The following is a 41,786-nucleotide window of genomic DNA, read 5'->3' on the forward strand; positions in this document are numbered from 1 at the left end:
GCCCGCTGCTCGCGCTGCTGTTCACGGCCGGCTGCAGCCAGCCCGACGGCGAGGACCTGCAGGCCTACATCGACCGCATCAACGCCCGCCCGCCGGGTCCGCTCGGCCCGCTGCCCGCGATCCCGCAGGTGGACACCTTCACCTATGTGCCGGACGATCGCCGCGACCCCTTCGCCATGGACGAACGCGTGGCGGAGATCGCGCTGCCAGTGCCTGGCGGGGGCATCGCGCCGGACCCGCTGCGGCGCAAGGAGGAACTGGAGCAATATTCCCTGGATGCCCTGCGCATGGTCGGCACGCTGGAGCAGGACGACCAGAGCTGGGCACTGATCATCGCCCCGGACGGCATCCTGCACCGGGTGCGGGTGGGCAATTACCTGGGGCGCAACCACGGCCAGATCACCCGCATCACCCCGGCGATCGTTCAGCTCACCGAGATCATCCCCGACGGACCGGAGCGCTGGCGCGAACGCGAGGCCTCCATCGCCCTGAAGCAATAGCCCGATCACTATCCCGCCCCCGATCAAGCACCGAGACATGCAGACCATGGGCCCAGCACCGGACCTGAACCCGAGCCCCAACTGGCCAACCGGCCGCTCGCCGGCCGGCTCCAGGACCGCCACTGGGGCCAGCCTGCTGTGGCTGCTCTACCTGCTGTGCGCGCTGCCGTCATCAGCGGCCGCAGTGGTGCTGAAGGCGGTGGAGTTCGCCTCCAGCCCCGGCAACCAGGTGGAGATCGACCTGCTGTTCTCCGGCCCGCCACCGGCGCCATCGGATTTCTCCACCAACAAACCAGCCCGGATCGCCATCGATTTTGCCGGCGCCGGCAGCGGCATCGACACGCGTCCCGTGCCCATCGGCCTAGGCGCGGCCCACAGCCTGGTGGCCATCGAGGCCGGCGGCCGGACCCGCGTGGTCATCAATCTCGACGACGCGGTGCCCTACAGCATCAGCACCCGGGATGACCGCGCCACGGTGGTGCTGAACCCGGATCTCCGGCGCCCGGACCCCGCGGCTGCTTCGGCTGCAGCAACCGATGCCGCAGCCGGCCCCGCACAGACCCCATCAGCCGCGCCGCTACCGGCAACCGCCGCAGCGGGGCAAGCCACCCGCGCCGTGCGCGACATCGACTTTCGGCGTGGCGCCGGGGGCGAGGGCCGCGTGCTGATCACGCTACCGTCCCCCGAGACCCCGGTGGACGTGCGCGAAGAGGGGCACAGCGTGGTGCTGGAGATCGCCGACACCCGGCTGCCGCGGCGCCTGTATCGGCGTCTCGACGTCACCGACTTCGCCACCCCGGTCACTGCCGTCGAGGCACGCGGCATCGACGGCAACGTGCGCATCGACATCAAGACCGATGCCGACTACGACTACCTGGCCTACCAGACCGACAACCTGTTCACGGTGGAACTGCGGGGCCTGACCCCGGCGGAGAAGGAACAGCGCCAGCGCGAGCAGATCGTCTTCAGCGGCGACCGGCTGTCGCTGAACTTCCAAGACATCGAGGTCCGCGCCGTGCTGCAGTTGCTGGCGGACTTCACCGGCCTGAACCTGGTGGCCAGCGACACCGTCGGCGGCAGCATAACGCTGCGGCTGAAGAACGTGCCCTGGGACCAGGCGCTGGACATCATCCTGAAGACCAAGGGCCTGTCCATGCGCCAGAGCGGCAACGTGATCATGGTGGCGCCGACGCAAGAGATTGCAGCACAGGAGAAGCTGGAACTGGAGTCGCAAATGCAGATCGAGGAACTCGCACCCCTGCGTTCGGAGTTCATCCAGGTCAACTACGCCAAGGCCGCGGAGCTGGCGCGGCTGCTCAAGTCCGCCGAGAACAATCTGCTGACGCCCGAGCGCGGCAGCATCACCGTGGACGACCGCACCAACACCCTGCTGGTGCAGGACACCGCCGCCCGGCTGGAAGACATCCGCGGGCTGGTCACGCGGCTGGACGTCCCGGTGCGGCAGGTCATGATCGAGTCGCGGGTGGTCATCGCCAACAACGACTTCGCACGCGATCTGGGCGTGCGCTTCGGCGTCTCCGGCTCCATGGGCCGCCTGGGCAGCAACGAGCTGAACGTCGCCGGCGGCCTGCCCGGCAACACCGGCGTCTACGACTTCGACAAGGGTCCCTTCGGCGCCGCCTTCGGCGCCAGCGAGGGCGGCACAGTGGTGCCGTTCAACTCCGGCCTGGAGAACCCTGCCGGCTCTGGCAACGAGGCGTTGATGGTCAGCCTGCCAGCGGATACCCTGTTCGCTCCCAGCGGCGCCATCAACCTGCTGCTGGGCAAGGTCGGCTCGCACCTGATCCAGCTCGAACTCTCCGCCATGCAGCGCGAAGGCCGCGGCGAGGTGATCTCCTCGCCACGGGTCATCACCTCGGACCAGTCCTCTGCATTGATCAAGGTCGGCGCCGAGATCCCTTACCAGGAGCAGACCGGCGAGGGCAACACATCGGTCGCCTTCAAGGAGGCCGTGCTGAAGCTGGAGGTGACGCCGCACATCACCCCGGACGACCGCATCATCATGGATCTGCAGGTGAGCAAGGACAATCCCGACTGGACCCGATCTGTGGAAGGCGTGCCGCCCATCGACACCCGCTCCGTGGAGACCTCGGTGCTGGTGGAGGACGGCGAGACGGTGGTGCTGGGCGGTGTCTATGAGCGCGAGAAGAGCTTCAACCGCGAGCAGGTGCCCTGGCTCGGCGACCTGCCGGTGGTGGGCAACCTGTTCCGCCAGACCGCCCGCGTTGACTACAACGAAGAACTGCTGATCTTCGTCACCCCGAAGATCCTGCGCGGCGAACTGACGGGGAGGTGATTGGAAGCCTCCAGCCGCCAGCCGCCAGCCGCCAGCCGCCCAGCATTCCCCCTGGACGCGGCTTGATTCACCGCAGAGGCGCAGAGAACGCAGAGGCAGGACAGGATTCTTTACTGTAGCCGCCAGCCGCCAGCCGCCAGCCGCCAGCCGCCAGCCGCCAGCGAAAATCTAGCGCAACCAGACAAGGGTAGCGTAGGGCTGCCGGGCTGGGTGGCGGCGGGCGGGGGTCTCGATCGCAGGACGCGATCGTGAAGCCTCCAGGGACGGATTCACGGCGTCCCCCGACCGCCGCTACCCAGCCCGGCAGACCGACTCCCAGAGCTCTTAGCCCCCAGCCGGAGCCTTCGGATTTCACACTTCACACTTCACACTTCGACTACCCAGCCCGGCAGACCGACTTCCAGAGCCCCAAGCCGCCAGCCCTCAGCCTCCAGCCTCCAGCCTCCAGCCTCCAAACTTCGAACTTCGAACTTCGAACTTCAAACTTCGCCCGCTGGCGCCCGTCAGATTCAAGGTCCTTGCCCCGACGGATCAAATCTGGCATATCTGTGCGGCATGATACGGCCACAAAACATCTTCCTCATCGGTCCCATGGGGGCCGGCAAAAGCACCATTGGGCGACAACTGGCGCAGGCACTGGGCTACGAGTTCCAGGACAGCGACGCGGAAATCCAGCGCCGCACCGGGGTCGACATCGCCACCATCTTCGAATTCGAGGGCGAGGCGGGCTTTCGTAACCGCGAACGCCAGGTGATCGAAGAGATGGTGCAACAAGAAAACATCGTCCTCGCCACCGGCGGCGGCGCCGTGCTGCTGCCGGAAAACCGCCAGCAGCTCACCGCCCGCGGGCTGGTGATCTACCTGCACTGCAGCCCGGAGCAGCAGTACGCCCGTACCGCCCGCGACCGCGGCCGGCCGCTGCTTGAGACACCCGATCCGCAGCAACGCCTGCGCGACCTGATGGAAGAGCGCGAACCCATCTACCGACAGGTCGCCGACCTGGTGGTCTCCACCGAGCGCCGCGGCACCGCCTCGGTGGTCAAGGAGATCCGGCGCCGACTGGAGCAGGAAGAGCTCTGAAATGAAGACGCCCCACCGCACCCTCCAGGTCGATCTGGCGGACCGCAGCTACCCGATCTACATCGGCCCCGGACTGATCGACGACAGTGGGCTGTACCGGCCGCACATCGCCGGCTCCCGGGTCATGATCGTCACCAACGAGACCGTCGCACCGCTGTATCTGGCGCGGGTGCAAGCCGCGCTGCAGGGCCTGCGGCTGGGCGAGGTCATCCTACCGGATGGCGAACAGTACAAAGATCTGGCCACCTGGAACCGCATCTTCGATGCCCTGCTGGCCCAGCGCTTCGGCCGCGACTGCACCCTGATCGCCCTTGGCGGCGGCGTCATCGGCGACATGTCAGGCTTCGCCGCCGCCTGCTACCAGCGCGGCGTGCCCTTCATCCAGGTGCCCACCACCCTGCTGGCCCAGGTGGACTCCTCCGTCGGCGGCAAGACCGGCATCAACCACCCGGCCGGCAAGAACATGATCGGCGCCTTCCACCAGCCGCGCGCGGTCATTGCCGACACCCGGACACTGGATACCCTGCCCGACCGCGAGCTGGCCGCGGGGCTGGCTGAGGTGGTCAAGTACGGGCTGATCCGGGATCCGGCCTTCTTCGACTGGCTCGAGGCCAACGCCGGCGCCCTGCTGGCCCGCGACCCCGCGGCCTTGGCGGAGGCCATCGAGCGCTCCTGCCGCAACAAGGCCGAGGTGGTGGCCGCCGATGAGCTGGAGGCCGGCCAGCGCGCGCTGCTCAACCTGGGCCACACCTTCGGCCACGCCATCGAGGCCGCTCGCGGCTACGGCGACTGGCTGCACGGCGAGGCGGTTGGGGCCGGCATGGTCATGGCCGCGGACCTGTCCCGGCGCCTGGGCTGGATCGACAGCGACACCCTGGCGCGCATCCGCCGCGTCATCGCCGGCTTCGGCCTGCCCGTGGATCCGCCTCCCGACATCCCCGCCGAACGCTGGCTGGAGTTGATGGCGGTGGACAAGAAGGTGCAGGACGGCACCCTGCGACTGGTGCTGCTGCGCGGCATCGGCGATGCCCTGGTCACCGCCGAGTTCGGCACCGACGACCTGGTCGCTACGCTGGCGCCCACAACGGCACCGGCGCCCGCACCATAAGCGTGCAGGCGGGCGCGCCATCGCACCATGATGGTGCAGATGCTGGTGCCCGCCCCTCCTGACCCCGCTGAACACCGCTCCTGCCAGCCGCACCGACACGGGCGTGGCCGGCTCCGGTGGCATTACACGCAGGCGGTGGCACAGCTTCTGCTTATAGCGTATGATCGCCGGCTCGCCGTTAATTTCGCGGCAGGCCTGCACGAGGCCGACGGCTTCGGTCCGTCGCACATCCGACCCGGACGCGACCGGATACCGGCAAGCTGATGCCCGCTCGTGTCAGACTCCGACCTTCGGCCTCGCGGCCGGCGCGCCGGAGCAGACCCGGCAGCGGTCATCATCCCAGACAACGTCCGCCGAAACCGGAGCAACCCCAGGGTAGCGCAGCATGCGCACCGGGGTCAGAATCGCCTGTCGACTCACATCCGGTTCCTGCCCACACTGGTAACAGAGGTCTACCGATGAACCTGCGTGCCTTTCCCCCTGCCCAGGGTCTGTACGACCCCGCCCACGAGCGCGACTCCTGCGGTGTCGGCTTCGTCTGCAACATCAAGAACGCCAAAAGCCACGCGATCGTCGAACAGGGCCTCGAGATCCTCGAACGCCTGCATCACCGCGGCGCCGTCGGCGCCGACCCCAAGGCCGGCGACGGCGCCGGCATCCTGGTGCAGATCCCGGATGCCTTCTTCCGCGCCAGTGTCGCTTTCGAGCTGCCGCCGGTGGGCGAGTACGGCGTCGGCATGGTGTTCCTGCCCAAGGACGAGGCCGCCCGCAGCGAGATGCAGGCGACGGTGGAGCAGCACCTGACCGAAGGCGGCCAGCAGGTGCTGGGCTGGCGCGACGTACCGGTGGACAACCGCGAGCTTGGCGAGAGCGTGCTGCCCAGCGAGCCGGTGGTGCGCCAGGTGTTCATCGGTCGCGGCGAGCAGTGCCCGGATCAGGACAGCTTCGAGCGCCGCCTGTTCGTGGCGCGCAAGCACCTGGACAACGCCATCCGCGCCGCCGGATACGACAAGACCGCCTACTACGTCGCGTCCATGTCCTCGCGCACGGTCAACTACAAGGGCATGCTGCTGGCCGCCCAGGTGGGCAGCTATTACCTGGACCTGCGCGACCCGCGCTTCGAGTCCGCGCTGGCCCTGGTGCATCAGCGCTTCTCCACCAACACCTTCCCCACCTGGGACCTGGCGCAGCCGTTCCGCATGATCTGCCACAACGGCGAGATCAACACCCTGCGCGGCAACGTCAACTGGATGGCCGCGCGCCGGCACACCATGCGCTCGGAGATCCTGGGCGACGACCTCGACAGCATCTGGCCGCTGATCCCTGAGGGACAGTCCGACTCCGCCTGCTTCGACAACGCGCTCGAGCTGCTGGTGATGGGCGGCTATTCGCTGGCCCACGCCATGATGATCCTGATCCCGGAAGCCTGGTCCGGCAACAAGCTCATGGACGAGCAGCGGCGCGCCTTCTATGAGTATCACGCCGCCCTGATGGAGCCCTGGGACGGCCCCGCCGCGGTGGCCTTCACCGACGGCCGCCAGATCGGCGCCACGCTGGACCGCAACGGCCTGCGCCCGGCCCGCTACCTGGTCACCAACGACGACATGGTGATCATGGGCTCGGAGATGGGCGTGCTCGACATCGCCGAGGAGCGCATCGTCAAGAAGTGGCGCCTGCAGCCCGGCAAGATGCTCCTCATCGACCTGGAGCAGGGCCGCATCATCGACGATGCCGAGATCAAGACGGAGCTGGCCGCAGCCCACCCCTACAGCGAGTGGCTGGCCAAGACCCAGATCCACCTGGACTCGCTGCCCACCGACGTCGCGCCCATGGCGCCGGAAGCGCACATCCTGCTCGACGCCCAGCAGGCCTTCGGCTACACCCAGGAGGACATCAAGTTCCTGCTGACGCCGATGATCCTGACCGGCCAGGAGGGCATCGGATCGATGGGGGCAGACAATCCCCCGTCGGTGCTCTCGTCGCGCTCCAAGCACCTGTCCAGCTACTTCAAGCAGAACTTCGCCCAGGTCACCAACCCGCCGATCGACCCGATCCGCGAGGAACTGGTCATGTCGCTGGTGTCGCCGATCGGCCCGCGGCCCAACCTGCTCGGCCTGAACGAGGCCGGCCAGCACTGGCGCCTCGAGGTCAACCAGCCGGTACTGACCAACGAGGATCTGGAACGCATTCGCCACATCGAAGACAACTCAGGCGGCGCCTTTCGCACCGCCACGCTGCACATGGTGTATCCATCCGTGGAGGGCGCCGAGGGCATGGCGCCGGCCCTGGAGCGGCTGTGCGAGGAGGCCGAGCGCGCGGTGCTCGACGGACACAACATCCTGATCCTGTCCGACCGCAACACCAATGCCGACTTCGTGCCCATTCCGGCCCTGCTGGCCACCTCCGCGGTGCACCAGCACCTGATCCGCCGCGGCCTGCGCACCAGCTCCGGTCTGGTGGTGGAAACCGGCGCCGTGCTGGAGGTGCACCATTTCGCCACCCTGGCCGGCTACGGCGCCGAGGCCGTCAACCCCTACCTGGCCTTTGACACCATCCAGTCGGAACTGGCTCGGCTACCGCAGGACGCCGGCGGTCCGGCCGACTTCGAGGAGGCCCAGCAGCGCTATATCAAGGCCATCGGCAAGGGCCTGCTCAAGGTCATGTCGAAGATGGGCATCAGCACCTTCCAGAGCTATTGCGGTGCGCAGATCTTCGACGCCGTCGGCCTCAACCGCGACTTCATCGCACGCTACTTCACCGGCACCCCCAGCATGGTGGAGGGCATCGGCCTGGCCGAGGTGGCCGCCGAGGCGGTGCTCTGGCACAGCCGCGGCTACGGCCAGGAGCAGATCCTGCGCAGCCATCTGGACGTCGGCGGCGACTACGCCTTCCGCCTGCGCGGCGAGGACCATGTCTGGACTCCGGACACCATCTCCAAGCTGCAGCATGCCACCCGTGCCAACGACGCCGCTACCTACGCCGAGTACTCGCAGCTGATCAACGAGCAGACCGAGCGGCTGCTGACCTTCCGCGGCCTGATGGACCTGAAATGGGCCGACACGCCGGTACCGCTGGACGAGGTCGAGCCGGCCAAGGAGATCGTCAAGCGCTTTGCCACCGGCGCCATGTCCTTCGGCTCCATCAGCCACGAGGCGCACTCCACGCTGGCCAAGGCGATGAACGCCATCGGCGGCAAATCCAACACCGGCGAGGGCGGCGAGGAGCCGGAACGCTTCAATCCGCTGCCGGACGGCTCGCCCAACCCGGAGCGCTCCGCCATCAAGCAGGTGGCCTCCGGGCGCTTCGGCGTCACGGTGGAGTACCTGGTCAACGCCGACGACATCCAGATCAAGATCGCCCAGGGCGCCAAGCCCGGTGAGGGTGGTCAGCTGCCCGGCCACAAGGTCAACGCCCAGATCGCCCGGGTGCGCCACTCCACTCCGGGGGTCGGCCTGATCTCGCCGCCGCCGCACCACGACATCTACTCCATCGAGGACCTGGCGCAGCTGATCCATGACCTGAAGAACGCCAACCCCAAGGCGCGCATCAGCGTCAAGCTGGTGTCCGAGGTGGGCGTGGGCACCGTCGCCGCCGGCGTCTCCAAGGCCCACGCTGACCACGTGACCATCTCCGGCTACGACGGTGGCACCGGCGCCAGCCCGCTGACCTCCATCAAGCACGCCGGCTCGCCCTGGGAGATCGGTCTGGCCGAGACCCACCAGACCCTGGTGCTGAACCGCCTGCGCGGGCGCATCGCGGTGCAGGTGGACGGCGGCATGCGCACCGGACGCGACGTGGTGGTGGGCGCCCTGCTCGGCGCCGACGAGTTCGGCTTTGCCACCGCGCCGCTGATCGTCGAAGGCTGCATCATGATGCGCAAGTGTCATCTGAACACCTGTCCGGTGGGTGTCGCCACCCAGGACCCAGAGCTGCGCAAGCGTTTCACCGGCAAGCCCGAGCACGTCATCAACTACTTCTTCTTCGTCGCCGAGGAGGTTCGCCAGCTCATGGCCCGGCTGGGCTTCCGCCGCATGGACGAGATGATCGGCCAGATGGACCGCCTGGAGATGCGTCGGGCCATCGCCCACTGGAAGGCCCGCGGGCTGGACTTCTCGCGCCTGCTGACCCGGCCCGCGGTTGGCCCCGAGGTGGCCATCTACAACGTCGAGCAGCAGGATCACGGGCTCGACAAGGCCCTGGACCACGTGCTGATCCGCGAGGCCGAGCCGGCGCTGGAGCGCGGCGAGCCGGTGCGCATCGAGACCGAGGTGAAGAACTTCAACCGCACCTTCGGCACCATGCTCTCGGGACGGGTGGCGGAACGCTACGGCCACGCCGGGTTGCCGGACGACAGCATCTACATCAAGGCGCGCGGCATCGGCGGCCAGTCATTCGGCGCCTGGCTGGCCCACGGCGTCACCGTCGAGCTGGAAGGCGAGGCCAACGACTATGTCGGCAAGGGCCTGTCCGGCGGACGCATCGTCATCTATCCGCCGGCCAACTCCGCCATCGAGCGCGCCGAAGACAACATCATCGTCGGCAACACCGTGCTCTACGGCGCCATCAGCGGCGAGTGCTACTTCCGCGGCGTCGCCGGCGAGCGCTTCTGCGTGCGCAACTCCGGCGCCACCGCCGTGGTGGAGGGTGTCGGCGACCACGGCTGCGAGTACATGACCGGCGGCATCCTGGTCTGCCTTGGCCCCACCGGCCGCAACTTTGCCGCCGGCATGAGCGGCGGCATCGCCTACGTGCTGGACGAGACCGGCGGCTTCGCCGACCGCTGCAACCTGTCCATGGTGGAGCTGGAGCCCATCGCCGCCGAGGACCAAGCCCTCGAGGCCTTTGAGCACCAGGGCGGCGACCTGGAGACCCATGGCCTGGTGGATCTGAGCCACGACATGACCCGCTTCGACGCGCTGCGGCTGAAACAGCTCATCGGGCGCCATCTGCACTACACCAACTCCGAGGTCGCGCGCTGCATCCTGGACAACTGGGACGCCATGCTGCCGAAATTCGTCAAGGTGATGCCGGTGGACTACCGTCGTGCGCTGCAGCAGATGCAGGCAAGCCGCAGCCGGCCGCCGCAGCCCACCCGCCCGCAATTGTCGAAGCCTTCCCTGAGATCTTGACGGAGACCGCAACACCATGGGCAAGCCAACGGGTTTCATGGAATTCGAGCGCGCGGAGATGGCCTACCAGCCGGTCTCCGACCGCATCGTCCACTACAACGAGTTCACCTTACCGCTCACCGATGCCGACATCGGCATGCAGGGCGCACGCTGCATGGACTGCGGCATCCCGTTCTGCCATCAGGGCTGTCCGGTCAACAACATCATCCCGGACTGGAACGACCTGGTGTACCGGCAGGACTGGCAGGCCGCCAGCGAGGTACTGCACTCCACCAACAACTTCCCGGAGTTCACCGGGCGCATCTGCCCGGCCCCCTGCGAGGCCGCCTGCACGCTGAACATCGACGACGCCCCGGTGGCCATCAAGTCCATCGAGCGCGCCATCGCCGACAAGGCCTGGGCCGAGGGCTGGATCAAGCCCCAGGTGCCGGCGCACCGCACCGGCAAGCGCGTGGCCGTGGTGGGCTCAGGCCCGGCCGGACTGGCCTGCGCGCAGCAGCTCGCCCGTGCCGGCCATGCGGTGTCGCTGTACGAGAAGGAAGACCGCATCGGCGGCCTGCTGCGCTACGGCATCCCGGACTTCAAGCTCGCCAAGACCCTGATCGACCGGCGCATGAGCCAGATGCGCGCCGAGGGCGTGGAGTTTCACACCCACTGTCATATCGGCGTCGACATCCCCGTCACGGCCCTGATCGAAGACTACGACGCCGTGGTGCTGGCCGGCGGCTCGGAGAAGCCGCGCGACCTCGACGTGCCCGGGCGCAGCTACAACGGCATCCACTTCGCGATGGACTTCCTGCGCGCCAACTCCAAGCGCGTGCAGGGGGTCGACGTGCCCGATGACGACTTCATCAGCGCCAACGGCAAGCATGTGGTGGTCATCGGTGGCGGCGACACCGGCTCGGACTGCATCGGCACCTCCAACCGCCACGGCGCCCGCTCGGTGACCCAGATCGAGCTGCTGGACAAGCCGCCGGAGAAAGAAGACAAGGGCCTCACCTGGCCCAACTGGCCGAACAAGCTGCGCACCTCCACCAGCCAGGAAGAGGGCGCCGAGCGCCTGTGGAACGTGCTCACCAAGTCCTTCGAGCAGGACGGCGAAGGCAACGTGCGCGCGCTGAACTACGTCCTGGTGCGCTGGGACAAGGACGACCAGGGCCGCTGGCAGATGTCCGAGGTGGAAGGCTCCGAGGGCCAGCTCAGGGCCGACCTGGTGCTGCTGGCCATGGGCTTCCTGCAGCCGGTGCGCGAGGGCATGCTGGAAGAACTGCACCAGGCCAAGGGGCTGGCGTTCGACCCCCGCGGCAACGTTCAGGGCAGCACCGAGGGCCAGCAGGCCTACCACACCAATGTTGACGGCGTCTTCGCCGCCGGCGACATGCGCCGCGGCCAGTCGCTGGTGGTCTGGGCCATCCGCGAGGGTCGCCAGTGCGCCCGCGCCGTCGACGAATGGCTGATGGGCCGCAGCGACCTGCCGCGCTGACCGCTGCCGCGCGGGTTAATCCCCGCGCAGCGCCTCGGCGCGATCGGTGCGCTCCCAGGGCGGATCAAGATCGGCCCGGCCCATGTGTCCGTAGACCGCGAGCCGTTGATAGAAGCCGTCCGGATGCTCTGCCGGCCCCTCGCGCAGGCGCAGGTCGCGGACGATGGCGCCGATGCGGAAATCGAAGTTGGCCAGCAGGCGCCGGCCGATCTCGTCGTCACCGATCCGTCCCGTACCGAAACTGCGCACGCGCAGGCTCACGGGACCGGCCATGCCGATGCTATAGCTCAGCTGCACCTCGCACTCCCGCGCCAGGCCGGCGGCGACGGCGTTCTTGGCGGCATGGCGGGCGGCATAGGCGCCAACCCGGTCGATGCGCATGGGGTCCTTGCCGCTGAGCGCCGCGCCACTATGGCGGGCATACTCGCCATAGGTGTCGATGCCGGTCTTGCGGCCAGTGAGCCCCGAATGGGCCGCGGGCCCGCCCCCCACCATCGGCCCGCGGGGGTTGATGAACAGATGGGTATGGTCATCCGCCCGCAGGCGTTCCTCGGCCAGCACCGGGACGATGGCATGCTCGATCAGGTCCTGTCGCAGCCGCGGCATGGATGGCACGTGACCCTCACGCTGAGTGGTTTCCAGCGTGATGCTATGGATGCGTTTCGGCTCACCACCGACATACTCGATACCCACCTGGGTCTTGGCATCCGGCAACAGATAGCCCAGCTCGCGCCTCAGGCTGGCAGCGTCCAGCCGCCGCGCCAGGCGATGCGCCAGCCAGATCGGCAGCGGCATCAGGACCGGGGTCTGGTCGCAGGCATAACCGAAGACGGTCGCCTGGTCACGCGCGGTCACGGCGTCCAGTTCGGCGTCGGTCAAGCCCCCCAGATCGGGCGCCCGATCATGGCGCGCGCCGTGATCCTTGAAGCTGCTCATGATTGCGCAGGCATCGGCGTCGAAGACCTCGGGCGGATAGCCCACTGCGCGAATCAGGGTGCGCGCCACGTCCGTGATGGTCAGCCCCACACGGGAGCCATGATGGGCCGAGATGAACAGCACCCCGCTGGCCACGGCGCATTCGGCGATGATCAAGGCGCCCGGGTCCTGGCGCAGGCAATGATCGACAATGGCGTCGCTGATCTGATCGCAGAGCTTGTCCGGATGACCCCGGGTAACGGACTCGGAGGTGAAGATGAAGTCGTCGCTCATGCGGTGTGCTCCGGAATATCGACAGGCCGCGCGGGACGGCAACCCGGCTTGCTGCCCTCGTTGACCATCAGTGGCAGCAGCACGCCGGCGCCGATGGCGGCCAGGTCCGTCCAGCCCAGGGGCACCGTGCCGAGCAGCCGGCGAGCCGCGGGCAGCAGGCCGACGATGACCTGCAGCGCAGCCATGCCCAGAACGGCGCGATTCAGGTGCCGGTTGGATTGCAGCCGCTCGCCGCCGAAGACGTTGCGGTACTTGCTGCGCGAACTGAGGGCATGCGCCAGTTCGTTAAGAACCAGCGTGTGAAACGCCATGGTGGCAGCGGCCGGACCAGACCCATAGCGTCGCAGACCGAACAGGTAGGCGCCCAGGGTGCCGACGCCGATCACCCCCGACTCCAGGACCATGCGGCGCAGGTCCTTGCCGCCAAGGATGGACGCCTCCGGATCGCGCGGCGGACGGGTCATGACGCCGGGTTCATCGGGTTCCATGGACAAGGCCAGCCCCGGAAAGATATCCGTAACCAGGTTGATCCACAGCAGCTGCATCGGGTTCAGTGTCTCGCCCCAGCCGACCACGAGCCCGGCCAGCATCACCTCGATCTCGGTGAGATTGGTGGAGACCATGAAATGCACCATCTTGCGGATGTTGGCATAGATGGTCCGGCCCTGGGCCACGGCAACGGTCATGGTATGCAGGTTATCGTCCTCCAGGACGACGTCGGAGACCTCCCGCGCCACGTTGGTGCCGGTCTTGCCCATGGCCACGCCGATGTCGGCGGCCTTCAGCGCTGGGCCGTCGTTGATGCCGTCCCCGGTCATGGCCACCACCAGCCCCGCCTCCTGCAGCGCGCGCACGATCCGCAGCTTGTGCGCCGGGCTCACCCGGGCGAACACGTGCACATTGCGCACCAGGCCCGCCAGCAGCTCGGGGTCCATCTCCTCCAGCCGGCTCGACTCCAGCACCTGCAATGGCTTGTCCCCGGACAGCCCGAGTTGGTGACCGATGGCATGGGCGGTGGCGCTCTGATCGCCGGTAATCATGATGGTCTCGATGCCGGCGGCGTGGTACTCGGCGATGAGTCGATCCATGCCCGGGCGCATCGGGTCCGCCATCCCCGCCAGGCCGAGCCAAACCAGTTGTTCGGTGCGCGCGGGCATATGCGCTTGGTCCAGCTCGCGGTAGGCGGCGGCAAGGACGCGCAGGGCCTGACCGGCCATACGCTGGTTGGCCGCCAGGATATCGGCGCGACGCGCATCGTCGAGGGGGGTGATGCCGCCGCCTGTCAGGATGTGTGAGCACATCGCCAACACCTCGGCCGGGCTTCCCTTCACCGCCAGCAGGTGCCTTCCGTCGCGGTAGGGATGCAGGGTGCTCATGTACGGACGCCCTTCGGCCCGATAGCGGCTCTTTAGCCGGGGCCGCTCCTCGCGCAGGGCCCGCACATCGACGCCGGCCTCCATCGCCAGTTCCACCAGCGCGTTCTCGGTGGGCGTGCCCAGGTACTGATACTGCCCCGGCACGCCCCGCACCTCGGTCTCGCTGCACAGCGAGACGATCTGCAACAACCGCACCAGCGCCTCGCTGGTGACCGGATCGACCCCATGGCCGGCCTCGTCGCGAAAACGGTTCTCCGTCACCCGCAGGTGCCGCTGTTCGCAGTGCAGGGCAACCACGGCCATGCGATTCATGGTCAGGGTGCCGGTCTTGTCCATGCAGAACACCTGCACCGCCCCCAGGGTTTCCACCGCGTCGAGATGGCGCACGGCGACATTCCGCTCGCCCATGGCCTTGATGCCCATAGCCAGGGTTGTCGTCGCCACCGCCGGCAGGCCCTCCGGCACCGCGGCCACCGCCAGCGACACCGACGCCTTGAGCATCTCCAGCCAGGGATAGCCCCGCAGCACGCCGACGCCGAAGACGCCGACACAGACGCCGCCGGATACCAGCGCCAATCGCGTGCCCATGCGTCCGAGTTGCCGTTGCATCGGCGTTTCCGGCGACGCCGCCTCGCCGACCATGGTCTGGATCTGGCCCAGCTCGGTGGCCTCGGCCGTGGCCACCACCACCCCGCGGCCATTGCCTCCGGTGACATGAGTGCCCATGTAGGCCATGTTGCGGCGATCCCCCAGGGCGGTGTCGTTGCGAGCGACGAACGCATGCGCCTTCGACACCGGCAAACTCTCGCCGGTCAGCGCCGATTCGTCGATGCTCAGCCGATGCGCCCGCAACAGGCGCACGTCGGCGGCGACATAATCGCCGGGGGCCAGGATCAGCACATCGCCGGGAACGATCTGCTCCACCCGGACCGATACCGCTTCGCCGGCCCTGAGTACCCGCACCGCGCGCACCCCGGTCTGGGCAAGGGAACCGATGGTGCGCTCGGCCTGACGCTCGGTGACGAAACCGATGGCGCCATTGATCAGCACCACCCCCAGAATGACCGCCGCGTCCAGCAGCCCCCCGGTGATCACGGCAACGCCAGCGGACACCCCGAGCAGGGCCACCGGCAGGCTGTTGAACTGGCCCAGGAGCATGGCGAGGTCTGAGCGGGTCTCGGCCTCGCCAAGGACATTGGCGCCGTAACGCTGGAGACGGCGGTCCACCTCATCCGGCGCGAGGCCGGTCTCCGCCGTGGTATCCAGCTCCGCGAGCACCTGTTCGCACGTCATGGTTGACCAAGCGCGCGGCGGCGGCGCACGGGCCGGCGACCGGGCCAGAGATTGAGCCGGCGACACCTGCTGCGCCATCGCGGCGAGGGCCGTCCAGCCGGATCGGCCCCTGGCCAGGCGACGCAGCAGGCCGGCGACGCCGGACATCATCCAGGTGAAGCCGTGCCCTCGCCGGGACGCCGAATCCTCGGCTCGGGCTGGGGTTGGGGGCACGCGGATACCGGCACCGTCGAGTTCGGCCTCCACCAGCTGGATCAGGGCCTCCAGCGTCAGCGACGGACCGAACAGCACCAGCAGCCGCCCGGTGACCGGACTCGCCTGCACCGCAGCGATGCCGGCACGGGACGCCAGCGCCGCCTCCAGTCGCTGCTTCAAGGCCGGCGAGCGGTACAGGCCGACAACCTCCAGTCGCGCCCTGCCTCGGCAGGCGCGATGGACGGGCATGACGCGCTGAGTCGGCGGACTGGCGGAACGGGACATAGTCATCGGCTGTACGCTTAATCGGCACCGGCGGCGTCAGGCTGTCCGCCCGCCGCGCACCGATCTGCCCCTGGAACCTGCTGGTTTTCAGCATCGTGCGGAACCGGAGGACGATAAATCAGCTTCTCCCCAAGTATAGTCAACGATCTTCAGTGTTAGGCCGCAGTCTGAGTGGGTCGGGTGTCGGCTGGCGTGGGTCTCGATCGCCCTTGATCAGAACAGGGAGGCTGTCGTGGAGCCGACAGGGATGTCTTCATGGCGTCCCCGACGGCAGACGCCCAAGCCGCGAAAAACGACATCTCGTTTGCAACGAGTATGTAGAACCATCCGCTGCAGATGTCAGGGGTTTGCGGGTTGCGCGACTCTGACGGCGCGTCAGACCCGGCGCTGGATATCGATCCCGGACAGAACCGTCTCGACATGCCGCCACGCCGCCTCGCGATCGCAGTCCGCGTGATGGACCGCGCGCCAGTTCTGCCAGACCTTGTAGTCGATCCAGGCCTGGGAGTCCGCATCCAGCCGTTCGACGATGACCGGTTTCTGATACGCCAGGCAACCGGGGCCATAGCGGGGATACTGATCCACCCAACGCTGTTCGTCGTCCTTCGCGACCGGCGTGGCATAGGCGATGTGACAGACCTCCAGATCAGGCCACTTGCACCAGAAGGCGTCGAGCCAGACCAGGCCGGGACCGTGCCGGGTTTGCACCAGAAATGCCTCGGCGACGTAGCGGGAGTCCAGGACCAGGGGCCGGCGCGGGTCCGGCAGGCGGATTTGCAGCGGGATGTGCTGACGAATGGCGTCGGCAAGTTCCATGGCTCGGAGATGGGGCTTGATTAACCGGACCAGTATACGCGTCTCGTAGGCGCCACGATCGGGCTCGGGGGACACGTCGCTTTCCGGCACCGCGTCCAATCAGGAACGGGCAACACGTCAGCGCCTCCACGGCGGGCCGAAGTCACGGCATCTTCATCGCGCCTCAACTCAACGGCAACAAAGTTCCCGGATGATACGCCGCACTTGTCGACGAAGACGGCGTTCCGATGTCCGATATCCAACGACTGCACCCGCTGAAGTACCGCGCCGTGTTTATCTCCGATATCCATCTGGGATCGCGCGGCTGCCGGGCGGACGATCTGCTCGACTTCCTGCACGCCACCCACTGCCGGGAGCTCTACCTTGTCGGCGACATCATCGACCTGTGGCAGATGCGCCGGTCGGTGTACTGGCCGGAGGCGCACAATTCGGTGGTGCACGAGATCCTGGAAAAGGCACGTAACGGCACCCGGGTGGTCTATGTCCCGGGCAATCATGACGAACTGGTCCGCAAACATATCGGAACCCGGTTTGGCAACGTGTCGGTATGCGACGAGGTCGTGCACGAAACCGCAGCCGGGGAGCGCTTCCTGGTGCTGCACGGCGACCGCTTCGACAGCGTGGTCCAGGGTTCCGCCTGGCTCGCCCACCTGGGTTCCCACGCCTACGACAGACTGCTGCAAATGCACGGGCTGCTCAGCCATGTGCGACGCTATTTCGGCCTGCGCTACTGGTCGCTGGCGGGCTACCTGAAACGCAAGGTCAAGAACGCCGTCAACTACATCGGCAGCTTCGAGCAGGCGCTGGCCATGGAGGCCCGGCAACGCGGCGTCGATGGCCTGATCTGCGGCCACATCCATCATCCCGAGGTACGGGAGATGGGCGGCGTGACCTACTGCAACTGCGGGGACTGGGTGGAAAGCTGCACCGCGCTGGTGGAGCACCATGACGGTCGCCTGGAACTGCTGCGCTGGGCCGACAAGGTACCCGAAACCCTGGCCGTGTCCGCCGATACCGTGACCCTGGCGCGCACGGCCTAAGCCGGGCGACCATCACACGACCACCCAGCGGTCACCACTCCCTGCTGTCAATACATCAAGCCCAATCGTGAAAACCGCCCAAACCCTCCGCGACCGCATCGATCACGTCGTCTTCAACGCCATCTACTCGCGCTCGCTGGTCTACAACGCGTGCTGGGAAGACCCGGCCATCGATCGCATCGCCCTCGCCCTGCGACCCGACGATCGGCTGCTGGTGATCACCAGCGCCGGCTGCAACGTGCTGGACTATGCCCTCGCCGGCCCTGACCGCATCGATGCCGTCGATGCCAATCCGCGCCAGACGGCCCTGCTGGAACTCAAGCTTGCCGGCATACGGGAACTCGCATTCGAGGATTTTTTTGCCCTGTTTGGCTGCGGCATGCACCAGCATGTGCACGCCCTGTACAATGACCTGCTGCGCGACGGGCTCTCTCCGTTCGCACGCCGTTTCTGGGACGAACGCCTGCACTGGTTCGACCCGCGCCGGGGCGGCTTCTACTACCGTGGACTTTCTGGCACGGTGGCGCGCGCCTTCCGCACCTACCTGCGGACCCGTCCGCGTCTGGCGGAGGCGGTGGATGCACTGCTGCAGGCCGGATCCGTCGATGCCCAGCGCGCCATTTACAACAGCCGGGTCGAACCGCTGCTTTGGGGGCCGGGCATGAACTGGACCCTGTCGCGCCAGCTCACCATGAGTCTGCTCGGCGTGCCCTACGCCCAGCGTCGCCAGGTCCAGGCGCAGCATCACCAGGGCGTGGCGGGATTTGTCCGCGAGGCGGTGGAATATGTCTTTCGCGAGTTACCGATCTGGAACAACTACTTCTGGATGGTCTATCTCAACGGACGCTATACCCAGAGCTGCTGCCCCGAGTACCTGAAGCCGCGGAATTTCGCCGCCCTCAAGGCCGGCCTCGTGGATCGGGTGGTGCCCCACACCTGCACCGTCACCCATTTTCTGCAGCACAATGACGCACCCGTCTCCAAGTTCGTGCTGCTGGACCACATGGACTGGATGGCGTCCTACCATCCCGAGGCGCTGGCCGAGGAATGGAGCGCGATTCTGCAGCGGGCAACGCCGGGCGCACGGGCCATCTTCCGCAGCGCCCATGCCGCACCCGGCTACCTCAACCGGATCGAACTCGGCGGGCGGCGCCAGCCCCTGCGCGAACGCCTGGTCTTCCACCATGCCCTGGCACGGGATCTGCAACGCCGCGACCGGGTGCACACCTACGCCGGCTTCCATGTGGCCGATCTGGTAGCCGCCTAGCCATGCGTGCCGGCGACGCGCGGGTGATGCTGCAATTGTTACGCGGCCAGCCTCGTCGGGGTTCCCTGGCGGAGCGGCTGCAGGCCTTCTATGGCCCGCAGGCGGAGCACTACGACGCCTTCCGCGAGCGTCTGTTGCGGGGGCGCGCAGACCTGATGAGCCGACTGGATCCGGCGCCGGGCGCGAACCTGGTGGAACTGGGCGCCGGCACCGGACGCAACCTGGAGTACCTCGGCCAGCGACGGGCGACCCTCGGCATGGTCGATCTGGTGGACCTCTGCCCGGCCCTGCTCGAACAGGCGCGCCAGCGCACCCACGGGATGCGCAACGTCCGCGTGATCGAGGCCGACGCAGCCCGCTATCGGCCACACGCACTGGTGGACGCCGTCTATTGCTCCTACTCCCTGAGCATGATGCCGGAGTGGCAACGGACACTGGAAAATGCCCTCGACATGCTGCGGCCGGGAGGCCGGCTGGGGGTGGTCGACTTCTATGTTTCCTCGGCCGATCCACCGCCTGGTCTGGTCCGGCATGGCCCTTTCACACGCTGGTTCTGGCCGCGCTGGTTCGCCCACGACGGCGTACACCCGAGCCCTGCGCCCCTGCGTCTGCTTCGCACACTGTTACCCCATCATGAGCTCACCGAGCATGGCGCTCCCCTCCCCTACCTGCCCTGGTTGCGGGCACCCTACTATGTCTTCGTCGGACGCAAGCCCTGAGCCGATCGGGTACCACCCGCGCGCCCTGTTCGCCGTCAGCTCGCTCGGTCTCGGTCATGCCACCCGCAGCCTGGTGGTCATTCGCTGGTTCCTGCATCGTGGCTATGCCGTCACGCTGATCTCTGCCGGCAACGCGCTGGCCTTTCTGCGCCTGGAACTGGAAGCCGAGCCGCTGGTGACATTCCAGGAGCTGGCCGACTATCCCGCTCTGGAACGGGGCACCGGCTGGCGTTTCTATCTCTACCTGATGCTCGACCTGCTCCGCACCTGGCGGTTGATCCGGCGCGAACGCCGGCAGCTGCAGGCCGTCGCCGGCGGCTATGACTCCATCTTCAGCGACGGCCGCTATGGCTTCCACAGCCGCTGGACGCCGTCCTTCATCCTTTCGCACCAGATCGCCTTCATCCCGCCCCACGGGCTGGCGAAGACCGCCTGGATCAGCGAGCGCCTGAACCTGGCCGCATTGCGCCGGTTCGACTGCCTGCTGATCCCGGATTATCCGCACGCCGGCGCCAACCTGACCGGGCAGCTGGCGCACGTCGCCGGCCTGCAGCGTTGTTCCCACCATTTTGTCGGTATCCTGTCGTCCTATCAGCGGCTCGACCTGGCGCAGGACATCGACTACCTGTTCGTCATCAGCGGCTATCTGCTGGAGCACAAAGGCAGCTTCGTTCGCAGCCTGCTGGAACAGGCGGCCGACCTGCCAGGCAACAAGGTATTTATTCTCGGCGCCGTCGGCGACACCGCCGCCAGCTACGCCGCATTCCGCCGCCCCGACCTGCAGATTCATACCGTCGCCAGCGGAGAATTGCGACAGACCCTGTTCAACCGGGCCCGCTGCATCGTCTCGCGCGCCGGCTACACCACCATCATGGACCTGGTGGAGCACGACAAGCGCGCCGTGCTGATCCCGACGCCGAACCAGACCGAGCAGGAATACCTGGCGCGCCATCTGGGCCGGCTCAATCACTTCGTCACCCGTGAGCAGGGCGACGACATGGACATCGCTGCCGCCCTGCGCGACTGCGACCGTACCCAGCGCATCCGCCCGCCCTGGCGGACGGCGGAATCCCTGCAACGAATCGACAACGCCATGGCACCGCTGCTGCACCGCCAGCGCTTCCGTATCGTCCTGCCGGCCATGGGCGACACGGCGCGGCTGCCGGCGGCCCTGGAGGGGCTGCTCGGGCAACGCTATCCGTCGGATAGTTTCGACATCCTGGTGGTCAGCGACGGCCCGGACGATGGCATCGCCGACACCGTGCGCCGCTATGCCGAGGAGCGGCCCCACGGACCCCGGCTGCGACATCGCGCGGCTGGCCGACCAAGGGAGGGGGCGAGCGATGCATCGTCGGTGGACTGGATACTCTTCTGCGACGCCAAGCTCAGTCTTGGCCCGCATCTGCTGCAACAGCTCAACACCTGGCTCAATCGCCACGGCAAGGACGTCGCCGCGGCCTCCACGGTGGCCTTTCCGGCCACGTCAGACGGGCTCTCCGCCTGGCTAGGCTTCGGGGTTCAACGCCTGAAACACCGCCTGCTCCCAGCGAGCGGCCGCGTCCGGCTCGTCCGCGCCGATCTGGCCGGACTGGCGGACTGCGGAGCCGGACCGGGCAAGGACGAACCGCCCCCGATCAAGCTGTTTCGCCGACATGGCCGGCTCCGCCAGGTGCCGACGGATCAGGTCTCGCGCGCCACGCCCGTCTCGCTCGGCTGACGGTCGACCCTACCAGCCCTCTATCGGGCTGAATTCCCGCTTCGGCTTCGCGGCCCGCAGGCGCATCGCCTCGTACGCCGCGCGGACTCGCTCCACGCCATGGTCGCGTTCCAGCCGGCGCAGGACAAAGTGACCGCGCGCCACGTCCTGGTAGTGCTGCATGAAGGCCAGATTCACCGCCGCGGCGCTGAAGGCGCCCGCCACCGGCACCAGTTGCGCGGCCACCTTGTCGGAGATGACCACGCCGAAGCGCGCGGCGACGGCGCGTACCAGTTGGATGGCGGCTGGGATGTGCGGGAGCGCGCTGCTCCCGGTATATTCCAGCAGATTTTCAAAATGCAGCCCCAGCGAGAGCCGCATGCCGTAATAGCCGATCTCGGCATCTTCGTCGTCTCGCGTACGCCCGCCCAGGGCAAACACCTGCACGCAGGCCAGCCGCGCCTCGGGATCCCCGTGTATATCTTCCCCTTCGGCACGGGCGGTGTCGGCAATGGCGCGCAGCATCAGCACAGTGGCTAGCGGCAATTCCGCCAGCACCGTCAGGGGGCCGAAAAAGCCGCCAACGGCGCCGGTGCCCATCACCATGAGCCTGTGCCGCCATAGGCTCGCCGGCACCGGCCCTTGACGTCCCATGGAACCGATGGCGACCTCCAGGGCACGCCGCATGCTGCTCTCGGTGCCGTTGGCCAGACGCCGTCGCCACGCCGGCGGGAACAGCTTGATGGCGCCGTCCACGGGTGTCGCCAGCAGATCGCTGAGGCGCGCGGCAAACGAGGGATGCTCGAGCCTGGCATAACACCAGGCCAGTTCGCGCGCCGCGGCCTCGGGAAGGCAGGACCGGGTCAGTTCTTTCACACAAACCTCCGCGTGGTCGCCGCAAAACGCGTCATGTCAGTTGCCGAATGCCTCAACCTTTGCCACGATTAAGACAGAGTCAACAACCATCCGTCTTCGGCCACCGTCCGAGTGGTTGTTCGTTGACGTCGCGCTCAGTCGTTGCATCAGCCATCCGCCTCCAGTCCTCATGTCCACCGATACCACCACGGCATCCGCTCATGCGCCTGGTCACACATCTGGCCGGCACATCGACCAGCGTCAGTCCCTGGCGGCCGAGACCTTTTTCTATTTCTTCTTGCGGCTGCGTAAACAGGAGATTCGCCGCAGCGTCGATGCGCTGAAGAGGCGCTTCCCGGACGACGACGCCCTTCGGCTCGCCCAACGTCTGATCGACGCCAAGACCGGCGTATCGGCCCTGGGCGGCGGGCTGCTCTACCTGCCGGCGCTGCTGCCCGGCCTCGGGCAGGCACTGACCCTGGTCGGGATGGTGGGCGCGGGCTCCATGCTCGCCCGGCTGCACCTGTATCTGATCCTCGAGATCGCCTGCCTGTTTGGGGAAGATATCGACGATCCGGCGCGGATCCCGGAAATGATCGGTGTCGCCGGGGCTGTGGGCCTGGGTGCCGCCGCCCCAGGTCTGCTGACGCGCCTCGGCATCCAGCCGATCTACACCGTACCCGCGGGCGTCCTGTCCATGGCCATGGTGACCCGGATGGTGGGCATTGCCGCCACCGCCTTCTATGGCCGCTATCCCGCCCCGCAGTCGCCGGCCGCCGGAGACGCCGTCTGAATGCGCCTCAGACCCGCGACTGCAGATGTTTCGGCAACGACTTCACCAGCAGCCCCGTGGCGATGGAGAAGGTCGCCGTCACCGCCGCGATCTTTGCCAGTTCTTTTGGCGGCGGCAGGGTCAAGCGGAACTCCCCACGCGCCTTGGCCTGCCCCATATTGTAGTGGATCAGCGCCTCGGTCATGAACACGCCGAATGTGATGCCGGTGATGATGATGTTACCCACGATCTATTGCCCTCGGCCGATGAATTGACCAGTCTCGTCGGGTCAAGCACCAGGTATGCTGAAATTGTCCTGCCCGGCACAAGGCCGGGCACTGTCCTGCATCGGGCAGGCATCGCCCTGACCCGGCCCGCGGACTCCGCTACTTAAAACATAGCACGGTACCTGACTCACGCCCGTGCGCTCGCCCTTCATTCCGTCGCGGGGGGCGTCACGGGGGCCGTCGCGAGTTCCTCTTCCAGCCGCAGGGTCGCGGCCAGATCAACGAGATACAGCACCAGCGTCAACGCCGGCGCCAACAGTTGCCCGCGCATCAGTTGACGCACCGACAGCCCCACCATCACCAGCAGAAGGACCAGGCGGAGATTGGCGGGGGAGCGCTGCAGAGCAGGCCCCTCGGTGGCGGCCGAGGTTGCATGCGCCGGGGTGCATAGGCGAAGCCTGCCTTGGCGCGCCAGCACCTCGGCCATACGGTGGATCTGCGCCGGATCGTGCCAGATCAGCACGCCGCCAGTGGTTGGATTGATGCTCAGATCCTCCACCTCCGGCGCCTGGCGCAGCCGATCGTAGAGGGCCAGGAAGAATTCCAGGTCACCACGCCGGGACGGCACGCGCAGGCGCAGCCGCCGGCGCGTTCGGTGCACGACCAGGGCCGCGATGGGTTCGCCGACGGACGCCTCAGCGGGGCCGCCGGGGCTGTCGCCGCCGAACATCAACCCTCGCTCCGGGTCGGCCCGGCGTTAGTTCCGGCGTCTGTACCTGTGCCCGTCCCAGAATTATTTTCGGCGACAGCCGCCTCACGCTCCTCGCGCAACTCCTCGCGTACTTCGGCCAGCAGGTCGTCCATGGCCTCGCCGGCCTCCGCCATCATCTCCTTGCCCTTCTCCAGCGCCAGCAATCCACCCTTGAGCGCAGACCGCGCCGCCGGCCGCAGGTAAGGGGCGAGAACGGACACCGCCAGTGGCACAATCACCGCCACGCCCAATCCAATGACGGTGTTGCGCAGGGCCTGGTTCTTCGTTAACGCATCGAACTGCGGCATGGCTGGCCTCCTGAGGACGTATACGGGACGTCCGCGACCGCCCGGACTCGGTCATAGGGTCGCGTCATGCCCAAAGATACATCATTCCATGGGGATGACGAACCGGCCGGGCTAGTTCAGTCGCCCGAGGACATTGGACACGGCCTGATCGGAAAAGCGGATGTAGCCCAGGCGTTCGCTCATCTCCTGCCCCTGGTGCAGGGCAAATCCGATGAAGTCGACCAGGATCTGCCGCTTGGCGGGATCATCGTACCGGTCGCGCATGATGAACCAGGACAAGGCCACGATGGGGTAGGCCCCCTTTGCCGCCGGATCGACCATCCGCTCCGGCTCCAGCACCGGACCGACACTCTGCATCACGGCATCGAAGGATTCGGGCGATGGCCTGACGAACTCGCCGGAGTGGTTTTCCACTGTCGCCATGTGCATACCCGTCAGATAGGCGAAGGCGTACTGCACATAGCCAATGGCACCAGGAATGGACTTGACGAACGCGGCGACACCGTCGTTGCCCCGCCCGCGCACCAGCCCGCCGCGCTTCTTCAGCGTCGCCGGCCAGTTCGGCGTCATGGTCGTGCCGATGGACTCGGCAAAGGCCGGGCTGATGGCGCTGAGGTGCTGGGTGAAGTGGTAGCTGGTGCCGCTGCCCTCGCTCCGGGCCACCACGGTGATCGGCGCGGCGGGCAGGGCGACATCCGGATTGGCGGCCTTCAGGGCGGGGTCATTCCAGCGCTCGATGCGCCCGAGAAAGATGTCCGCCAGCACCTGCCGCGGCAGGCGCAGTTCCGCCACCCCGTCCAGGTTATAGATCACCGTAATGGCACCGGCGGTCATGGGTAACTGCGTCACCCCGCCGTCAACCTGGGCTTGCTGTGCTTCGGTGAGCGGGATGTCAGAACCGATGAAGTCGACGCGGCCATTGAGCAGATCGCGGATGCCGCCGCTGGAGCCGATGCTCTGGTAGTCGATTTCGATGTCCGGATTCGCCCGGTAGTAGTCGCGGAACCAGCGCAGGTATAGCGGATCGGGAAAGCTGGCGCCGGCGCCAACCAGCTTGACCTCGTCCTTGGCCATCGCGGGCAGCGCGACGCCAATGGCCAGCAGCGCCAGCACAAAGGCCACTGGGAAACCTAGGCGGTTGTTCATCATTCGTTTCCTCTTGTCATCAAATTCGCCGATCGCCGCTGGATCCGTCGCGTTCGCAGCGGGCCTCAGCCCCCCATGTGGACCGTATCCGCCTCGCTCCTGAGCAACTGCCCAAGGCGCTTGACCAGCAATGGCTTCTCCACCATCATCTTCAGCGTGTGTTTGCGCGTATGCTTGACCAGGGTCGAGGGATCAAAGTACGCCCTGGCGTTCTCCACCGACAGGACGAACGGTGCCTCGCCCTCGCGCGCGAGCATCCAGCTCATGACCAGGCAGCCGGTACGGTGGTTGCCTTCCAGGAACAGCTGCGGCTGGCTCAGGATAAACATGTAGGCCATGGCCGCGCGCCGCCAGACCGACTCGCCCTGCATCGACCGCATCCGTGCCGCCAGGGCCGCGATCCCGTTCTCGCCCGTGTCGTAATAATGCGCCTCGGTGGCGCTGCGCAACCGCTGGCAGCCCTCGCGGGTTCGATCATCGGAGCCGCACAAGGTCAGCAGGTTCAGTTCCAGCAGTTCCGGTGAACTGCCCAGCGCGAAGGGATTGCGCCGCGCCGCTACCAGCGCGTCGACGCGCCGATAGCCAAGCATCAGGTGGTCGATCACCTGGTCGGTCAGCGGCTCGCGCGCAACCGACAGGGTGTTGTTGATGCGCTCGAAATCGGCCTGGACTGCGCGCAGGGAGTACTCGATCGCGACCAGGTCGAGGCGTCTGCCCCGGTCAACATTGCGCCTGTCCGCCGGCATCCGGGACATCACGGCTTCGACCTACCCGTCACCACGGTAAGGGCCAGCACGGAAAGGGGCCCGACCGGCAGCCGACCAGCAAGCCGCATCGACAGCATGCCGCGAAACGACCTAGGGCTGGAGGCGGATACGGTCCAGCCGTGCCCGGGCCAGGGCGACCATCTCGTCGGGCAACGGCACGTAGCCCATGGCCTCGGCGATCGACTGGCCATCGCCGAGCCCCCACGACATGGCGCCCTTCAGGGCATCCAGCCTCGCTTGATCCGCGTATGTGCCCCGCAGCAGAACCCAGGTATAGCCGACGATCGGATAGGCCCCGGCGGCGGCCGGATCGGGGACGAACAGCCGCAGATCGTCAGGTATGGCGCCGGCGGAGGCCAGGGCCAAGGTTCCCGCGGCCGGCGAAGGGGCGATGAACTCGCCGGCCCTGTTCTGCAGCCGCGCCACGGGCAGGCCAATGCGTTGGGCGAACTCATACTCCATATAGCCGATGCTGCCTTCGCTGACCCTGACCCGCTGGGCGACGCCCTCGTTGTAGTTCACCTGCATCGCCACGTCGGGCCAGAGCACGCGCTTGCCGACGCCGGGCCCTTCGCGCCAGACAGCGCTGATGGCGCTCAGGTGGCGGGTGAAGATCTGGGTGGTACCGCTGCCGTCAAGCCGCACCACCGGCGCGATGCTGCGTTTCGGCAGCTTCAGCCCGGGGTTATCCATCTGGATGCGTGCATCGTCCCAGGCGCGGATCTCGCCACTGAAGATGCCGACCACGGCCTCCCGCGACAGGCGCAGCCCCTCGACCCCTGGCAGGTTGTACGCCAGGGCGATCATGCCCGCGGTCATCGGCAGCATCAAGGCGTCGCGGCCCGCCGGCGTCGCCAGCTCGGCATCGGAGAGCGCCCCGTCACTGGCGCCGAAATCGACCTCGCCGGCGAGGAACCGCCGGACACCTTCGCCACTGCCCACGGCGGCGTACTGGAAAGACACCTCCGGTCGATTGCCGGCATAGGCCTGTATCCAGCGCTCATAGAGCGGCTGCGGGAAGGTCGCGCCGGCGCCGCTGATTATCAGCGCATCAGACCGGGCCCCCGACGCGGGGGTCGAATCGGCGGAACAGGCGGTCAGCACGACCGCCACCATGACGCCGGCGAAGGCGCCCGCAAGGCGAATTGGGTTCTTCATGTCCTGACTCCGCGACATCCGCTCACAGACTTCAGCCCGGCCTGCCGATAGTGCCGGGGACCAGGGCGACGCTGATGTACTGGCCTGACAGGCCGAGAATCAGCTGAACTCGCCGGCGACGTAGTCCTTGGTCAGTTGCTGTTGCGGGTCGTCGAACACCTGGGCGGTGGGACCCATCTCCACCAGGTAACCGGTGCGGCCGCCCTTGGAGATGTCCACCGAAAAGAACGCCGTGGTATCGCCGACGCGGGTGGCCTGTTGCATGTTGTGTGTCACCAGCGCCACGCTGAAGCGGCTCCGGAGATCGAGCATCAACTCCTCCACCTGGCGGGTGGCGATGGGGTCGAGTGCCGAGCAGGGCTCGTCCATCAGCAGCACGTCGGGCTCGGTGGCGATGGCGCGGGCGATGCACAGACGCTGCTGCTGCCCGCCGGACAGGGACAATCCGCTGTTCTTCAGCTTGTCCTTGACCTCGTTCCACAACGCGGCGCGCTCCAGGGCCTTTTGCACCTTTTCCTCGAGATCGCCCTTGTACTTGTTCAACCGCAGGCCGAAGGCGACGTTGTCGAAGATGCTCATGGAAAATGGATTCGGTTGCTGGAACACCATGCCGATGTAGCGACGTACCACCACCGGATCCACCTTCTTCGCGTAGATGTCCTGGCCGTGGTACATCACCGACCCCTCGAACCGGAACACGTTGATCAGGTCGTTCATGCGGTTGAGGCTGCGCAGCACGGTGGACTTGCCACAGCCGGACGGCCCGATGAAGGCGGTGATCTTGTTCTTCTCGATGGGCACGACACTGTCACGCACGGCGAGGAAATCACCGTAGAAGATCTTGTCCACCTTGCAGTCGATGACGGTATCGCCCTCGGGGGTGAAAGGATCGGCGACGAAGTTCGCTTCCGCTGCCATAGTCATTTTGAGTACCTCGGAATAAACGGGAACGGCGGCCGATCAAACCTTGGGCTGGCCAAACAGGCGGGCCAGAATGTTGAACACCAGCACGATCAGCACGAGCACCAGCGATGCGGTCCAGGCCAGCTCGATCTGGTTTTCGAACGGCATGCCGGAAAAGTTGTAGATCAGGATCGACAGCGACGCAGTCGGCTCCATCAGCTCGCTGATGAAGTAATTGCTGAACAGGGCCGTGAACAGCAGCGGTGCCGACTCGCCGGCGGCCCCGGCGATGGCCAGCATCACGCCGGTGAGGATGCCCGGCAGACCGGTCGGCAGCACCACCTTCCAGATCACCTGGGTGCGGGTGCAGCCGATGCCGTAGGCGGCGTCTTTCATGCGCTGCGGCACCTGCTTGATGGCCTCCTCCGCGGCCAGGACCACCGTTGGCAGCATCAGCACCGCCAGCGCCACGCCGCCGGCCAGCGCGGAATAGCCGAAACTGATCACCAGCACCGCATAGACGAACACACCGGCGAGAATGGACGGAAAGCCGGTGAGCACCTTGGCCAGGAAGCGCGCCGTGGTCGCCAGCTTGCCCTTGGGTTCGAGCATGGCCAGGTAGATGGCGGCGAGGATGCCGAAGGGCACGCTGATGGCCGAGGCGATGGCCACCATCAGCAGTGTGCCGACGATGGCGGGACCGATGCCGCCGCCCATCTCGAACCCTGCCGGGGGCAGGGCCGTGAGCACCTCGGCGAAGTCGGCCCCGAACAGACGGGTGCCGCCGCGCACCAGCAGCATGTACATCACCGACAGCAGGGGCACCGACGCCAGAATGGCCGTACCCCAGGTCAGGATGGTCAGGACATTGTTCTTGATCGCGCGCCCCTCAAGGAGTTGGCGCTCGAGATTAGGCCGTGTAAATTCCATGTCGGAACTCGCCACCAGATCGATATTGCTCATGCCTTCCCCTCGAACTTGCGCATGGTGTACTGCTGGATGCCGAGGCCGATGATGTTGACCGCGAAGGTGATCAGCAGCAGCACCAGGGCGGCGTACATCAGGGCCTGCACCTCGATCGGCCCCGCCTCCGGGAAGTTGGATGCCAGTAACGAGGCCAGCGTATTGGCCGGCGCGAACAGCGACAGGCTGATCTGGTTACTGTTGCCGATGAGCATCGCCAGCGCCATGGTCTCGCCCAGCGCGCGGCCGAATCCGAGCACCAGCGCCGCCAGGATACCGGAGGAGGCTGTGGGCAGCATCACCTTGAGGATGGCCTCCCACTTGGTGGTGCCCATGCCGTAGGCGGCCTCCTTCACCTTGTAGGGGATGCGGCGGAAGGCATCCACCGAGATGGCCGCCACCGTCGGCAGGATCATGATCGCCAGCACCAGCGCCGCGGGCGCCATGCCGGGTCCGCTCAGATCACTGCCGAAGAGCGGGAACCACGAGAAATGCGCGTGCAGCCATTCCGCCCCGGGCCGGATCATCGGAATCAGCACGTAGATACCCCAGAGCCCGTAGACCACCGACGGGATGGCGGCGAGCAGTTCGACAATGGTGCGGAAGGTGGACGCGACCCGGTCGTGAATGAAATCCTGCGTCAGGAAGATGGCGATGGCAATGCCGAACACCCCGCCCACCAGCAGTGCCAGCAACGAACTGTACAGGGTGCCCCAGATCTCGGGCAGCACGCCGAACACGCCGTTATTGGTATCCCAGGTGGTGCCGACCCAGAAACCAAGCCCATGGTCGGCCATCGCCGGGACGGCCTTCTTGCCGATCTCCCAGAGGATGAACGCCACCAGCACAATGATCAGCAGCGCGCAGACGTAGGCAACGGCGCGAAAGATGCTGTCAGTGGCCCGCTCCGCGGACGACGGTGGTCGCGTGATCGAACCGGAGTTGCCTGAGTTCGCGAATGGATTGATGGCCATGGGATCGATTCCTGCGGGTGTTCGGTCTGTTCGCCGGAACTGTCACGTCTAAAACGGGCTGGGGGCGGCCGGCGCTTTGCGGCCGCCCCCCCTAGGCGTGCAAGACGTCGACGAGTTGCGTTACTTGACGAAGCTGAGCGCGGCCTGAACCTTCTCGGTCACCGCCGCGGGCAGCGGGATGTAACCCAGACCATCCGCCTGGCCCTGGGCCTCGTCGCTGGTCAGGTAGTTGACGAGCTTGTGCAGGGCCTCGGCCTTGTCATCGTCCTGATCGTGGTAGAGCAGCAGCCAGGTCATGCTGACGATCGGATAGTCGTCCGCGCCCTCCGGGTCCCAGGCCCAGGCGCGCAGGTCCGGCGCACCGCTGACGGGCAGGGTCGCATCCGGGAAGCGGATGCTGGCCAGGGTCGCGGCGCCACCCTCGGGGCCCGGGGCAATGAACTTGCCCTGCTGGTTCTCCAGCAGCGCGGTGGGCTGGCCGGTGAGCTTGGCGAAGCCATACTCGATGTAGCCGATGGAACCCGGAATCTGCTTGATCTGGGCCGTGACACCGTCGTTCTTCGGCGCCTTGATGATCTTGTCGCTGCTCGGCCAATTGGGTGCCTTGGCCTTACCGACGGTGTTCTTGAACTCCTCGCTGACGGCGGAGAGGTGGCCGGTGAAGACGTAGCTGGTGCCGGAGGAATCCGAACGCACCACCACGGTGATTGCCTCGTCCGGCAGCTCGACGCCGGGGTTGGCGGCAACGATCTTCGGATCGTTCCAGCGGGTGATGGTGCCGCCGAAGATGGCGGGATAGACGTCGCGCGGCAGGCGCAGCTCATCCACGCCCTCCAGGTTGTAGGCAATCACCACCTCGCCGGCGGTCATCGGCAGCAGCACCACGCCCTGCTCGACCTTAGCGATCTCCTCGTCGTTCATGGCCGCGTCGGAGCCGGCAAAGTCCACGACACCATTGATCAGATCCTGGATGCCGGCACCGCTGCCCTTCGACTGATAGTCGACACGGATGCCCTTGGTCTCCTTGGAGAAATCCTTGAACCACTTGGCGTAGATCGGCGCCGGGAAGCTGGCGCCCGAGCCGTTGAGCTTGACGTCGGCGAAGGCAGCCGGCGCCGACAGCATGGCAACGACTGAGCCGACCAAGGCTGCGGAGGTGAACAGGCGTGGGGAAGTCATGTGTCAGGAGACTCCTAATCGGGAGGTGTAGATCTGAAGAGTCCTGCAATTATGTCAGCCCGGTCCTGACACTTTGGTGAAGCTTTCATGACAATTTTGTTGCAACGGCTCGCCGCCGACTGAGCCAGCCCCTGCCTCAAAGCATATGGCGGAGATCCGGGTGCAGTCTATTTAATATGCAGAGTTTTCTGACTTGGGTGCAGTCGTCGATCGCGTGGTGCCCGAGGCGCTGACGCCTCCTGCTTAGGCAGGCGCTGATTTATTCGGCATTTTGCGTGATTCAGAAACCGCGTTTTCGGAACGCCGGGGTTTTTTGGCCAGGATAGCCCAGATCAGGCATCTCGCTGGCGACTGGTCGCCGACGTGCGTCCTCAGGCCGTGCGTGCGGCGTTGCTGTCAAAGCGGCCGAGCAGGTCCTGCAGCGCGGCCTCCTTGGTGGGATAGAAGCGGTCACGGCCGATCTCGTCGACCAGCCCGGTGCGCTCGAACACCGACATCACCTGGTGCTTCAGGCCACTGAAGTACAGGGTCACGCCGTTGTCCTCGAGCTGCTTGATCACCTCGCGCACCTTCTCCTCGCCCGAGGCATCGATCTCGTTGATGCCGCTGCCGATCATCAGGATCACCTTCGCCTGCGGGAAGTCGCCGACCGCCTCGATCACGATGTCCTCGAAATAGGCGACGGTCGAGAACACCAGTGAGCCGTCGAAGCGTACCGGCACCACGGTCTGGCTGATCGGCTCGAGCCGGTGGGCGCGGATGCCGCTGAGCGAGCCGTCCGGCTTGCGAGCGACGATCTCGGCGCGTGGCCGCATGCTCTTGAACAGAAAGGCGAGCACGGTGAGCACGATGCCGAACAGGATGCCGTTGGCGATCGCCGGCGCCATCGCCAGGGTGGCAAAGAAGGTGGCGATGCCGATCAGCGCGCCGGAGCGGTCGAAGCGCCAGGCGTGGCGCAGCGGGGCGATCCGGATCAGGCTGAACACCGCCATCATGACGATCACCGCCAGCACCGACTGCGGCAGGTTGTACAGGTAGGGGGTGAAAAACAGCAGCACCAGCACCACGGCGAGCGCGCTGATGATCGCGAACAGGCCGGTGGTCGCGCCGGTCTTGGCGGCCACCGCCGAGCGCGAGAAGGAGCCGCTCACGGTATACGAGCTGAAGAAGCTGCCGACGATGTTGGCCAGGCCCTGGCCAACCAACTCCTTGCTCGCGTCGACGCGCTCGCCGGTGCTGGTGGCGATCGCCTTGGAGATCGAGGTCGCCTCCATGAAGCCGATCAGCGCCATCACGATGGCCGCGGGCAGCAACGCCAGCATCAGATCCCATTGCAGGCTGGGTACCTGGAACGAGGGCAGCCCCTGCGGGATCTCGCCGACCACGGCACCGCCCGAGGAGAGCGTGACCTGGCCGTCGCTTAGCCCGGCGAAGTGCCAGGTGCGGCCATCGCCCGACACCTGCGGCGGCAGCGCCCCAGGGTGGAAGAAGCGCAGGCCGTCGGCGTGCTCGGCACCCTCCAGGGTCAGCGCGTGCAGATCCACCCGCCGGGCGTTGTTCAGCCGCTTGAGGTTCTCGAGCTGGTACTCGAGCAGGTGGATCTCGCCGGCGAGCTGCGAGGCGCGTGCGAAGGCCTGCGGGTCGTTCTCGGCCTCCAGACGGTGCATCTCGCGCGACTTGGCGGCGATGGTCTCGGTGCGCAGATCGATCTGGCGCTGTGCCTCACCGAACGCCTGGATGGTCGCCGCGGCCTCGATGTCCTGGATGGCGTCGAGCGGCACGGTGGTCTTGTGCTCGTAGCCGACCAGACCGGCCAGCACGGTGCTGGCCAGCACCGCAATCAGCACCCCGGGGGCCTTCGGGAAGAAGCGCTTGAGGCCGACGATCAGCACATAGGCGCCAGCGGCGAACAGCAGGGTCGGCCAATGGGTGGCGCCGACCTGCTCGACCACCCGCCACAGATCGGCCAGGTAGTTGTCGGAGCGAGGGAAGGGCACGCCGATGATCTTGCTCAGCTGCGACAGGCCGATGATCAGGGCGGCGGCGTTGGTGAAGCCGACGATCACCGGGCTTGAGAGCAGGTTGACGATGGCACCGAGCTTGAACAGGCCGAGCGCGAGCCGCAGCATGCCGACCATTAGCGCGAGCATCACCGACAGCTCGATAAAGCCGGCGCTGCCGGGGGCGGCGAACGGGATGACTGCCGCTGCCGACATGATCGAGAGCATCGCTACCGGCCCGGTGTGCAGCTGACTGCACGAGCCCCAGAGCGAGGCGACGATCACCGGCAGGAAGGAGGCGTAGAGCCCGTACACCACCGGCAGGCCGGCGAGCTGCGCATAGGCCATGCTCTGCGGCACCAGCACCAGGGCGACAGTGATGCCGGCGATCAGGTCGGCGCGGACCTGATCGCGACGCATCGGGAACCAGCGCAGGAACGGCAGCAAGGCGTGCAAGGCATTCATCGGAGCATTTCCCCTCTACACCAGGTGGGGCAGGCGCCGACCGCCATGGCGTCAGCGGCATGGCCTGCGCGGCGATCGGCGTGCAGGGCCAGATAGACAGGCGAACAGTCTACTGAACGGCTGGGTTAGGGTCTAATCAATGACTGGAATACCAGCAATGGCAGATCGTCTATACGCGGCCGTTAGCGGGGGCTCCGGGGACGGTATACTTATCATGGAGTTCACTTCAGCGTGCGGCCCGATTCCCCCGGCGAGATCGACACCAGCCACACTGAAGCCAAGTTCCCGATACTGCATCTTTAATTCAGACACCAGCCGTACGGATGCCAGGTTCCGTATGCTGCACCTGTAATTTGCGGGGCTCGGCGCGGGCACCCTCTGCAGGCATCGCGCGATATGCGACAATTGGCGCCCTGAATTTCGACCGGTTAAACCGCCGGCACCGCCCGTACAGCCACCGACAGACCACCGTGCATCCACCGACTGCGCCCGCCCCCAGCCCCGATATCCATCCCGCCGATCCCGTGCCGGACCCGTCCGCCTCCGCGGTCGATCCGCCCTGGCCGCAACGTCCGGGTGAGCGCTTGCTGTGGGGTCGTCTCTACGGCAGTGCGCCGGCGCTGGCCATTGCCTCTGCGGCACGCAAGGCTGGGCGACCGCTCATCGTCGTGGCCGCGGACATGCAGTCGGCAACGCGGCTGCGCGATGAACTGAGCTTCTTTCTGCGGGGCAGTGAGCTGCCGATCCTGGGCTTTCCGGACTGGGAAACCCTGCCCTACGATGTCTTCTCCCCGCTGCCGGAGCTGGTGTCCGAGCGCCTGCTCACGCTACACCGGCTGCCGGCGCTGACCCGCGGCATCCTGGTGGTGCCGGTGGGCACCCTGCTGCAGCGGCTGCCGCCGCGGGACTACGTGGACGGCCACTCGCTGGTGCTGGGCGTCGGCGACCGGATGGACCTGGATGCCACACGCCGCCGGCTGGAGCGCTCCGGCTATCAATGCGTCTCGCAGGTCATCGCCCACGGCGAGTTTGCGGTGCGCGGCGAGCTGCTGGACATCTTCCCCATGGGCAGCGATCAGCCATTGCGCATCGACCTGTTCGATGACGAGGTGGAATCCATCCGCACCTTCGATCCGGACAGCCAGCGTTCCGTCGACAAGCTGGACCAGGTGCGCATGCTGCCGGCGCGGGAGTTTCCCTTTACCGAAGAAGCCATCAGCGCCTTCCGCCAGCGCTGGCGCGCCACCATCGATGCCGACCCCAAGGCCAGCCTGATCTATCGCGACGTCTCCGACGGCCGCATGCCGGGCGGCCTGGAGTACTACCTGCCGCTGTTTTTCGACGCCACCGCGACCCTGTTCGATTATCTGCCGGAGGGCACGCTGGCGTTCGAGTCCGACGACGCCCGCGAGGCCGCCGGGGCGGCGTTGGCCGCCATCGCCGAGCGCTACGAGCAACGCCGGCATGACCCGGAGCGTCCGCTGCTGCCGCCGAGCCGCCTGTACCTGGACACCGACGAGCTCGCCGGCCGGCTCAACGGCATGGCTGGCGTCTGCTGGCAGGGCCACGAGGTGGCGCAGCGGCGCAAGGGCTACGGCGCCGTGTGCAACTTTGCCACCGGCACCCTGCCGGCGCTGGGCATCCAGGCCCGTGCCGCGGATCCAGCGGCCCACCTCAGGGCCTTTGTCGCCGGTGCCGATGCAGACCAGCCGGGCCGCCGCGTGCTGTTCGTGGCGGAGAGCACCGGCCGCCGCGAGATGCTGCTGGAGAATCTGCGCGGCTTTCGCATCCAGCCCAGGGCGGTGGATGGCTGGCGTGACTTTGTCGATGGCGACATGGCCCTGGGCATCACCATCGCCCCGCTGGAACAGCCTCTGCTGCTGGACCAGGACAGCGGAATACAGCTCGCCCTGATCACCGAGACCCAGCTCTACGGCGAGCGGGTGCGCCAGGAGCGCCGGCGCAAGACCCGCGAGCGCGACGGCGATGCCGTGGTGCGCAACCTCACCGAGCTGCACGAAGGCGCGCCGGTAGTGCATGAGGAGCACGGCGTCGGCCGCTTTCTGGGCCTGCAGACCATCGCGGTGGGCGGCAGCCGCGCCGAGTTCCTGGCCCTGGAATATGCCCGCGGCGACAAGCTCTACGTGCCGGTCAGCTCGCTGCACCTGATCTCGCGCTACACCGGCTCGGCGCCGGAAAACGCGCCGCTGCACCGCCTCGGCACCGATCAGTGGGACAAGGTCAAGCGCAAGGCCGCGCAGAAGGCGCGCGACGTGGCCGCCGAGCTGCTGGATATCTACGCCCGCCGCGCCGCCCGCCAGGGCGTCGCCTTCCCGGACCCGGGGGCAGACTACGCGGACTTCGCCACTGCCTTCGAGTTCGAGGAGACGCCGGACCAGCAGCGCGCCATCGAGGCCATCCTCAGCGACATGGCCAACACAAAGCCCATGGACCGCGTGGTCTGCGGCGATGTGGGCTTCGGCAAGACAGAGGTCGCCATGCGCGCGGCCTTCGTCGCCGTCAGCGGCGGGCGCCAGGTGGCCGTGCTGGTACCGACCACCCTGCTTGCGCAGCAGCATTTCCAGAACTTCTCCGACCGCTTCGCCGACTGGCCGGTCAAGGTCGAGAGCCTGTCGCGCTTCAAGACTGCGAAGGAGACCAAAGGGGTCACCGATGGACTGGCCAAGGGCACGGTGGACATCGTCGTCGGCACCCACAAGCTGCTGCAGTCCTCGGTGCGCTTCAAGAACCTGGGGCTGGTCATCATCGACGAAGAGCACCGGTTCGGGGTCAGACACAAGGAGCAGATCAAGAGCCTGCGCAGCGAGGTGGACGTGCTCACCCTCACGGCCACGCCCATCCCGCGCACGCTGAACATGGCCATGTCCGGCCTGCGCGACCTGTCCATCATCGCCACGCCGCCGGTGGAGCGCCACCCCATCAAGACCTTCGTCTCGCCCTGGAACGACGGTCTGATCCAGGAGGCCTGCCAGCGCGAGATCAACCGCGGCGGCCAGGTCTACTTCCTGCACAACGAGGTGGAGACCATCGAGAACATGGCGCAGAAGGTGGAGGGGCTGGTGCCCGGCGCGCGGGTCGAATACGCCCACGGCCAGATGCGCGAGAAGGAGCTGGAGCGCGTCATGCGCGACTTCTACCACCGCCGCTTCAACCTGCTGGTCTGCACCACCATCGTCGAGAGCGGCATCGACGTACCCACCGCCAACACCATCATCATCAACCGGGCCGACAAGCTCGGTCTGGCGCAGCTGCACCAGTTGCGCGGCCGCGTCGGGCGCTCGCACCACCGCGCCTATGCCTACCTGATCACGCCCCCGCCCAAGAGCCTGACCGAGGATGCCAAGAAGCGCCTGGAGGCCATCGAGTCGCTGGAGGACCTGGGCGCCGGCTTCACCCTGGCCACCCATGACCTGGAGATCCGCGGAGCGGGTGAGCTCCTGGGCGAGGAGCAATCGGGCCAGATCCACGAGATCGGCTTCACCCTCTACATGGACCTGCTCGAGCGTGCGGTGCAGGCGCTCAAGGCCGGCCGCACGCCGGAGCTGGACCGGCCGCTGGATCACGGCGCCGAGATCGACCTCGGCCTCCCGGCCCTGCTGCCGGACGACTACCTGCCCGACGTGCACACCCGCCTGGTGACCTACAAGCGCATCGCCAGCGCCGCCGATGCCGCCGAGCTGAAGGACCTGCAAGTGGAAATGATCGACCGCTTCGGCCTGCTGCCGGAGCCCACCAAGGCCCTGTTCGAGATCACCGCCCTCAAGCTCAAGGTGCAGCCGCTCGGCATCCGCAAGATCGAGGCCGGCCCCAGCGGCGGGCGCATCCTGTTCGGCGAGCAACCCAACATCGACCACATGCGGCTGATCCGCCTGATCCAGTCCCGCCCCAAGGACTACAAGCTCGACCAGGCCGCCGGGGCGCTGCGCTTTACCCTGGACATGAGCGAGCCCGGCAAGCGCGCCGCACAGGTGGAGACGGTGATCGGGCAGTTGACGGGGTGATGAACGCATTCGCGCCACGGCAACGTCTGCGCAATGCAAAATAAGGAAATACAGTAAACTACGCAGACACGCGCAATCCTTGCGGGAATCGATTGGTAGCGAGTCGAGCCATGAAACGGATCGAGCTTTTTATCGAATGGCTGATCTTCAGCAGTCGCTGGCTGCTGGCGCCCTTCTATCTCGGGCTGGTGCTCGCCATCGGCCTGCTGCTGGTGAAATTCATCAAGGAATTCATCAGTTTCGTGCCCCTGGTGTTCTACGGAGAGGGCAGCGACGTGATCATCGGCCTGCTATCGCTGATCGACGTGGTGATGATCGCGAACCTGGTCCTGATCATCGTGCTGGCGGGCTACGAGAACTTCGTCTCGCGCATCGAGACCGGCAGCCACGAGGATCGCCCCAACTGGATGGGTCATGTCGGCTTCGCCGAGCTGAAGATGAAGCTCATCGGCTCCATCGTCGCCATCTCCGGCATCGAACTGCTCAAGGCCTTCATGTACGTCGACAATCTCACCACCGAACAACTCGCCTGGAAGGTCGGCATCCACATGACCTTCGTCGTCTCCGGCGTGCTGTTCGCGGTGATGGACCGCGTGGCCGCCGGCAAGAGCGGCGCGGAGCATTAGCCAGGCGCCGGCCGATCGCCGGTGATGTCTCCGGACATGTCCGCGGACCCGAGCCGCCTCATTGCCGCCCTTGCGCGTGACCGGATCACCCTGGATCTGAGCACGCTCGACCTCTGCTTCCTCGCGGGCCTCTACCTGCGGTGCGCACTTTCCCGAGGTGGATCTCGCCCTGCGCCGTGGGCGACATGTCGAACGCGACGACGGCGCCGGTTCGACCAACGCATCGCCGCCGAGCAGGTCCGTACCAAGGTCGCCGAAGCGCTTCGGCGACTCGCCGATCTTGGCTTCATCGATGTACTGGACGACACCCGCTTGCGCCCGGCGTTGATGCGATTCGCGGAGCCGGTCCGTGATCTGAGCGACCCGCGAGCGGGCCGATGAGCTGCGCCGCCGCCTGGCCGAGGCCGAACAGGCACAGCGCAAGGCACGGCAGCAGCTGGCCGATGCCGAGTCGCAGTTGTCCCGCGTCTGCGATGAACTCCACAGGAAGGAGGCCCAGCAGCAGACCCTGACAACGGAACTCGACGCCGCCGAGGACTGGCTCCGGCGTCTCCGGCAGGCCCTGCAGGCGGCAGCGGCAGTCACGCGCCGCCAGGCCGAGCTGTCTGCGGCCGAAGCTGCGGCGCACACCGACGCAGCCGATGTCGGTCGCGGTCCGCCAGGCAATGGCGGGGCAGGAAGCCCCGCCATTTCTGGCAGCGCAAGCCACTGAAACCGGGCGCTCAGGGCGGTTTGGATTTCCTATCCGTATCAGACAGTGACGAGGCCTACACCGCGCCCTGGTCGATCATTGCGTCGGCCACCTTGCGGAAACCGGCAATGTTGGCACCCAGCACCAGGTTGTTCGGCTCGCCGAACTCCTCGGCCGTGTCGGCGCACTGCTTGTAGATGTTGGCCATGATCTCCTTGAGCCTGGCGTCGACCTTCTGGAGGGGCCACTGCTGCATGCTGCTGTTCTGGGCCATTTCCAGCTGGCTGGTGGCCACGCCGCCGGCATTGGCGGCCTTGCCGGGACCGTAGGCGATCCTGGCCGCCAGGAAGCGATCCACGGCCGCGGCGGTGGACGGCATGTTAGCCCCTTCGCTGATGCAGGTGACGCCGTTGCCCAGCAGGGTTTCGGCATCCGCCTCGGTCAGTTCATTCTGGGTGGCGCAGGGGAAGGCGACATCGCCCTCGATGCGCCAGACTGCATGGCCGTCAGTCGGGTAGTCATCGACCGGGGTGTAACTGGCCTCCGTGTGCTGCTCGAGATACGCCTCCAGGGAGGTGCGTTTGACCTCCTTGAGCTCCTTGAGCAGCGCCAGGTCGACGCCGCGGGGGTCATGCAGGGTGCCGCGGGAGTCGGAGCAGGTCACGGGCTTGGCGCCCACCTCGTAGAGTTTCTCGATGGTGTAGATCGCCACGTTACCGGCACCGGACACCAGACAGGTCTTGCCTTTGATGCTGTCACCGCGTGCCTCGAGCATGTTCTGGGCAAAATAGACGGCACCGTAACCGGTGGCTTCCTTGCGGCCGATGGAGCCGCCCCAGTTGAGACCCTTGCCGGTGAGCACGCCCTCGTAGCGCCCGGTGAGACGCTTGTACTGACCATAGAGGTAGCCGATCTCACGGGCGCCAACGCCAATGTCGCCGGCCGGGACGTCGGTGGTGGGGCCGATGTAGCGATACAGCTCGGTCATGAACGACTGGCAGAAGCGCATGATCTCGGCATCCGACTTGCCCTTGGGATCGAAGTCGGAGCCTCCCTTGCCGCCGCCGATCGGCAGACCAGTCAGGGCGTTCTTGAAGATCTGCTCGAAGCCAAGGAACTTGATGATCCCGGAGGTGACGCTGGGATGGAAGCGCAGGCCACCCTTGTAGGGGCCCAGGGCCGAGTTGAACTGAACGCGATAGCCCTTGTTGACCCGGACCCTGCCGGCGTCGTCGGTCCAGCAGACTCGGAACATGATCTGGCGTTCGGGTTCAACGATACGTTCGATGATGCTGTGGTCATGATAGTAGGGGCTGCGCTCGAAGAGCGGCCGCAGGCACTCCAGCACCTCTTCCGCGGCTTGGTAGAACTCGGTCTGAGCCGGGCTGCTCTTGCGCAGTCTTTCGAGTGTGTTATGAACGTAGGGCATCATCGATTCCTATCGTGTACAGATCCTAGCGGGATCGAGGACGATGCCCGATCCGCTCCGAAGTGGTCTTTCACCGGCGCACCAATATAAAGCAATGCACCATCATGCAGCAACTGTACAGATCATGCTGAGATCAGACATTGATATGAGCCAAAAATGCTTGCGATTGCCGATCAAGCTCGCACCAAAACAAAGCATTAAATTTTCGTCATAAATAATGAATAACCGAAAAGGAAATGCTGATTTATTCAGCATTTCCCGCGCAGGGCAGGATGCCCTGCCATTTTTAGCGGCGCAAGCCACTGAAAATTAAGCGATTCAGAAACTGTGCTCTCGAATCGAACGCTGAATCTTGCCCAGGAGGCCAACAGATCTAAGTCTCCAAAGGTCGCGGCCGTCGTCTCCCCGTTGGCCTGGCCACCATGAGAGGCGTCGCACGTACCTTCGGAAACCTACCGTGCCCCTGACGGCCCCGGCGCTACGGTTTCCCCCATCTCGCTGCTGCTGGCCCACAGCAACCGCCGGAATAGCTGGTCGATCCCGGCCTCCCGCCACTGCCGGTGCGCCGGTGTGTCCTATCGGTGGCCGAACGACTGCGCTGGCGTCCATGGCGCAAACCGCGGGCGACCAGCGCCGTGCTGCATGTCCTGCTGGGCGCCATCGAACCCATCTTCGCCAGGGCAGCGGCGCTGAGGCGCCGCGCCGATGAGGCGCAGGAACGCCTCCGCGGCGCTCTGGATTAGTGTGCGTATGGTCCCGGCATGGGCATGTCCATATGCTGGCGCAGCCTGGCCTCGGAGGGCGTCTGTGGAGACGCGGATTGAGTAGCCTCCAGGCCAAAAATCAGCATGCGGGAAAGGCCTTGATCATCGCGCCGGCCGGTAGCCGGTAGAGTGGGCAAGCCGGTAGCCGGTAGGGTGGACAAGCGCAGCGCCGTCCACCAGCGGCAGCACGGGGGTTTGGTGGACGGCGCTGCGCTTGTCCATATATGGTCCGCCCCGCGATGCAAGAGCGAAATCGCTGTTGAACAGAAGAAG

General features: G+C 66.5%; 32 protein-coding genes (1 of these 32 cut by a window edge). 16 read left to right on the top strand and 16 right to left on the bottom strand.

The window, feature by feature from the left end; all coding sequences use genetic code 11:
• The 6 genes from F2Q65_RS08535 to F2Q65_RS08560 all read left to right on the top strand — a co-directional run.
• Positions 1-500, top strand: partial view of a pilus assembly protein PilP gene (locus F2Q65_RS08535; protein WP_150092393.1) — the 3' portion only. Its footprint begins 19 nt before the window's first position; only the last 500 of its 519 coding nucleotides appear in the window; its start codon lies off the left edge, out of view; its stop codon occupies positions 498-500.
• 46 nt (positions 501-546) lie between these two features.
• On the top strand, positions 547-2,817 hold the full coding sequence (locus F2Q65_RS08540) for a type IV pilus secretin PilQ (RefSeq protein ID WP_150092453.1): 2,271 nt from the start codon (positions 547-549) through the stop codon (positions 2,815-2,817).
• A gap of 555 nt (positions 2,818-3,372) precedes the next feature.
• Complete coding sequence (gene aroK, locus F2Q65_RS08545; protein ID WP_150092395.1) at positions 3,373-3,897, top strand: shikimate kinase AroK; 525 nt, start codon at positions 3,373-3,375, stop codon at positions 3,895-3,897.
• A gap of 1 nt (position 3,898) precedes the next feature.
• A complete protein-coding gene (gene aroB, locus F2Q65_RS08550; protein ID WP_150092397.1) occupies positions 3,899-5,005 on the top strand; it encodes a 3-dehydroquinate synthase in 1,107 nt (368 codons plus the stop codon).
• A gap of 458 nt (positions 5,006-5,463) precedes the next feature.
• Positions 5,464-10,134, top strand: coding sequence for a glutamate synthase large subunit (gene gltB, locus F2Q65_RS08555; RefSeq protein ID WP_150092399.1), 4,671 nt, complete (start codon positions 5,464-5,466; stop codon positions 10,132-10,134).
• Positions 10,135-10,150: 16 nt separating this feature from the next.
• The gene (locus F2Q65_RS08560) at positions 10,151-11,617 is read left to right on the top strand and encodes a glutamate synthase subunit beta (RefSeq protein WP_150092401.1); all 1,467 of its coding nucleotides are present in this window, start codon (positions 10,151-10,153) and stop codon (positions 11,615-11,617) included.
• Between the two features lie 15 nt (positions 11,618-11,632).
• Here the strand turns inward: F2Q65_RS08560 and metK are convergent, their stop codons facing one another.
• From metK to F2Q65_RS08575, 3 genes are all read right to left on the bottom strand, one after another.
• Positions 11,633-12,826 carry a methionine adenosyltransferase gene (gene metK / locus F2Q65_RS08565; protein WP_150092403.1) on the bottom strand — a complete coding sequence of 398 codons (1,194 nt, stop codon included), beginning with the start codon at positions 12,824-12,826 and terminating at the stop codon, positions 11,633-11,635.
• Positions 12,823-15,939, bottom strand: a complete 3,117-nt coding sequence (locus F2Q65_RS08570; protein WP_150092405.1) for a cation-translocating P-type ATPase — start codon at positions 15,937-15,939, stop codon at positions 12,823-12,825. Before F2Q65_RS08570 ends, metK begins: the two co-directional genes overlap by 4 nt.
• 411 nt (positions 15,940-16,350) lie before the next feature.
• Positions 16,351-16,791, bottom strand: coding sequence for a hypothetical protein (locus F2Q65_RS08575; protein WP_150092407.1), 441 nt, complete (start codon positions 16,789-16,791; stop codon positions 16,351-16,353).
• Positions 16,792-17,018: 227 nt separating this feature from the next.
• Here F2Q65_RS08575 and F2Q65_RS08580 point away from each other — a divergent pair, with 227 nt between their 5' ends.
• The 4 genes from F2Q65_RS08580 to F2Q65_RS08595 all read left to right on the top strand — a co-directional run bounded on the left by F2Q65_RS08580 (position 17,019) and on the right by F2Q65_RS08595 (position 21,534).
• Positions 17,019-17,831, top strand: a complete 813-nt coding sequence (locus F2Q65_RS08580) for a UDP-2,3-diacylglucosamine diphosphatase (protein WP_150092409.1) — start codon at positions 17,019-17,021, stop codon at positions 17,829-17,831.
• 67 nt (positions 17,832-17,898) lie between these two features.
• Positions 17,899-19,098 (top strand): BtaA family protein, encoded by a 1,200-nt coding sequence (locus F2Q65_RS08585; RefSeq protein ID WP_150092411.1) that lies wholly within the window; start codon positions 17,899-17,901, stop codon positions 19,096-19,098.
• 2 nt (positions 19,099-19,100) lie between these two features.
• Positions 19,101-19,817 (top strand): class I SAM-dependent methyltransferase, encoded by a 717-nt coding sequence (locus F2Q65_RS08590; RefSeq protein WP_150092413.1) that lies wholly within the window; start codon positions 19,101-19,103, stop codon positions 19,815-19,817.
• Positions 19,792-21,534: a glycosyltransferase gene (locus tag F2Q65_RS08595; RefSeq protein WP_170265608.1), complete on the top strand. Its 1,743-nt coding sequence runs from the start codon at positions 19,792-19,794 to the stop codon at positions 21,532-21,534. Before F2Q65_RS08590 ends, F2Q65_RS08595 begins: the two co-directional genes overlap by 26 nt.
• A gap of 9 nt (positions 21,535-21,543) precedes the next feature.
• Here F2Q65_RS08595 and F2Q65_RS08600 read toward each other — a convergent pair whose 3' ends face one another.
• On the bottom strand, positions 21,544-22,389 hold the full coding sequence (locus F2Q65_RS08600) for an EcsC family protein (protein ID WP_150092417.1): 846 nt from the start codon (positions 22,387-22,389) through the stop codon (positions 21,544-21,546).
• A gap of 169 nt (positions 22,390-22,558) precedes the next feature.
• Here F2Q65_RS08600 and F2Q65_RS08605 point away from each other — a divergent pair, with 169 nt between their 5' ends.
• Positions 22,559-23,161: a hypothetical protein gene (locus F2Q65_RS08605; protein ID WP_150092419.1), complete on the top strand. Its 603-nt coding sequence runs from the start codon at positions 22,559-22,561 to the stop codon at positions 23,159-23,161.
• Between the two features lie 7 nt (positions 23,162-23,168).
• Here F2Q65_RS08605 and F2Q65_RS08610 read toward each other — a convergent pair whose 3' ends face one another.
• The 11 genes from F2Q65_RS08610 to F2Q65_RS08660 form a co-directional block, all read right to left on the bottom strand.
• Positions 23,169-23,387: a hypothetical protein gene (locus tag F2Q65_RS08610; RefSeq protein WP_150092421.1), complete on the bottom strand. Its 219-nt coding sequence runs from the start codon at positions 23,385-23,387 to the stop codon at positions 23,169-23,171.
• Positions 23,388-23,575: 188 nt separating this feature from the next.
• Positions 23,576-24,097, bottom strand: a complete 522-nt coding sequence (locus F2Q65_RS08615; RefSeq protein ID WP_150092423.1) for a hypothetical protein — start codon at positions 24,095-24,097, stop codon at positions 23,576-23,578.
• Entirely contained in the window at positions 24,097-24,426 is a 330-nt protein-coding gene (locus F2Q65_RS08620; protein WP_150092425.1) for a DUF5132 domain-containing protein, read from the bottom strand. Before F2Q65_RS08620 ends, F2Q65_RS08615 begins: the two co-directional genes overlap by 1 nt.
• A gap of 111 nt (positions 24,427-24,537) precedes the next feature.
• Positions 24,538-25,572, bottom strand: a complete 1,035-nt coding sequence (gene pstS, locus F2Q65_RS08625) for a phosphate ABC transporter substrate-binding protein PstS (RefSeq protein WP_150092427.1) — start codon at positions 25,570-25,572, stop codon at positions 24,538-24,540.
• Between the two features lie 65 nt (positions 25,573-25,637).
• A complete protein-coding gene (locus F2Q65_RS08630) occupies positions 25,638-26,327 on the bottom strand; it encodes a hypothetical protein (protein WP_246156082.1) in 690 nt (229 codons plus the stop codon).
• Positions 26,328-26,429: 102 nt separating this feature from the next.
• Positions 26,430-27,497: a phosphate ABC transporter substrate-binding protein PstS gene (gene pstS / locus F2Q65_RS08635; protein ID WP_246156083.1), complete on the bottom strand. Its 1,068-nt coding sequence runs from the start codon at positions 27,495-27,497 to the stop codon at positions 26,430-26,432.
• 99 nt (positions 27,498-27,596) lie between these two features.
• The gene (pstB, locus tag F2Q65_RS08640) at positions 27,597-28,421 is read right to left on the bottom strand and encodes a phosphate ABC transporter ATP-binding protein PstB (RefSeq protein WP_150092429.1); all 825 of its coding nucleotides are present in this window, start codon (positions 28,419-28,421) and stop codon (positions 27,597-27,599) included.
• A gap of 36 nt (positions 28,422-28,457) precedes the next feature.
• Positions 28,458-29,363 (bottom strand): phosphate ABC transporter permease PstA, encoded by a 906-nt coding sequence (gene pstA / locus F2Q65_RS08645; protein ID WP_150092431.1) that lies wholly within the window; start codon positions 29,361-29,363, stop codon positions 28,458-28,460.
• The gene (pstC, locus tag F2Q65_RS08650; RefSeq protein ID WP_150092433.1) at positions 29,360-30,337 is read right to left on the bottom strand and encodes a phosphate ABC transporter permease subunit PstC; all 978 of its coding nucleotides are present in this window, start codon (positions 30,335-30,337) and stop codon (positions 29,360-29,362) included. The genes pstA and pstC overlap by 4 nt, the downstream gene beginning before the upstream one ends.
• A 120-nt stretch (positions 30,338-30,457) precedes the next feature.
• A complete protein-coding gene (gene pstS, locus F2Q65_RS08655) occupies positions 30,458-31,516 on the bottom strand; it encodes a phosphate ABC transporter substrate-binding protein PstS (protein ID WP_150092435.1) in 1,059 nt (352 codons plus the stop codon).
• Positions 31,517-31,887: 371 nt separating this feature from the next.
• Positions 31,888-33,981, bottom strand: a complete 2,094-nt coding sequence (locus F2Q65_RS08660; protein ID WP_150092437.1) for a SulP family inorganic anion transporter — start codon at positions 33,979-33,981, stop codon at positions 31,888-31,890.
• Between the two features lie 524 nt (positions 33,982-34,505).
• On the opposite strand from F2Q65_RS08660, the gene mfd reads away from it, so the two are divergent.
• The 4 genes from mfd (at position 34,506) to F2Q65_RS19425 (ending at position 39,341) form a co-directional block, all read left to right on the top strand.
• Positions 34,506-38,003, top strand: a complete 3,498-nt coding sequence (gene mfd, locus F2Q65_RS08665; RefSeq protein ID WP_246156085.1) for a transcription-repair coupling factor — start codon at positions 34,506-34,508, stop codon at positions 38,001-38,003.
• A 110-nt stretch (positions 38,004-38,113) separates the two neighbouring features.
• On the top strand, positions 38,114-38,629 hold the full coding sequence (locus F2Q65_RS08670; RefSeq protein ID WP_150092441.1) for a TIGR00645 family protein: 516 nt from the start codon (positions 38,114-38,116) through the stop codon (positions 38,627-38,629).
• A gap of 36 nt (positions 38,630-38,665) precedes the next feature.
• Entirely contained in the window at positions 38,666-39,010 is a 345-nt protein-coding gene (locus F2Q65_RS19655; protein WP_211354003.1) for a hypothetical protein, read from the top strand.
• A gap of 76 nt (positions 39,011-39,086) precedes the next feature.
• Positions 39,087-39,341, top strand: coding sequence for a hypothetical protein (locus tag F2Q65_RS19425; protein WP_170265604.1), 255 nt, complete (start codon positions 39,087-39,089; stop codon positions 39,339-39,341).
• A 55-nt stretch (positions 39,342-39,396) separates the two neighbouring features.
• Here F2Q65_RS19425 and gdhA read toward each other — a convergent pair whose 3' ends face one another.
• On the bottom strand, positions 39,397-40,749 hold the full coding sequence (gene gdhA, locus F2Q65_RS08680; protein ID WP_150092443.1) for an NADP-specific glutamate dehydrogenase: 1,353 nt from the start codon (positions 40,747-40,749) through the stop codon (positions 39,397-39,399).
• Positions 40,750-41,330: 581 nt separating this feature from the next.
• Here gdhA and F2Q65_RS19430 point away from each other — a divergent pair.
• Complete coding sequence (locus F2Q65_RS19430; protein ID WP_170265610.1) at positions 41,331-41,492, top strand: hypothetical protein; 162 nt, start codon at positions 41,331-41,333, stop codon at positions 41,490-41,492.
• The last annotated feature ends 294 nt before the right edge of the window (positions 41,493-41,786 follow it).

Origin of the sequence: Thiohalocapsa marina (assembly GCF_008632335.1) — a bacterium.
Taxonomy (GTDB): domain Bacteria; phylum Pseudomonadota; class Gammaproteobacteria; order Chromatiales; family Chromatiaceae; genus Thiohalocapsa; species Thiohalocapsa marina.

Excerpts from the sequence above, each read along its gene's own strand:
- F2Q65_RS08660 (WP_150092437.1), bottom strand. The coding sequence starts at position 33,981 with ATGAATGCCTTGCACGCCTTGCTGCCGTTCCTGCGCTGGTTCCCGATG.
- F2Q65_RS08595 (WP_170265608.1), top strand. The coding sequence starts at position 19,792 with ATGTCTTCGTCGGACGCAAGCCCTGAGCCGATCGGGTACCACCCGCGC.
- pstS (WP_246156083.1), bottom strand. The coding sequence starts at position 27,497 with ATGAAGAACCCAATTCGCCTTGCGGGCGCCTTCGCCGGCGTCATGGTG.
- F2Q65_RS08615 (WP_150092423.1), bottom strand. The coding sequence starts at position 24,097 with ATGTTCGGCGGCGACAGCCCCGGCGGCCCCGCTGAGGCGTCCGTCGGC.
- F2Q65_RS08620 (WP_150092425.1), bottom strand. The coding sequence starts at position 24,426 with ATGCCGCAGTTCGATGCGTTAACGAAGAACCAGGCCCTGCGCAACACC.
- pstS (WP_150092427.1), bottom strand. The coding sequence starts at position 25,572 with ATGAACAACCGCCTAGGTTTCCCAGTGGCCTTTGTGCTGGCGCTGCTG.
- pstB (WP_150092429.1), bottom strand. The coding sequence starts at position 28,421 with ATGACTATGGCAGCGGAAGCGAACTTCGTCGCCGATCCTTTCACCCCC.
- pstA (WP_150092431.1), bottom strand. The coding sequence starts at position 29,363 with ATGAGCAATATCGATCTGGTGGCGAGTTCCGACATGGAATTTACACGG.
- pstS (WP_150092435.1), bottom strand. The coding sequence starts at position 31,516 with ATGACTTCCCCACGCCTGTTCACCTCCGCAGCCTTGGTCGGCTCAGTC.
- metK (WP_150092403.1), bottom strand. The coding sequence starts at position 12,826 with ATGAGCGACGACTTCATCTTCACCTCCGAGTCCGTTACCCGGGGTCAT.
- gdhA (WP_150092443.1), bottom strand. The coding sequence starts at position 40,749 with ATGCCCTACGTTCATAACACACTCGAAAGACTGCGCAAGAGCAGCCCG.
- F2Q65_RS08590 (WP_150092413.1), top strand. The coding sequence starts at position 19,101 with ATGCGTGCCGGCGACGCGCGGGTGATGCTGCAATTGTTACGCGGCCAG.
- F2Q65_RS08670 (WP_150092441.1), top strand. The coding sequence starts at position 38,114 with ATGAAACGGATCGAGCTTTTTATCGAATGGCTGATCTTCAGCAGTCGC.
- F2Q65_RS08560 (WP_150092401.1), top strand. The coding sequence starts at position 10,151 with ATGGGCAAGCCAACGGGTTTCATGGAATTCGAGCGCGCGGAGATGGCC.
- pstC (WP_150092433.1), bottom strand. The coding sequence starts at position 30,337 with ATGGCCATCAATCCATTCGCGAACTCAGGCAACTCCGGTTCGATCACG.
- aroK (WP_150092395.1), top strand. The coding sequence starts at position 3,373 with ATGATACGGCCACAAAACATCTTCCTCATCGGTCCCATGGGGGCCGGC.
- aroB (WP_150092397.1), top strand. The coding sequence starts at position 3,899 with ATGAAGACGCCCCACCGCACCCTCCAGGTCGATCTGGCGGACCGCAGC.
- F2Q65_RS08605 (WP_150092419.1), top strand. The coding sequence starts at position 22,559 with ATGTCCACCGATACCACCACGGCATCCGCTCATGCGCCTGGTCACACA.
- F2Q65_RS08630 (WP_246156082.1), bottom strand. The coding sequence starts at position 26,327 with ATGTCCCGGATGCCGGCGGACAGGCGCAATGTTGACCGGGGCAGACGC.
- F2Q65_RS08575 (WP_150092407.1), bottom strand. The coding sequence starts at position 16,791 with ATGGAACTTGCCGACGCCATTCGTCAGCACATCCCGCTGCAAATCCGC.
- gltB (WP_150092399.1), top strand. The coding sequence starts at position 5,464 with ATGAACCTGCGTGCCTTTCCCCCTGCCCAGGGTCTGTACGACCCCGCC.
- F2Q65_RS08540 (WP_150092453.1), top strand. The coding sequence starts at position 547 with ATGGGCCCAGCACCGGACCTGAACCCGAGCCCCAACTGGCCAACCGGC.
- F2Q65_RS08570 (WP_150092405.1), bottom strand. The coding sequence starts at position 15,939 with ATGCCCGTCCATCGCGCCTGCCGAGGCAGGGCGCGACTGGAGGTTGTC.
- F2Q65_RS19655 (WP_211354003.1), top strand. The coding sequence starts at position 38,666 with ATGTCCGCGGACCCGAGCCGCCTCATTGCCGCCCTTGCGCGTGACCGG.
- F2Q65_RS08580 (WP_150092409.1), top strand. The coding sequence starts at position 17,019 with ATGTCCGATATCCAACGACTGCACCCGCTGAAGTACCGCGCCGTGTTT.